This window comes from Kitasatospora setae KM-6054 (genome assembly GCF_000269985.1).
Classification (GTDB): domain Bacteria; phylum Actinomycetota; class Actinomycetes; order Streptomycetales; family Streptomycetaceae; genus Kitasatospora; species Kitasatospora setae.
This window is the reverse complement of record NC_016109.1, coordinates 2,232,935-2,290,416: the sequence shown is the minus strand read 5'-3', so window position 1 is coordinate 2,290,416 and position 57,482 is coordinate 2,232,935. Positions and strand designations below refer to the sequence as shown.

Below are 57,482 nucleotides of genomic sequence, written 5' to 3'. Positions count from 1 at the left end.
GCTGCGTCGGCTACCTGGACTTCGCCGGCGACTCCGACACGGCGATCGCCATCCGGACGGCGGTGATCCGCGACGAGACGGCGTACGTCCAGGCGGGCGCCGGCGTGGTCGCCGACTCCGACCCGCACGCGGAGGACACCGAGTGCCGCAACAAGGCGGCGGCGGTGCTCCGCGCGGTCGCCGCGGCGAACACGCTCCGCTGAGGCGCCCGCCCGCCCGTACGCCCGCCCGCCCGCACGCCCCGCCGGATCGCCTCCGGCGGGGCGCGCGGCGTCGGCGGGGGCCGGCCGGGCGGACCGGGGCGGCGGGGTGGTGGTCGGGCCCGGGGTGAGGTCGGGGACACTGGGGGGGTGACTGAGACGTCTGCTTCCCCCGTCCCCGGCGCGGCCGCCCCCCGCGCGTCGGCCTCGCGCGGCACCCTGGGCCTGATGCTGCTGTCGACCGCGCTGGGCGCCGCCCTGGTGCTGACCGCGGTGGGGCGGACCTGGGCGGAGGGCGTGGTGTCCGGCATCGGGGGGAGCCGGATCGCGGTGACGGCGAGCGGGGCGAAGCTGACCGCGCTGCCGACCGCGACGGCGCTGGTGGCGATGGCCGCGGCGGTGGCGGTGTTCGCGGTGCGCGGACGGTGGCGGGTGCTGGTGGGGGCGCTGACGGTGCTGGCGGGGGCGGGGGCGGTCGCGGGGGCGCTGATCGGCTCCACCGACACCGCCGGGCTGCACGCGCTCGCGGCGGGGCAGCTCGGGCTGAGCAGCGGCCGGGCCGAGGAGATCACCCGTACGGTCTGGCCGTGGGTGGCGCTGGCGGGCGGGGTGCTGCTGGTGGCGGCGGGCGCGCTGACGGCGCGGTTCGGCGCGGGCTGGCCGTCGATGGGGGCCCGGTACGAGGCGCCGTCGCGGACCGGGCCGGCCCGGGCGGAGAGCCCGGCCGACCTGTGGAAGGCGCTGGACCGCGGCGAGGACCCGACCGGCTGAGTGTGGGCGGGACCACGGGCGCCCCGGCTTGGGGCTGCCGCGTTCGGCCCGGCACAATGGAGGGGTCAACCCGTCGAGCGCCGCCCAGGACCGCCCGACCGGGGCCCCGGTAGAAACAAGGAGCACCAACAAGATGGCTGCAGCAGCGCACGGCCACACCCCCGCCGCGTGGACCGGCGTGGTCATTGCTTTCGTCGGCTTCTGCGTGTCCGGCGTCGCGATGATCATCCCGAACGTCGTGCTGGTCATCGCGGGCCTCGCCGTGGTCCTGATCGGCGGCGTGGTCGGCAAGGCCATGTCGATGGCGGGCATGGGCAAGCAGCCCAGCAAGAACTTCGCCCCGGCCGCCGCCGAGGAGCGCAGCGCGGTCGCCGCGGGCTGACCCCGCCACGGGCAGGGCGACGGACGGCGGGCCAGGCGGCCCGCCGTCCGGCGTTTCGGGGCGCGGTGCACCCGCCCGGCGGCGGGCCGGGAGCAGAATCGGCCGGGTGAACGCTCCCGCCGCCGCCCCCGACCCCCGCCCCCGCTCCCGTCCCCGCTCCCGCTCCCGCCCGGTGGCGGCTCCGGCGGCGCGCCGGCTGCTGCGTCCGCTGGCGGCGCTGGGGGCGGTGGCGCTGCCGACCGCGTTCGTGGCGCTGGTGGATCCGAACCGGCCCGGTCACTACCCGGTCTGCCCGCTGCTGCGGGCCACCGGCTGGTGGTGCCCGGGGTGCGGCGGGTTGCGCGGCGTGCACGCGCTGACCCGGGGGGACGTGGCGGCGGCGGCGCACGACAACCTGCTGGTGACGGTGCTGGCGGCGGTGCTGCTGGTGCTGTGGGCGCGCTGGGCGGTGCTGGCGGTGCGCGGCCGGCCGGTGCGGGGGCCGCGCTGGACGGCCCGGCGGGTGGGGGCGCTGGTGCTGCTGGTGCTGCTGTTCGGGGTGCTGCGCAACCTCCCGGTCGGGGCGGGACTGGCCCCGCCGGCGGTGTGAGCGGGGCTCCTGCCGGCGGCTCCTCCCGGCACCTCCTCCGCGCGCCCCCTCCGTGTCTTCCGCGCCCTCCGGCGCCCGCCGGGGCGCGCGCGGCGTCCAGCGGGGGGTCCGCCGTTCGAGACGCGTGCCGGGGTGATGCCCGACGCGCCCCCCGGGCCCGATACCATCGAACTGCCGGGGGCTCGTTCGACGTTCCCGGCCTCACCGCCGAAACACGATGGGGGCGCACGCGTGACTGTGCTCGACGAGATCATCGACGGGGTCCGGGAGGACCTCGCCGAGCGGCAGGCCCGGGTCTCCCTGGACGAGCTCAAGGAGCTCGCCGCGAAGGCGCCCGAGGCGAAGGACGGCGTGGCCGCGCTGCGCGGTGACGGCGTCCGGGTGATCTGCGAGGTCAAGCGCTCCAGCCCGTCCAAGGGCGCGTTGGCGGCGATCGCCGACCCGGCCGCGCTGGCGGCCGACTACGCGGCCGGCGGTGCCGCCGCGATCAGCGTGCTCACCGAGCAGCGCCGCTTCGGCGGTTCGCTGGCCGACCTGGACGCGGTGCGCGCCGCGGTGCCCACCCCGGTCCTGCGCAAGGACTTCATCGTCACCGCCTACCAGCTGTGGGAGGCCCGCGCGCACGGCGCGGACCTGGCGCTGCTGATCGTCGCCGCGCTGGACCAGCCGGCCCTGGTCTCGCTGATCGAGCGGGCCGAGTCGATCGGACTGACCCCGCTGGTCGAGGTGCACGACGAGGAGGAGATCGCCCGCGCGGTGGACGCCGGCGCCCGGATCATCGGCGTCAACGCCCGCGACCTGAAGACCCTCCAGGTCGACCGGAACACCTTCGGCAACGTGGTGGACGCCATCCCGGCGCACATCGTCAAGGTCGCCGAGTCGGGCGTGCGCGGGCCGCACGACCTGATCACCTACGCCAACCAGGGCGCCGACGCGGTGCTGGTCGGCGAGTCCCTGGTCACCGGCCGGGACCCGAAGGCCGCGGTCGCCGACCTGGTCGCGGCCGGCGCCCACCCGGCGCTGCGCAACAACGGGCGGGGCTGACACCTCCGCCATGTCGATCGCCACCCGCCTCGCCCCCGGTTGCCGCCCGCGCGGCTGCCGCGCGCCCGCGCGCCGGGCGCTGGGGCGGCGGGTGCGGTACGTGATCGGCTGCGAGCCCGGACAGGTTCCCGGACGCCGATGGCGCGGTGCCCGCGGCTGACTTCCCGCCGCGCGTCACCCTTCCACGCCGTCAATCCTTCATCCGAGGACGGAACATGTCCGAGCACTACCTCCCGGGCGCCCAGGTGCCCGACGCCCGCGGCTACTTCGGCGCCTACGGCGGCCGCTTCATCCCGGAGGCGCTGGTCGCCGCCGTCGAGCAGGTCGCCGAGGAGTACGAGAAGGCCAAGAACGACCCGGCGTTCGCCGCCGAACTGGACGTCCTGCTCAAGGACTACACCGGTCGGCCGAGCCCGCTGACCGACGTCCACCGGTTCTCCGCGGAGGCCGGCGGGGCGCGGGTCCTGCTCAAGCGCGAGGACCTCAACCACACCGGCTCGCACAAGATCAACAACGTGCTGGGCCAGGCGCTGCTGACCCGCCGGATGGGCAAGACCCGGATCATCGCCGAGACCGGCGCCGGCCAGCACGGCGTGGCCACCGCCACCGCCTGCGCGCTGTTCGGCTTCGACTGCACCATCTACATGGGCGAGGTCGACACCAAGCGCCAGGCGCTGAACGTCGCCCGGATGCGGATGCTGGGCGCCGAGGTGATCCCGGTGACCTCCGGCAGCCGCACCCTGAAGGACGCCATCAACGAGGCGTTCCGCGACTGGGTCGCCAACGTCGACTCCACCCACTACCTGTTCGGCACGGTGGCCGGCCCGCACCCGTTCCCGATGATGGTGCGCGACCTGCACCGGGTGATCGGCGTCGAGGCCCGCCAGCAGGTGCTGGACCGCACCGGGAAGCTCCCGGACGCGGTGGTCGCCTGCGTCGGCGGCGGCTCCAACGCGATGGGCATCTTCCACGAGTTCATCCCGGACGCGGGCGTCCGGCTGATCGGCTGCGAGGCGGCCGGCGACGGCGCCGAGACCCCCAAGCACGCCGCCACCCTGACCAAGGGCGACCCGGGCGTGCTGCACGGCTCGCGCACCTACGTCCTGCAGGACGAGGACGGCCAGACCATCGAGTCGCACTCGATCTCGGCCGGCCTGGACTACCCGGGCGTCGGCCCGGAGCACGCCTGGCTGAAGGACACCGGACGGGCCGAGTACCGCCCGGTGACCGACGCGCAGGCGATGGAGGCGCTGCGGCTGCTGTCCCGCACCGAGGGCATCATCCCGGCCATCGAGTCCGCGCACGCGCTGGCCGGCGCGCTCGAACTCGGCCGCGAGCTCGGCCCGGAGGCGACCATCCTGGTCTCGCTCTCCGGCCGCGGGGACAAGGACATGCACACCGCCGCCGAGTACTTCGGCCTCTACGACGACGCCGAGGGGACCAACTGACATGGCCGACACCAAGCTCACCACCACCCTGGCCGCCACCAAGGCGGCGGGCCGGGCGGCCCTGATCGGCTACCTGCCGGCCGGCTTCCCGACCGTGGACGGCGGCACCGCCGCGATCAAGGCCCTGATCGAGGGCGGCTGCGACGTGGTCGAGGTCGGCCTGCCGCACTCCGACCCGGTGCTGGACGGCGCGGTCATCCAGACCGCGGACGACATCGCGCTGCGCGGCGGCGTGAAGATCAAGGACGTGCTGGCCACCGTCGCCGAGGTGGCGGCGGCCCACCCGGCCGTCCCGGTCCTGGTGATGACGTACTGGAACCCGGTCGACCGCTACGGGGTGGCCCGGTTCGCCGCCGACCTGGCGGCGGCCGGCGGCGCGGGCTGCATCCTGCCCGACCTGCCGTACGAGGAGTCGGTGGAGTGGCGCAAGGCCGCCGAGGAGCACGGTCTGGACACCGTGTTCGTGGTCGCCCCGTCCTCGACCGACCACCGGCTGGCCGAGGTCACCGCGGCGGGCTCCGGCTTCGTCTACGCGGCGGCCGTGATGGGCGTCACCGGCACCCGCGCCGCGGTCGGCAACCTGGCCGAGGACCTGGTGGCCCGCACCCGCGCCACCACCTCGCTGCCGGTCTGCGTCGGCCTGGGCGTCTCCGACGCCGACCAGGCCGCCGAGGTGGCCGGCTTCGCGGACGGCGTGATCGTCGGCTCGGCGTTCGTCAAGCGCCTGCTGGAGGCCGACGAGCCGGCGGCCGGCCTGGCCGCCGTCCGGGCGCTCGCGGCCGAGCTGGCGGAGGGCGTCCGCCGCAAGTAGCGGCCGGCGGTACGGACCGAGGGCCGTCCGGGGAGCGGGTTCCGCTCCCCGGACGGCCCTCCGGCGTTTCCGGCGGGGCGCCTACTCCGGCAGGGTGAAAAACCGGCGGAGGCGGGTACTCCGCTCCCGGTCGGGTCCGTTGAACCCTCCGTCGGTTCGTCGGCGAGAGGGTTTCCGGATGGCGCGGGTGCACAGGGCGGTGCTGCTGCGGGCGCTGGCGGCGGGGGTGGCGCTGGCCGCCGCGCTGGCCGGAAGCGGCGGGGTGGAACGGGAGTTGGCGCGCCGGGGGGCGGAGCGGGCGGTGTTCTGCCAGCAGCCGGCGGCGGGCTGCGACGCTCCGGGCCGATGATCCGGTAAATCGGACGTATGACCGTTTAATGTCGCTCATACGGCTTAATTCGCCAATGTGGAGGAACCACCCACCATCCCCTACGGTTCATCAGGCAGGAAACGGTGGAGCGTGCCCGAGGGGGACTTGATGGCCGGTCAACAGGCCGACGGCGGACGGCCGTCCGGCTGGCGCCGGGCGGTGGACGGCGCGGCGGCCGAGTGGTTCGGCCTCGCGGTGCGGCTCGGCCTGGCGCTGGTGTGGGGCTGGGCGGGCCTGGCGAAGGTCTCCGACCCGGCGGAGGCGGCGCAGGCGGTGCGGGCCTACGAGATCCTGCCCGAATCGCTGGTGAAGCCGGTCGGCTGGGGCCTGCCGTTCCTGGAGCTGGCGCTGGCGCTGCTGCTGGTGCTCGGCCTCGGGACCAGGATCGTGGCGATCGTCTCCGGCGTGCTGCTGCTGGTCTTCATCGCCGGCATCTCCTCCGCGTGGGCGCGCGGCATCTCGATCGACTGCGGCTGCTTCGGCGGCGGCGGCGCGGTGGACGAGTCGCAGACCGAGTACCTCCAGGAGATCCTGCGCGACTCCGGGTTCCTGCTGCTGTCGGCCTGGCTGGTCTACCGGCCCCGGACGAAGCTCTCGGTGGACGCCTGGCTGGCCGCCTGAAGCCCGTACCCGCGCCGGGAGCCGCCGCCGCACCCGTACCCGATCCGACGATCCGACGATCCGACCCCTGGACTGGCAAGAGCACCCCATGAGCGAGAAGAACCGAGAAGGCAAGCGCAACGCCCGGGACAAGATGCAGGAGGCCCGGGCCGCCGAGGAGGCCAAGGCGCGGCGGAACAAGAAGCTGGCGGTCGGCGGCGTGGTGGTCGCGGTGATCGCGGCCGCCGTGGTGGTGGGCGTGGTGGTGCAGAACCAGCGCTCCAAGCCGGAGACCCCGACCGCCGCCCCGGCCGGCACCATCGGCGACAAGAACCTGGTCATCCCGGTCGGCGCCGCCGACGCCCCGTCCACCCTGACCGTCTACGAGGACCCGCGCTGCCCGGCCTGCGGCAGCTTCGAGCGCAGCTTCTCGCCGACCATCGACCAGCTGGAGGACGCCGGCAAGGTCTACGTCAACTACCACATCGTCTCGTTCATCGACCGCTCGCTGGGCGGCAACGGCTCCAAGTACGGCGCCAACGCGCTGGGCTGCGCGCAGGACGCCGGGCACTTCCGCGACTACCACGACGTGATGTACCGCAACCAGCCGGAGGAGACCGAGGACTCCTTCGGCAGCAAGCAGACCCTGATCGACCTGGCCAAGCAGGTCCCCGGGCTGGACACCCCGCAGTTCCAGGGCTGCGTCAACGGCGGCACGTTCTCCGGCTGGGTCTCCGCGGTGCAGCAGGACTTCGACAAGTCCAGCTACAAGTCGACCCCGACGGTGCTGCTGAACGGCGAGCCGATCTACCCGAAGAAGGGCGACGAGCAGATCAGCCCGGAGAACCTGGTCAAGTGGGTGGACGCGGCCAACCAGGGCAAGCAGCTCGGCACCCCCGGCTCCCACGGGCAGAGCCCGGCGCCCAGCTCCACCGCCGGCGAGTCGAACAACCCGCCCTCGCCCTGACCCGGCGGGCCCGCGTGACGCTACCGTGACCCGCTCCGGTGCCGGTGCGGCCGGTGGGACACGGTAGCGTCGACAGTGCCATGGATCTCGCATACATTCCGAGCCCGTCGCGGGGCGTCCTCAACCTGGGACCCATCCCGCTGCGCGCCTACGCCTTTTGCATCATCATCGGTGTCGTCGTGGCCGTGTGGCTCGGCAGCAAGCGCTGGGTCGCCCGCGGCGGCGGTCGGCACACGGTCGGCGACATCGCGGTCTGGGCGGTGCCGTTCGGCCTGGTCGGCGGCCGGCTGTACCACGTCATCACCGACAACCAGCTGTACTTCGGCGAGGGCAAGCACCCGATCGACGCGCTGAAGATCTGGCAGGGCGGCCTCGGCATCTGGGGCGCCATCGCCTTCGGCGCGGTCGGCGCCTGGATCGGCGCCCGCCGCCGCGGCGTCCCGCTGCCCGCCTACGCCGACGCGATCGCCCCCGGCATCGCGCTGGCCCAGGCCTGCGGCCGCTGGGGCAACTGGTTCAACCAGGAGCTGTACGGCCGCCCGACCACCCTGCCCTGGGGCCTGGAGATCGACAAGGCCCTCCCGGACGGCACCGTCGTCCAGGGCGTCTACCACCCGACCTTCCTGTACGAGTCGCTCTGGTGCGTGCTGGTCGCCGTCCTGGTGATCTGGGCCGACCGGCGCTTCCGCCTCGGCCACGGCCGCGCCTTCTGGCTGTACGTGGCGGCCTACACGCTCGGCCGGTTCTGGACCGAGTGGCTGCGGATCGACGAGGCGCACCGCTTCTTCGGCCTGCGCCTGAACGACTGGACCGCGATCCTGGTGTTCGTCGGCGCGATCACCGCCTTCGTGCTCTCCGCCAAGCTCCGCCCCGGCCGCGAGGACCCGGACGCGATCGACCCGCAGGCGACCAAGGAGCGGGCCGAGGCCGCCGACGCCGCCGACGCCGCCACCACCGAGGCCGCCGACGCCGACGCCCCCGATGCCGCCACCACCCCGTCCGACCCGCCCGCGAAGCTCGGCAAGGAGACCGAAAAGCCTTCCTGAGCAAGCGAGTTGACCCCGCCGGGGCCGCCACCGCCGAGACCGGCGGAGGCGGCCCCAACTGCCTTTGGGCAGGCTTACTTTGCTGGAAACTCGCAGGTCAAACGGCTACGTTCGAGGGGCACCGGGAGCCCGGCCGACGCCCGGCCCGGGGGGATCCGCCGTGCCCGGAAGGGGAGCCGCCGCATGAGCACCGTCACCGCAGAGCCGCAGACCGACAGCCCGCAGCCGCGGATACCCGACGCCGACCACCACCGGGACGTCAACGGCGGCTGGCTGCGCCCGGCCGTGTTCGGCGCGATGGACGGCCTGGTGTCGAACTTCGCGCTGATGACCGGTGTGGTCGGCGGCGCCGCCGGGCCGAGCACCGTGGTGCTGACCGGCCTGGCCGGCCTGGCCGCGGGCGCCTTCTCGATGGCGGCCGGCGAGTACACCTCGGTGGCCTCCCAGCGCGAGCTGGTCGAGGCCGAGCTGGAGGCCGAGCGGATCGAGCTGCGCCGCAACCCGCAGGGCGAGCTGGCCGAGCTGGCCCAGCTGTACGTGGCCAAGGGCGTCGACCCGGAGCTGGCGTACGAGGTGGCCCGGCAGCTGTCGGCCGACCCGGAGACCACGCTGGCCGTGCACGCCCGCGAGGAGCTCGGCGTCGACCCGGACGACCTGCCCTCGCCGCTGGTCGCCGCGGTCTCCTCGTTCGGCTGCTTCGCGCTCGGCGCGCTGCTGCCGGTGCTGCCCTACCTGCTGGGCGCGACCGCGCTCTGGCCGGCCGCGCTGCTGGCGGTGCTCGGCCTGTTCGGCTGCGGCGCGGTGGTGGCCCGGGTGACCGCGCGCAGCTGGTGGTACTCCGGCCTGCGGCAGCTGCTGCTGGGCGGCGCGGCGGCGGGCGTCACCTACCTGCTGGGACGCCTGATCGGCGGGGCGATCGGCTGACCGCCACCCGGACGGCCTTGTACGAAAATCCAGACCTCTGTATAGTTATGCCATGGAGCGCGTGATGTTCCGCACATGGGCCCGAGCCTGCGCCTTGCCCTAGTCTCGACATCCGGCTGTCGACCCCCAGAATCCCAACCGGGGGCGGCGTCGACTTCGAAGAATCCCAGGTGGGACTCCTCCCGCGGGTGTGCCGGGGGCGTTTCGCCCCTGTTTCACGCCCTTCGGCAGGGGGCACACTGGAGGGGACGCGCGACGCTGCGCCTTCCCCCCATCCGCCCCCTGACCTGGGGATCAGTCCGGGATGTGGACGCAGTAATCCACTTCCCGGGCCAGGCGGCATCATGTAACCTGCACCGACAAATCGCATCAGGGCCAACGTCGTCCCTTTGCATGAAGCAACTGTTTACGACGACGGGAGAGCCGATGCTGTCTGCATCCATGCACTCCGGCCACGAGGACGCCAAGGCCACCGGCCCCTACGCCCTCGTTCCGGACGCGCGTCCCCAGGCCCAGGGTCTCTACGACCCGCGCAACGAGCACGACGCGTGCGGCGTCGGCTTCGTGGCCACGCTGACCGGCATCGCCGACCACAAGATCGTCGAGCAGGCGCTGACCGTCCTGCGCAACCTGGAGCACCGCGGCGCCACCGGCGCCGAGCCGGACTCCGGTGACGGCGCGGGCATCCTGACCCAGGTCCCGGACGCGTTCCTGCGCGCCAACACCGACTTCGAGCTGCCGGCCGCCGGCGCCTACGCGGTCGGCATCGCCTTCCTGCCGGCCGCCGACGAGGAGGCCGCCGCCGCGGCCGCCCGGATCGAGGTCATCGCGGCCGAGGAGGGCCTGACCGTCCTCGGTTGGCGCGACGTCCCGGTCACCCCGGACCTGCTGGGCGCCACCGCCCGCTCCGTCATGCCGCGCTTCCGGCAGATCTTCGTGAGCCACGCCGACCGCACCGGCATCGCGCTGGACCGGGTCTCCTTCGTGCTGCGCAAGCGCGCCGAGCGCGAGGCCGGGGTGTACTTCCCCTCGCTCTCCGCCCGCACCCTGGTCTACAAGGGCATGCTGACCACCGGCCAGCTGGAGCCCTTCTTCCCCGACCTGTCGGACCGGCTCTACGCCTCCGCGATCGGCCTGGTGCACTCGCGCTTCTCCACCAACACCTTCCCGTCCTGGCCGCTCGCCCACCCGTACCGCTTCGTCGCGCACAACGGCGAGATCAACACGGTCAAGGGCAACCGGAACTGGATGACCGCCCGGGAGTCCCAGCTCGCCACCGGCCTGATCCCCGGCGACCTGGGCCGGATCTTCCCGATCTGCACCCCGGACCACTCCGACTCGGCGTCCTTCGACGAGGTCCTGGAGCTGCTCCACCTCGGCGGCCGCTCGCTGCCGCACTCGGTGCTGATGATGATCCCGGAGGCGTGGGAGAACCACGCCACCATGGACCCGGCCCGCCGCGCGTTCTACCAGTACCACTCCAACCTGATGGAGCCCTGGGACGGCCCGGCCTGCGTCACCTTCACCGACGGCACCCAGATCGGCGCGGTCCTCGACCGCAACGGCCTGCGCCCGGCCCGGTACTGGATCACCGAGGACGGCCTGGTCGTGCTCTCCTCCGAGGTCGGCGTGCTCGACATCGACCAGGAGAAGGTCGTCAAGAAGGGCCGCCTGCAGCCCGGCCGGATGTTCCTGATCGACACCGCCGAGCACCGCATCGTCGAGGACGAGGAGATCAAGTCCGCCCTCGCCGCCGAGCACCCCTACGAGGAGTGGGTCGCCGCCGGGCAGATCCAGCTCGCCAAGCTCCCCGAGCGCGAGCACATCGCCCACACCCACGCCTCCGTCACCCGCCGCCAGCAGACCTTCGGCTACACCGAGGAGGAGCTGCGGGTCATCCTCGCGCCGATGGCCAAGACCGGCGGCGAGGCGCTCGGCTCGATGGGCACCGACTCGCCGATCGCCGCGCTCAGCGAGAAGCCGCGCCTGCTGTTCGACTACTTCACCCAGCTGTTCGCCCAGGTCACCAACCCGCCGCTGGACGCGATCCGCGAAGAGCTGGTCACCTCGCTGCACAGCAACCTCGGCCCCGAGGGCAACCTGCTGGACGCCTCCCCGTCGCACTGCCGCTCGGTCGGCATCACCTTCCCGGTGATCGACAACGACGAGCTGGCCAAGCTCGTCCACGTCAACGCGGACGGCGACCTGCCCGGCCTGAAGGCCGTCACGCTCTCCGGCCTGTACAAGGTCGCGGCCGGCGGCCAGGGCCTCGCGGCCCGGCTCGCCGAGATCGCCGCCGAGGCCGACGCCGCGATCGCCGACGGCGCCCGCATCGTCGTGCTCTCCGACCGGCACTCGGACGCCGAGCACGCGCCGATCCCGTCGCTGCTGCTCACCTCGGCGATCCACCACCACCTGATCCGCACCAAGCAGCGCACCCAGGTGTCGCTGCTGGTCGAGGCCGGCGACGTCCGCGAGGTGCACCACGTCGCGCTGCTGGTCGGCTACGGCGCCGGCGCGGTCAACCCGTACCTGGCCATGGAGTCGGTCGAGGACCTCGTCCAGCAGGGCGTGTTCGTCCAGAACATCGAGGCCGAGAAGGCGATCAAGAACCTGATCAAGGCGCTCGGCAAGGGCGTCCTGAAGGTGATGTCCAAGATGGGCATCTCCACCGTCGCCTCCTACCGCGGCGCGCAGGTCTTCGAGGCCATCGGCCTCTCCCAGGACCTGGTCGACGCGTACTTCGCCGGCACCACCACCAAGCTCGGCGGCATCGGCCTGGACGAGATCGCCAAGGAGACCGCCGCCCGCCACGCCAAGGCGTACCCGGCCTCCGGCATCACCGCCGCGCACCGCGCGCTGGAGATCGGCGGCGAGTACCAGTGGCGCCGCGAGGGCGAGCCGCACCTGTTCGACCCGGAGACGGTCTTCCGCCTCCAGCACTCGACCCGCACCAAGCGCTACGACATCTTCAAGCAGTACACGGACCGGGTGAACGCCCAGTCCGAGCGCCTGATGACGCTGCGCGGCCTGTTCCAGCTGGACGGCCTCGGCCGGGCCCCGATCTCCGTCGACGAGGTCGAGCCGGTCTCCGCGATCGTCAAGCGGTTCTCCACCGGCGCGATGTCCTACGGCTCCATCTCGATGGAGGCGCACGAGACCCTCGCGATCGCGATGAACCGGCTCGGCGCCAAGTCGAACACCGGCGAGGGCGGCGAGGACCCGGAGCGCCTGTACGACCCGGAGCGCCGCTCGGCGATCAAGCAGGTCGCCTCCGGCCGGTTCGGCGTCACCTCCGAGTACCTGGTCAACGCCGACGACATCCAGATCAAGATGGCCCAGGGCGCCAAGCCCGGCGAGGGCGGCCAGCTGCCCGGCCACAAGGTCTACCCGTGGGTGGCCAGGACCCGGCACTCGACCCCGGGCGTCGGCCTGATCTCCCCGCCGCCGCACCACGACATCTACTCCATCGAGGACCTGGCTCAGCTGATCCACGACCTCAAGAACGCCAACCCGGACGCCCGCGTCCACGTGAAGCTGGTCTCCGAGGTCGGCGTCGGCACCGTCGCGGCCGGCGTCTCCAAGGCGCACGCCGACGTGGTGCTGATCTCCGGCCACGACGGCGGCACCGGCGCCTCCCCGCTGACCTCGCTCAAGCACGCGGGCGGCCCCTGGGAGCTCGGCCTCGCCGAGACCCAGCAGACCCTGCTGCTCAACGGCCTGCGCGACCGCATCGTCGTGCAGACCGACGGCCAGCTGAAGACCGGCCGCGACGTCGTCATCGCCGCCCTGCTGGGCGCCGAGGAGTTCGGCTTCGCGACCGCCCCGCTGGTGGTCTCCGGCTGCATCATGATGCGGGTCTGCCACCTCGACACCTGCCCGGTCGGCGTCGCCACCCAGAACCCGGTGCTGCGCGACCGGTTCACCGGCAAGCCCGAGTTCGTGGTCAACTTCTTCGAGTTCATCGCCGAGGAGGTCCGCGAGATCCTCGCCGAGCTCGGCTTCCGCTCGATCGAGGAGGCCGTCGGCCACGCCGAGCACATCAACGCCCAGGCCGCGATCGACCACTGGAAGGCCGCCGGGCTCGACCTGGCCCCGCTGTTCCACGTCCCCGCGCTGCCCGAGGGCGCGGCCCTGCACCACACCACCGGCCAGGACCACGCGCTCGACAAGGCCCTCGACAACCAGCTCATCGAGCTCGCCGAGGACGCCCTGGAGCGCGGCGAGGCGGTCCGGATCCAGCTGCCGATCCGCAACGTCAACCGCACCGTCGGCACCATGCTCGGCCACCGGGTGACCAAGAAGTACCGCGGCGCGGGCCTGCCCGAGGGCACCATCGACGTGACCTTCACCGGCTCGGCCGGCCAGTCCTTCGGCGCCTTCGTCCCGCACGGCGTCACGCTGCGCCTGGAGGGCGACGCCAACGACTACGTCGGCAAGGGCCTCTCCGGCGGCGTGATCGTGGTCCGTCCGGCCCGGGACGCCGCCGCGATCGGCGCCGACGCGCAGAGCCACGTCATCGCCGGCAACACCATCGGCTACGGCGCCACCTCCGGCCGCGTGCACCTGCGCGGCAAGGCCGGCGAGCGCTTCGCGGTCCGCAACTCCGGCGCCACCCTGGTGGTCGAGGGCGTGGGCGACCACGGCCTGGAGTACATGACCGGCGGCCGGGTGGTCATCCTCGGCGAGACCGGCCGCAACCTGGCGGCGGGCATGTCCGGCGGCATCGCCTACGTGCTCGACCTCCGCCCCGCGAACGTCAACAGCGGCATGGTGGGCATCGAGGCCCCCGGCGCCGCCGACCGCGAGTGGCTGCGCGAGACCGTCCAGCAGCACTACGAGGAGACCGGCTCCACCGTGGCCGCCGAGCTCCTGGCCGACTGGGGCAGCGGGGTCTCCCGCTTCTCCAAGATCATGCCCACCGACTACAAGGCTGTGCTCGCCGCCAAGGACGCCGCTGAGCGCGATGGCCTCTCCGAGGTGGAGACCACTCGCAAGATGATGGAGGCGGCAAATGGCTGACCCCAAGGGCTTCCTGACCACGCCCAAGCAGCTGGCGGAGCGCCGTCCGGTGGACGTCCGGCTCCGTGACTGGAACGAGGTCTACGTCGAGCGCAGCCTCCTTCCGATCATCACCAAGCAGGCCGGCCGCTGCATGGACTGCGGCATCCCGTTCTGCCACAACGGCTGCCCGCTCGGGAACCTCATCCCCGAGTGGAACGACCTCGCCTTCCGGGACGACTGGGCCGGCGCGATCGAGCGGCTGCACGCCACCAACAACTTCCCGGAGTTCACCGGCCGTCTGTGCCCGGCTCCGTGCGAGTCGGCGTGCGTCCTGGGCATCAACCAGGACGCGGTGACCATCAAGAACGTCGAGGTCACCATCATCGACAAGGCCTGGGACCGCGGCGGGGTCACCCCGCAGGTCCCGGAGCGGCTGTCCGGCAAGACCGTCGCCGTGGTGGGCTCCGGCCCGGCCGGCCTGGCCGCCGCCCAGCAGCTCACCCGGGCCGGCCACACCGTGGTGGTGTACGAGCGCGCCGACCGGATCGGCGGCCTGCTGCGCTACGGCATCCCCGAGTTCAAGATGGAGAAGCGCCACATCAACCGCCGCATCGAGCAGATGCGCGCGGAGGGCACCCGCTTCCGCACCGGCGTCGAGGCCGGCGTCGACATCAGCGGCCAGGACCTGCGCTCGCGCTTCGACGCGGTCGTGATCGCGGCCGGCGCCACCACCGCCCGCGACCTGCCGGTCCCCGGCCGCGAGCTGAACGGCGTCCACCAGGCGATGGAGTACCTGCCGCTGGCCAACAAGGTCCAGGAGGGCGACTACGTCGACTCCCCGATCTCGGCCAAGGGCAAGCACGTCGTCGTCATCGGCGGCGGCGACACCGGCGCGGACTGCGTCGGCACCGCGCACCGCCAGGGCGCCCTCTCGGTCACCCAGCTGGAGATCATGCCGCGGCCGTCCGAGGACCGCCCGGCCAACCAGCCCTGGCCGACCATGCCGATGACCTACAAGGTCACCTCGGCCCACGAGGAGGGCGGCGAGCGGATCTACTCCGTCTCCACCACCCACTTCGCCGGCGACGAGCACGGCAACGTCCAGGAACTGCACCTGGTCGAGGTCGAGTTCAAGGACGGCAAGTTCGAGCCCGTCCCCGGCAGCGAGAAGGCCATCCCGGCCCAGCTCGTCACCCTCGCCATGGGCTTCACCGGCACCGACGTCAAGAACGGCCTCGTCGAGCAGCTCGGCGTCGACCTCGACGCCCGCGGCAACGTCGCCCGCGACGGCAAGTTCGGCACCAACGTCGACGGGGTGTACGTTTGCGGTGACGCCGGTCGCGGCCAGTCGCTGATCGTCTGGGCGATCGCGGAGGGCCGTTCGGCCGCCTCCGCGGTCGACAGGTACCTGGGCGGCAAGACCCCGCTCCCCGCCCCGATCAAGCCGAACGACCGCTCGCTGGTGGTCTGACCGACCACCGCCCCAGAACGCCCAAGCCCCCCGTGAGGGGGGTACGGCCGACAAACACCGCCCCGCCAGAGCCGTCGGGAACCGGTCATCGCGACGCCTGCCCACTCCCCGACCAGGTAAGGGCAGGCGTCGTTGTCGTTCCCGGGGGCGTGCGCGGGAGACGGCCCGCAGCGGGCGGCCCGGCGGACGGGCGTCCGGGCGGCGGTCCGGCCGGGAGCGTCCGGCCGGGACTGTCCTGAACGGCGGCGAAACCCCGGCCAGTACAACGGATTGGCCAAATACCGGAAGGATCTCGCGGAGTGTCGTCGCCCAGTGGCAGACTGCATCCCACGGGGTCCACTTGGCGTTCGTACCTGGGGCGGAGGTTTGCATGACGGGCCTGCAGACGGGCAGCGGCGCGACCGCGCGTCGCATCCAGTTGGGCGCCCAGTTGCGGCGCCTGCGCGAGGCCCGCGGCGTGACCCGGGAGGACGCCGGGTACTCGATCCGGGCGTCCGAGTCGAAGATCAGCCGGATGGAGCTCGGCCGGGTCGGCTTCAAGCAGCGTGACGTGGCCGACCTGCTGACCCTCTACGGGGTGGACGACGAGCAGTCCAGGTCGGCCCTGCTCGGCCTGGTCGGCGGCACCAACGCCCCGTCCTGGTGGCACGGTTACGGTGACGTGGTGCCCGGCTGGTTCCAGACGTACCTCAACCTGGAGGACGCGGCCGACCTGGTCCGCAGCTACGAGGTGCAGTTCGTGCCCGGCCTGCTGCAGACCCCCGAGTACGTGCACGCGGTGATGCGGGCCGGCAGCCCGGCCGCGCCCGCCGAGGAGATCGAGCGCCGGGCCGCGGTGCGGCTGCGCCGGCAGCGGCGCTTCCTGGCCGAGGACGCGGACGCCCGGCTGGAGCTGATCGTCGACGAGACGGCGCTGCGCCGCCCGTGCGGCGGGCCCGAGGTGATGCGCGGCCAGCTGCTCCGGCTGACCGAGCTGTCGCTGCGCGAGACGATCAGCCTGCGGGTGCTGCCGCTCGGGATGGGCGCGCTGGCCGCCGACAGCGGGGCGTTCACCGTGCTGTGCTTCCCCGAGCCGGACCTGGCGGACGTGGTCTACGTCGAGCAGTTCACCACCGCGCTGTACCTGGACAAGCCGGTCGAGGTGGCCGAGTACGCGGCGGCGCTGGAGCGGGTGTCGGCGGCGGCGCTCTCCGAGGAGGAGACCCGGGGCCTTCTGGCGGAGATCCTCCACGAATCCTAGCGCGCAACTAAGATGATGATCCGTCAGTAGGTGATCGTCAGCGCCGAAAGGGATCCGATGTCCTTGATCGCGGAACTCGCCCAGCAGTACATCGACGGCCAGTGGCGGCCGGGCACCGGCTCCTGGGACATCGTCGACCTCGATCCCTACAGCGGGGAGAAGCTCGCCTCCTACACGGTCGCCACCGTCGAGGAGGTCGACCTGGCCTACCGCGCCGCCGAACGCGCCCAGCCCGCCTGGGCCGCCGCCAGCCCGTACGAGCGGCGGCTGGTCTTCGAGCGCGCGCTGCGGGTGGTCGAGGAGCGCGAGGCGGAGATCCTCCAGGTGATGACCGTCGAGCTCGGCGGCACCCTGATGAAGTCCGGCTTCGAACTCTCCCTGGTCAAGGACATGCTGCGGGAGGCCGGTTCGCTCGCGCTGCGCGCCGAGGGCCGGATCCTGCCCTCGCCGGTGCCCGGCAAGGAGAACCGGCTCTACCGCCTCCCGGTCGGCGTGGTCGGCGTGATCAGCCCGTTCAACGCCCCGGTCTTCCTCTCGCTGAAGGCCGTCGCCCCCGCGCTCGCCCTCGGCAACGCCGTCGTCCTCAAGCCGCACCAGGACGCCCCGGTGGCCGGCGGCACCCTGATCGCCCGGATCTTCGAGGAGGCCGGGCTGCCCGCCGGCCTGCTGAACGTCGTCCTCACCGACATCGCCGAGATCGGCGACGCGTTCATCGAGCACCCGGTGCCCAAGGTGATCGCCTTCACCGGCTCCGACACCGTCGGCCGGCACGTCGCCGCCGTCGCCGCCGCGCACCTCAAGCGCACCGTCCTCGAACTCGGCGGCAACAGCGCGCTGGTCGTCCTCGACGACGCCGACGTCGACTACGCGGTGGACGCCGCCGTCGCCAGCCGCTTCGTCCACCAGGGCCAGATCTGCATGGCCGCCAACCGGATCCTGGTCGACCGGGCGCTGTTCGCCGAGTTCGGCGAGAAGTTCACCGCCAAGGTCGCCTCGCTCTCCGTCGGCGACCCCGGCGACCCCGCCACCCAGCTCGGCCCGCTGATCAACTCCGCCCAGGCCGAGCACATCACCGCCGAGGTCGACCGCGTGCTGGCGGCCGGCGCCCGGGCCCTGCTGCACGGCGCCACCGTCGGCACCCTGGTCCGCCCGACCGTCCTCACCGACATCCCGGCCGAGGACCCGATCCTGCGCCGCGAGGTCTTCGGGCCGGTCGCGCTGCTGATCCCCTTCGACGGCGAGGAGGAGGCCGTCCGGATCGCCAACGACACCCCGTTCGGCCTCTCCGGCGCGGTCCACACCGCGGACGTCGAGCGCGGCGTGCGGTTCGCGCAGCGGATCGACACCGGCATGATCCACGTCAACGACGGGACGATCGCGGACGAGCCGCTGGTGCCGTTCGGCGGCGAGAAGGGCTCCGGCGGCGGGCGGCTCAACGGCGACGCCAGCCTGGACGCGTTCACCACCGTCAAGTGGATCTCGATCCAGCACGGGCGGTCGCGCTTCCCGTTCTAGGGCGCACCCCGGGGTGCCGCGCCGCGCGGGGCCGGGGGACGGGCCGGTGCGGGTTCCGGCCCGGCCCCCGGCCGGTGGTCAGCGGGTGAGCCGGAAGACCTCCAGCTCGGTGCCGTACCAGCGGTCGGTGCGGCCCAGGGGAGTCATGCCGAGGCGGCGGCAGACCGCCTGCGACGGGGTGTTGTCGGGGCGGGTGAGCGCGTGGACCTCGGGGAGGGCCGCGTGGTCGAGGACGGCGCGGGCGGCCTCGGTGGCGTAGCCGCGGCCCCAGCTGTCCGGGTGGAAGTGCCAGCCGACCTCGACCTCGCCGTCGCCGTCCGGGATCGGGATCAGGATGACCGTCCCGGCGATGACGCCGGTGTCGCGGAGCTCGGCGGCCCAGACGCCGCGGCGGCCGTCCGGGGAGCTGCGCCCCCGGAAGCGGGCGATCAGGTCGTCGGCCTCGGCCGGGTCGGCGAGGGCGCGCGGGGTGCTGCCGAGCCAGCGGGCGACCTCCCAGCGGGAGTAGATGTCGTAGGCGCGGTCGCGGTCGGCCGGCTCCCAGGGGCGCAGCACGAGGCGGTCGGTGGTGAGCAAGAGCACTCCCGGTGATCGGGTGGAACGAGGGTAGCCGCAGGCTACTTGGCGAACCCGCCGGTCGGCACCGGGATTTGCGGGCGGCCGTCGGCGAGGCCCAGGACGACGCGGGTGCCGAGCGGCCGGGCCAGCCGGAACTCGACCGGGGCCATCGTGAGCGAGGCGTCGCAGACCTGGTTCGGGCCGAGGGTGCGCGGGGTGGCGCGGCCGATCAGGACGACCGCCTGGTCGGTCTCGTAGACGGTGCCCGGGTCGACGGTGGCGCAGCCGAAGGCGACGCCCGCGGTGAGCACCAGCCCGTCGGCGGAGACCTGCCGCAGCACGGCCGGCAGGCCGTCGCCCGACCAGGTCGGGGACGGGTCGGGCGCGGCCGGCGGCTGCTGCGGGAGGACGGCGGGGTAGCGGAACGGCTCGTCGTAGCCGGTGACGGTGAACTCCCAGGTGGGGATGGTGGCCCGGCCGCGGCTGGTGGTGACGGTGGCGCTGCCGGGCCGGACGGCGGTGACGGTCAGCCGGGCGTCGCAGTCCGCGTGGCAGGTGCCGGCGGCGCGGGTCAGCCAGTCGTACGCGTCCTTGGCGGAGCGCTGCGGCAGGACGAGGCTGCCGCCGTCGGCGAACCGGACCTCGGCGGTGTCGGCGACGGACACCGGCAGGGCGGCCCGCAGGTCGAACCGGCCCTCCAGGTAGGCGGCCTTGTCGGCGCCGCTGTGGAAGGCCCCGGCGGGCAGCCACTCCTCGGGCGCGTCGAGCGGGTAGTAGCCGCGCTCCCACGCCTGCCGGGCGGCCGAGCCGGGCCAGGCGGCGGCGACCCGCGCGGCCTGCTCGGCGGCGGCCCCGGTGGCGGGCCGGACCTCGGGCCCGGCGGTGACCAGCGCGGGGCCGGCCGGGGCGCCCGGCACCGGGGTGCTGTGCGGGCCCGTCCCGCAGGCGGCGAGCAGCAGCGCCGCGCCGAGCGCGGCGAGTGCCGTCCGCGCGGTGGTGCCTGCCGTCCGTGCCGTGCTCGGTGCCGTGTTCCGTGCGCGCATGTCCCGTCGTCCCCCTGGTTCGTGGCCCGTCGCTCGGGCGGGGGTTGGACGGGCCGGGGCCGGGAGCGGTTCCCGGGCGCGCGGAAGGGCCGTCCGGGAGCGGACTCCCGGACGGCCCTGGGGCGTCGCGGTGGCGTCGCGGTGGGTCGCGTTGGTGCGCGGCCTAGAAGACCGGGACGCCGGCCCGGACCAGGCGCCAGGTGCTCTTGCCGTAGAAGTCGGCCGGGTCGATGACGCCCTTGGCCTTCACCCAAGCGATCATGGTGTTGCGGATCTCGTCGGAGTTCGCCCACACCTGCCGGGCGGCCGCCACGTGCGGGAAGTTGCCGCCGCCGCTGGCGCGGTAGTTGTTGACCGCGAGGACGAACTCGGCGGCCGGGTCGAGCGGCGCGCCCTGGTACGACAGCTTGGTGATCCGGCTGCCGACCGGCTGCGCGATGTCGATGTCGTACGACAGGCCGTAGATCGAGTCGTAGTTGTAGTCGGGGGTGTTGTTGGCCTGGTTGGTCAGGGTGTCCGGGTTGACCACGTCGCCGGGGGCGAGCCGGGCGTAGTACTTGGCGGAGTACTCCAGGTAGTCCTTGAGCTGGGCGCCGGTCAGGATCCGGGCCTCCAGGGTGTTCTCGTAGATGTAGAGGCCGGCCGCGTCGCGCAGCTTGACCTCGCCGGCCGGGATGACCGCGGTGCGGTTGAACGGCGCGGCCTGGGCCAGCACCGGCAGGCCCGCGTACGGGCCGCCGGCCAGCGCGTCCCGGACGGCGTCGGCCTGGACCTTGCCGATCAGGTCGATGATCGGGGTGTCCTTGAACCGGGCGTCGGCGATGGAGAGGCTCTCCTTGCAGCTGCCGATGACCTGGTTGACGTAGGCGACGACCTTCTTGTGCTGGTCGGCGACCAGCTTGACGATCTTCGGGTCCTCGGCGACGGTGTTGGAGTTCAGCAGCCGCGCGCTGACGCCGGTGACGGTCCACTGGCCGCGGGCGTACTCGACCTCGAAGTCGAAGCAGGTCAGCCGCTCGCCCCAGAGCGCGGGTTCGGAGAGCACGACGTTCCGGCCGGTCTGCTGGTTGACCACGATCCGCTGCGGGATCTCCTTGTGGGCGTGGCCGACCAGGATCGCGTCGACGCCGGGGACGGTCGCGGCGATCTCGGCGCCCGCGTTCTCCGCGTACGGGAGCTGGTCGCCCCAGGAGGAGCCGCCGTCCACGCCGGTGTGCGCGGTGATCACGACCACGTCGGCGCCGGCCGCGCGGACCTTCGGGACCCACTTCGCGGCGATCTCCGGGATGCCGGGGAAGGCCAGCTGGCCCTGCACGTTGGCCTTGTCCCAGATCGCGATGCCGGGGTTGGTCAGGCCGAGGACGCCGACCCGGATCGGGCGGCCGTGGCCGAGCCGCAGCTCGCGGATGACGTACGGCGGGAAGGCCGGCTTCTCGCTCTTGACGTGCACCGCGTTGGCGCCCAGCAGCGGGAAGTCCAGCTGGTCCTGGTAGGCGCGCAGCAGCGGGATGCCGTAGTTGAACTCGTGGTTGCCGAGCGCGGCGGCGTCGTAGCCGATGGCGTTCATCGCGGCGGCCATCGGGTGGCGCGGCGCCTTCTTGCCGGTGATCGGCTCGACCCGGGCGAAGTAGTACGAGAGCTGGGTGCCCTGGATGGTGTCGCCGGCGTCGATCAGCAGGGTCCGGCCGCGGCCCTTCTCCTGCCGGACCTGCTCGACCAGGGTGGAGATCTTGGCCAGGCCGACGTCGTTGTGCGCCTTGTCGTCGTACTCGGAGTCGGTGAAGTACTCCCAGTTGAGGACGTGGCCGTGCAGGTCGGTGGTGCCCATCACGGTGAAGGTGGCCTTGAACGGGACGGGGCCCCGGCCGCGGGCGTCGTCCCGGTCGAGGTCCGCGGCGGCGGCGGGGGTGGCCGCGGCGGCGGTCAGGCCGCCGGCCAGGGCGGCCCCGGCCGCGGTGGCGGCGGAGCGGGTGACGAAGTCACGGCGGTTCAGGGACATCGGGGACTCCAAGTCGGGCCGGGCGGTCAGCGGGCCTCCGGGGCAGGGCGGATGACGCCCCGCCACCCGGGGTGACGCGCGTAGAGAAGCGAGTGGCAGTCTGCCGGTTCCGGGCCGCCGGGGCCAGCCCCAAACGCCGTCCAACAGGTGAGGAGCCGGTGACCCGCGCGTGACGCCGCCGCTCCCGGCCCGCACGCGCGTGCGTCAACGCGAGGGCCGGTCGCTCACCCCGTCCGCCACCCGCCGTGCGCGCGGGGGTCGTTCACCGAATCTTTCGCCAACTGCCATGGTGGGACTGGCCGGAACCGCGCTGTTACGACCCGGTAATGCCTAGGCTCTGCTGTATGCGCCGAGCAAAAATCGTTTGTACTCTCGGGCCCGCCGCGGATTCGTACGACCAGATCAAGGCCCTGGTCGACGCCGGCATGGACATCGCCCGCCTGAACCTCAGCCACGGCTCCCACGCGGAGCACGAGGACCGCTACCACCGCGTCCGCAAGGCCGCGGACGAGACCGGCCGCAGCGTCGGTGTGCTGGCCGACCTCCAGGGCCCCAAGATCCGCCTCGCCACCTTCGCCGACGGGCCCGTCCTGCTGGAGCGCGGGGACGAGTTCACCATCACCGTCGACGACGTCCCGGGCGACCGGGAGATCTGCGGCACCACGTACAAGGGCCTGGCCGCGGACGTCTCGCGCGGCGAGCGGATCCTGGTCGACGACGGCCGGGTCTGCCTGGAGGTCACCCACGTCGAGGGCCCCCGGGTGCACTGCATCGTGATCGAGGGCGGCCTCGTCTCCGACCACAAGGGCCTCAACCTCCCCGGCGTCGCCGTCTCGGTGCCCGCGCTCTCCGACAAGGACGTCGAAGACCTGCGCTGGGCCCTGCGGACCGGTGCCGACATCATCGCGCTGTCGTTCGTGCGCAGCGGGAAGGACGTCGAGGAGGTGCACCGGATCATGGCCGAGGAGGGCCGGCGGATCCCGGTCATCGCCAAGATCGAGAAGCCGCAGGCGGTGGAGAACCTGGAGTCCATCGTGGACGCCTTCGACGGCATCATGGTCGCCCGCGGCGACCTGGGCGTCGAACTCCCGCTGGAGCAGGTGCCGATCGTCCAGAAGCGGGCGGTCAAGCTGGCCAAGCGCAACGCCAAGCCGGTGATCGTCGCGACCCAGATGCTGGACTCGATGATCAACGCCTCCCGGCCCACCCGGGCCGAGGCGTCCGACGTCGCCAACGCGGTGCTGGACGGCACCGACGCGGTGATGCTCTCCGGCGAGACCTCGGTCGGCAAGTACCCGGTCGAGACCGTCAAGACCATGGCCCGGATCGTCGAGGCCGCCGAGGAGGAGATCCTCGCCGGCGGCCTGCCCGAACTCACCGCCAACAGCAAGCCCCGCACCCAGGGCGGCGCGGTGGCCCGGGCCGCCGCCGAGATCGGCGACTTCCTGGACGCCAAGTACCTGATCGCGTTCACCCAGAGCGGCGACACCGCCCGCCGGCTGACCCGCTACCGCTCCCCGATCCCGGTCCTCGCCTTCACCTACGAGCCCGCCGTCCGCAGCCAGTTGGCCCTCACCTGGGGCGTGGAGACCTTCCTCGGCCCGTTCGTCACCACCACCGACGAACTCGTCGCCCAGGTCGACTCCGCCCTGCTCAGCCTCGGCCGCTGCAAGCGCGGCGACATCGTGATCATCACCGCCGGCTCCCCGCCCGGCCTGGCCGGCTCCACCAACCTGGTGCGGGTCCACCACATCGGCGAACTCGACAACTGAGCTCCGCGCCACCGGCGGGGTCCGCACCCGGACGGGGGCGGACCCCGCCGCCGTTTGACGACCTGTCAGGGCGGCGGCCCGAGCCCCGGCAACCTGTCGGGCGGATGCCCCGGCCCCCGGGAGGTTGTCGGTAGCATGACCCGGGCGGGTGCCCGGGGTCGCGCCCGCGCCGTGATCGGGGGGAAGAAGCAGCTTGATACGCCGCCGCACTGCCGTGGTGTCCTGCGTCGCGGCGCTGCTCGCCGCCGGCTGCACCCCCTACGGGGCGGACACCCTGCGGACGGCCGCCTCACCCAGCCCGATGACCCCCGCCGTGCGCGCCGTGGCCCTGGACCGGACCGCCTGGTGGGGCGGCAGCTCCTACCGGCTCACCCGGGTCACCACCACCGTCGGGACGGACGGCCGGACCGAGGCCCAACTCGTCCTGGACGTCGGCGTCGAGTCGCCGGTACCGGTCGCCGCCGCACTGCCCAAGGTCGCCCTGGAAGCGGACGGCGTCGCCGTCAGCGGCCCGCTGGAGGTCAACCCGCCACCGTTCGGCCGGGCCTCACTGACCGCCACCGTGCAGGACGTCGGCACCCCCGGCCAGCCGCTCGACCCCGACCGGCTCGCGCTGGTGCTCACCGCGCCCGGCGCCGCCCGCGCCGTCATCCCGATCGGCGAGCACAGCGGCCAGAACGCCGTCGACCTGCGCCCCACCCCGCTCCGCCCGTCCGCCGACCACCTCGCCACCGGACGGTTCCGGCTGGCCCTGGCCGACGCCCGACTGCGCGACGACTGCACCGGCAGCCCCACCGCCGCCCCCGTCGTCCTGCTCGGCACCACCCCGTTCAGCCCCCGCCCGCTGCGCGCCCCCAAACCCGGCCAGCACACCGTCGAACTCCTCTTCGACGCCCCCGCCGACACCACCGCCGACCACCTGCTGCTGCGCCTCACCCTCCCCGACGGCCGCCGCCTCGCCCCCACCGTCCCGATCAGCACCGCCGCCTACCCCGACCGCCCGGACGCCGTCAGCCTGGCCGCCTGGTTCGACTTCTACGGCGACACCGCCGGCACCTACACCCTGGAAGCGGCGGACGCCCAGCAGCCGGACGACCCGGCGGTGCTCACGCTGCTGGCGGGGTGAGCGAGGGCGCCGGGCAGCGCGACGGCCCCGGTCGGCGCCCGCACCGTCAGTCCTTCGGGCCGACGTGCGCGTCCAGGAGTTCCACGGCGGCCCGGCGGGCGATCGAGACGTTCACCGCTCCGGACGCCCGCCGGTTCGATTTCCACGGCACGCCGACGGCATCAAGGGTGCCGGTGAACAGCCGCACGATGTCGGGCGAGGTGCTGGTGAAGAGGTACCGCGGGTATGCGTGGCGCCGGACCTCGCCGCGCACCGTCCGGGTCGCCCGGTTGGTGATCCGGCAGCCGTCGGAGTGGATCAGCCCGCGCAGCAGCTCCCAGGGGTGGCGGTCGGTCAGTTCCCGCTGCCAGGGTTCGAGGACGATGGGGCGCTCGTGCTTCTTCCCGGGACCGTGCTGGGGGAAGTGGCAGACCAGGTGGGTCGAGTAGACCTTGACGTCGTGGCAGCCGGTACGGCGGACCCGGCACGGCCGGTTGTGGGGCAGCACCACGCGCATGGCCCGCTCGACGGAGGCGCATGGCCCGCTCGACGGAGTCCGCCACCCCGGGCCACTTGTCGTCGCAGGTGATCGAGAGGGCCGGGCTGCGGTGCCGCGCGGGGTGCGTGATGTGGCCGTCCCCGAGGTAGAGGCCGAGGAGGTAGCAGTAGGCGGGGCCGTCGAGGGGATCGCCGAAGCAGCGGGGGCAGGTCGACCGTTTCCGGCCGGGGAGCATGCCCCGTCCGGCGAGGTCGCGGTGTTTCCACCACGCGACCGTGCCGCTCGGCACGCCCAGCCTCCGGGCGACGTCGGCGTTCGAGACGCCCTGGCGCAGCAGGTGGGTCGCCTGGTCTCGGATCGATCGCTCCACCATGGGGGCAGCTTGCCCGGTGGGAGGCCCGCGAGGGGCGGGGCCGCCGGGCTTCACTCCAAGAGGTGAGCCGTGGGCGGTCGTGCGGTTCGACCGAAAGGCGATCGTGGGTGCCGGGTGCGGGATTCGAACCCGCAAGCCCTCTCGGGCAGATGTGTTTGAGACATCCGTGTATGCCGTTCCACCAACCCGGCGAGGCTGGGTGGGAGAAGGATACCCTGTGCGCGCTCCCGGTCGCAGCTGAGTAGGCTCATGCATGCAGCACCCCGCCGGACCGAGGAGCCCCGTGAGCACCCCCGACGAGCAGCCCCAGCCGCTTGACACCGACTCGCCCCAGATCACCCGAATCGTCATCGCCGAGGACGAGGCGCTGATCCGCCTCGACCTGAAGGAGATGCTGGAGGAGGAGGGCTACACCGTCGTCGGTGAGGCCGGTGACGGCGAGACGGCGGTCAGGCTGGTCGAGGAGCTCAAGCCCGACCTGGCCATCCTGGACGTCAAGATGCCCGTGCTGGACGGCCTCTCGGCCGCCGAGCGGATCCACGAGCAGCACCTCGCCCCGGTGCTGATGCTGACCGCGTTCTCGCAGCGCGAGCTGGTCGACCGGGCCCGTGACGCCGGCGCGATGGCGTACATCGTCAAGCCGTTCAGCAAGAGCGACCTGGTGCCGGCGATCGAGATGGCGGTCTCCCGCTACACCGAGATGCGCACCCTGGAGCAGGAGATCGCGGACCTCTCGCAGCGGCTGGAGACCCGCAAGCTGGTCGACCGGGCGAAGAGCGTCCTGCAGACCAAGTTCGGTCTGAACGAGCCCGCCGCGTTCCGCTGGATCCAGAAGACCTCGATGGACCGCCGGATGACGATGGCCGCCGTCGCCGAGGCCGTGATCGAGGAGGGCGCCGCCCAGGACCGCAAGAAGGCCGAGACGGCCGAGGGCTGAGCCCCCGCCGCCCGCGCTCGCGCACGCGCCGGTGCCCCCGTCCTCCCCACCGGGGACGGGGGCACCGGCGCGGGCCGGCCCGGGTCAGTCCTCGCCGAGGTACTGCCGGCGGACCGACTCGTCGTGCAGCAGCTCGGCGCCGGTGCCGGAGAGCGTGATCCGGCCGGTGGTCATCACGTACGCCCGGTCCGAGAGCGAGAGCGCCGCCTGGGCGTTCTGCTCCACCAGCAGGATGGTGGTGCCGGCGGCCTTCAGTTCGACGATGGTCGCCATGATCTTCTGCATCATCAGCGGCGACAGGCCCATCGACGGCTCGTCCAGCATCAGCAGTTTGGGCCGGGACATCAGGGCCCGCCCCATCGCCAGCATCTGCTGCTCGCCGCCGGAGAGGGTGCCCGCGGCCTGCCTGCGCCGCTCCGCGAGGATCGGGAACAGCGTGCAGGCCCGTTCGACGTCCTCGGCGATGCCCGCCGAGTCGCGTCGCAGGAACGCGCCCAGCAGCAGGTTCTCCTCGATGGTCATCCGGGGGAAGATGTGCCGGCCCTCGGGCGAGTGGGCCAGGCCGAGCGCGACGATCCGGTGCGCGGGCACCGTGTCGATCGCCTGCCCGTCGAACAGCACCTTGCCGGAGGTCGGCCGGAGCAGCCCGGACAGGGTGCGCAGGGTGGTGGTCTTGCCGGCGCCGTTGGTGCCGATCAGGGTGGTGACCTCGCCCTGGTCGACGGTGAACGAGATGCCCTTGACGGCCTCGATCTTGCCGTAGGCGACACGGAGGTCCTCGACCTCCAGCAGAGCGGTCACTGGCCGTCCTCCTGAGCTGCGGTGGTTCCTTCGAGCGGGGCGCCCAGGTAGGCGGTGACCACCCGTTCGTCGTTCTGGACGGTCTCCCGGTCGCCCTCGACGATCTTCCGGCCCTGCACCAGCACCGCGGTGCGGTCGCACAGGTTGAAGATGAACTTCATGTCGTGCTCGATCACCAGCACCGCGATCCCCAGGTCCCGGATCGCGAAGACCAGCTCCTCGGCGGCCCGGGTCTCCTGCGGGTTCATGCCCGCGGTCGGCTCGTCCAGCAGCAGCAGGCCGGGTTCGGACGCCAGTGCCCGGGCGATCTCCAGCTTGCGCTGCTCGCCGTACGGCAGGTTCCGGGCCAGGTGGTCGGCCTTGGCGCCGAGGCCGCAGAACTCCAGCAGTTCGCGGGCCCGCTCCCGGCTCTCCGCCTCGGCCCGCCGGTAGCCCGGGCCGCGCAGGATCGCCGAGAACAGTCCCTCCCTGGTGCGGGTGTGCCGGCCGACCAGGACGTTCTCCAGCGCCGTCATGTTGGCGAACAGCCGGATGTTCTGGAAGGTCCGGGCGATGCCGGCCTGGGTCACCAGGTGCGGCTTCGGCGGCAGCACCCGGCCCTTGTAGGCCACGGTGCCCTCGGTCGGCACGTACAGCCCGGTCAGGCAGTTGAAGAAGGTCGTCTTGCCGGCCCCGTTCGGGCCGATCAGGCCGACGATCTCGCCCTGCCGGACCGTCAGGTCGACGCCGCCGACGGCGGTCAGGCCGCCGAAGCGCATCACCACGCCGGAGGCTTCCAGCACGGGCGGGGCGGCCGGCGCGGGGGCCGGGCCGGGGGCGGGAGCGGTGTCGGTGGTCACGGTGCTCACGCCCCAGCCTTGGTCGGTACGTCGTCGATCGGGGCGGCCTGCGCGGGCAGGTGCGCCTCGTGGTACTCCAACTGCTGCCGCCGGTTGGGGATCAGGCCCTCCGGGCGGAAGCGCATCAGCAGGATCAGCGCCACGCCGAACGCCAGCAGCTGGTAGGACTGCAGGAACTCCAGCTTCGCCGGGATCAGGAACAGCAGCGCCGCGCCCACCAGCGGGCCGCTGATGGTGCCCATGCCGCCGAGGATCACCGCGGCCAGCAGGAACGCCGAGTTGGGCGGCGTCGGGCTGCTGAACAGGTACTGGTCGGGCGAGACCGCGCCCGACACGTGCGCCTGCACCGCGCCCGCCAGGCCGGCCAGCGTCGCGCCCAGCGCGAAGGCGATCAGCTTCACCCGGAAGCCGTTGATGCCCATCGCCTCGGCCGCCGTCTCGTCCTCCCTGATCGCCACCCAGGCCCGGCCGATCCGGGAGTTGGCGACCCGGCCGAACACCGTCACCACGACCGCGGTGGCGACCAGCATCAGCAGCAGGTAGTTGCCGTTCTTGCCGAGGTGCAGCGCCCCGAAGTCGTGCGCCTGGCCGAAGTCGAAGCCGAACAGGTTGACGTCCGGGATCGCCGCGATGCCGTTCGGGCCGTTGGTCAGGCTCGGGCCGGAGCGGCCGTCCAGGTTGTTCATCGCGATCCGGAAGATCTCGCCGAAGCCCAGCGTCACGATCGCCAGGTAGTCGCCGCGCAGCCGCAGCGTCGGCGCGCCGATCACCACGCCGAACACCAGCGCCGCCAGCGCGCCGATCAGCACCGCGACCGGGAACGGCAGGTGCACGCCGCTGAACACCGAGAACTGCGAGCCCGACACCAGCGCCGCCGCGTACGCGCCGACCCCGAGGAAGGCCACGTAGCCGAGGTCCAGCAGGCCGGCCAGGCCGACCACCACGTTCAGGCCGAGCGCCACCGTCGCGAAGATCAGGATGTTCGTGCCGATCAGCACGTACGTCTCGCTGTTCTGGGTGAACGGGAACGCGCCCGCCGCCGCGAAGGCCGCGCCGGTGGTCACCGCCCGGTGCCGCGCGGTCAGTTCGCGCAGCCGGCCGACCGCGCCGGAGGCCAGCAGCGCCGCGGTGGCGAACGCGGCCAGCAGCAGGAAGCCGACGAACAGCTCGCCGTACTCGGTGGAGACGCCGAACTCGACCACGCCCAGGCCGACCGCGAACACCGCGGTCACCACCAGGATCTCCGCCCAGCCGGGCAGCCTCCGGGCGGCCGGCAGCGGGCGCTCGATCCGGCCCAGCCGCAGCCGGCCGTCCAGCAGCCGCCAGAGCCGGAAGGCCGCGATCGCGGCGGGCAGCGCGACGAAGAACCACAGGTTCTCGGAGAACAGCGGGCGGACGCCCGGCGGCACCGCGTCCAGCGCCCAGCCCTGGCCGAAGCCGACCCGGAGCAGCGCCGAGACGCCCAGTACCACGTACAGGCCCCAGTGCAGCTCGCGGTGGCGGACGGTGCGGCGGCGGTCCAGCGGCAGGCCGAGCGCACCGACCACGGCGAGCAGCGAGCCGACGGCGGCCAGCCAGCCGCCCGGGTCGAGGTTGACCAGGCCGTTCAGCTCGACGGCGATCGCCACCACCGCGTACCAGCACACCGCGAAGGTGCCGAGCGCGGCGAACAGCACGCCGTTGTGGCCGCCGGACGGGCTCAGCCAGCGCAGGCCCTTCAGCCCGCGGGCCGCCAGTGCCAGCAGCGCGGTCAGCAGGCCGCCGGCCAGCGCCAGCCACTGCAGGCCGGCCGGGGAGCCGTAGAAGGTCAGGTCGCCGGGGAAGTCCGCCGTCCAGGTCCAGGACATCGCCGCGGACGCGGCGGCCAGCACGCCGCCGGCCACCGTCGCGCCGAGCGCGAGGTGCGCGGGCAGCGGCAGCACCCGGGAGGTCTCGTGGGTGCCCTCGTGGAGGGTCTCTGGGGTCGAGAGGTCGGTCATCGCGCTCACACCCGATCCGCTACGCGCTGGCCCAGCAGGCCCTGGGGACGCACCAGCAGCACCACGATCAGCAGCACGAACGCCCAGACGTTGGCCCAGGCGCCGCCGCCGAGCTGGTGCATGCCCGGCACGTCCTGGATGTACGCGGTCGCCAGCGACTCGGCGATGCCGAGCACCAGACCGCCCAGCATCGCGCCGTAGATGTTGCCGATGCCGCCCAGCACGGCCGCCGTGAACGCCTTCAGGCCGGCCAGGAAGCCCATCGTGAAGTCGACCTGGCCGTAGCGCAGGCCGTGCGCGACCGCCGCGACGGCGGCGAAGGCCGCGCCCAGCGCGAACGCGATCACGATGATCCGGTCGGTGTCGACGCCCATCAGCTTGGCGGTGTCCGGGTCCTGCGCGGTGGCCTGCATGGCCCGGCCGGTCCGGGTCAGCCGGACGAAGGTGGCCAGCACCAGCATGCACAGCGGCGCCGCCGCCAGCAGGAACAGGTCGTTGCGCTGGAGGTGGAAGGCGCCCAGCCCGATCGGGTCGCCGGCGAACTGCGGGAAGGACAGCGCCTTCTTGCCGTCCGGGTAGAACGCCCACACCACCTGCTGGAGCGCGATCGACAGGCCGATCGCGGTGATCAGCGGCGCCAGCCGCGGCGCCCCGCGCAGCGGCCGGTAGGCGAAGCGCTCGGCGGCGGTGGCGGTGAGCACGGAGGCGAGCACACCGCCGAGGATCATGACCGGCAGCGCCAGCCAGAGTGAGGTGCCCTGCGGCAGCGCCGCGTAGGCGGTCAGCGCGCCGAAACCGCCGATCATGAAGATCTCGCCGTGGGCGAAGTTGATGAGCTGGACGATGCCGTAGACCATCGTGTAGCCGATGGCGATCAGGCCGTACATCAGGCCGAGCATCAGTCCGTTGGCCAGGTTTTGCGGCAGTTCGTGCACCGCGGGCCTCCGTGGATAGGGGGGTACGAGAAGGCGGAGGGCCGCCCCTGCCTGGCCGGTCCCGCCGGGCAGGGGCGGTCCTCCGCCGACACGGCTGTCTGTCTTGCGCGTGGGGGAAGGGGCGGATCAGCCGCTGTAGGTACCGCTCTTGACCTTCTTCCAGGCGCCGCCCTGGACGCTGTACACGGTCAGCTGCTTGTTGGTGGTGTCGCCGTACTGGTCGAACGAGACCGGGCCGGTGACGCCGGTGAACTTCACCTTGCCGAGCTCGTCCAGCACCTTGGTGCGCAGGTCGGCGGGCACCTTGCCGCCGTTGTGGTCGACCGCGGCCTTGACCGCCTCGATGATCGACCAGGCGGCGTCGTACGAGTAGCCGCCGTAGGCCGCGTACGCGTCCTTGTAGCCGGCCTTGGCGTAGTTGGCGACGAACTCCTTGGCGGTGTCCAGCTCCTCGACCGGCACGCCGACCGAGGTGGCCAGGTCGCCCTCGCCGTTGCCGTTGGCGAGCTTGACGAACTCCGGGTCGTAGATGCCGTCGCCGCCGAACAGCGGGACCTTGGCGCCGCCCTTCTTCAGCTGGTCGCTGAGCGGGCCGGCGTCCGGGTACTCGCCGCCGTAGTAGACCGAGTCGGCGCCGGAGGAGGCGACCTTGGTGGCGACCGCGGAGAAGTCCTTGTCGCCCGGGTTGATGTGGTCGCTGCCGACCACGGTGCCGCCGAGCTTCTTGAACTCGTCGGCGAAGATCGCGGCCAGGCCCGCGCCGTAGGTCTTCTTGTCGTCGATGACGTAGACCTTGGTCTTCTTCGCGTCGTTGTACAGGTACTGGGCGGCGAACTTGCCCTGCACCACGTCGGTGGTGGCGGTGCGGAAGTACGACTTGTACTGGCGGACGAACTGGTTGTCGCCCCACTTCGCGCCGAGCGACAGCTCCGGGTTGGTGTTGGACGGCGAGACCTGGGCCAGCTTGCCGTCGTCGAAGACCTTCTGCATGGTCTGCGAGACGCTGGAGTTCAGCGGGCCGACCACGCCGACCACGTCCTTGCTGTCGACCAGCGCGGTGGCGTTCTGCTTGCCGGTGGTCGGGTTGGCCTGGTCGTCCTTGGCCTCGATCGAGAAGGTCACGCCGGGGACGTAGTTCTTCTCGTTGGCGATCTTCGTGGCCAGCTCGACCGAGTTGCGGATGCCCAGGCCCAGGGCCGACAGGCCGCCGCTGGTCGGGGAGTCGACGCCGACGACGACCTTGGTGGTGCCCCCGGTCTTGCTGCCCGCGTTGTCCGAGCCGGAGCCCGAGCCGCCGCGCGAACCGCAGGCGGAGAGGGTGAGCGCCCCCGTTACTGCAACGGCCACGACAAGAAGTGAGCTCTTTCGCACGACGAGGGTCTCCTTCTGGATCTGGAGGACACGCGCACAGGGCTGGCGGTGCCGGGTCGCGACGGGCCGGTCCGGAAACCGGACGGCGCGGTGACTGGGCGTGACTCTAGACCGCCGTCGGCTGCTGGGGCACTGGGGCGGGGGAGGCTGTGATTCTCTTGTTATGACCACGCTGGAAGTTGATCTCACATCATGGTCGAAAACCCCAGGTGGAGCCCGGAATTCCGGGCTCCGTCCCGAGTAGCGGATGCCCGCCCTCCTCAACTCGCTGGTCACAAGCGGAATCTCCGACTATCGGACAGGTTTGTCCGGCGCGGAGGAAGTGGTCGCCGGCGTCCGGTTATCGGTGCCGTCGCAGACCGAGTGCAGCGCCGCCGAAAGGTCGCGGGCGTAGGAATCGCCGAGGATCTGGCTCAGGGTCTCCATGGCACGCGTGTTACGCAGCGTTACATCGAGGTAAGGAAGACTCGCGTCCGCGGGGGCTCCCGAGCAGTCGGTCACCCGCAGACCCACCCGCAGCGAGATCGTCCCGCCGGGCGGCACCGTCTGCGGCAGCCAACCCGACACCGACACCCCCAGGCCGCGGTAGCCCTGGCTCACCCCCAGCACGTCCACCGGTCCCGGACCGGCGTTGCGCACCGTCAGCCGCAGGCCGAAGCCGTCCTGCGGCCCGGGCGCCGGCCCCCCGTACTCGACCCGGACGGACTGCGAGGGAAAGGGCTGGACCCGTTGCGGCGGGGGTGAGTTCGCCGCCTGCTCAGGGTAGGTCGCCGCCCGCCGGATCGTCAGCGCCAGGACCAGGAGCAGCAAGAAACTTGCCAGCAGCCAGATCTGACGTTTGGTCAGCAGCCGGGGCGGCGGCTCGGGCGGGGGTTCGGGGCGCAGCACGAGGGCCGTCCAGGTGCCCTCGCCCGGCTCCACCGGGCCGAGGAACCCCCCTGGGCCGCTCGGCAGTTCGCGCTCTCCGGACATGGCGGCGCCCCCTCGTCCAGCCCAGGCTGCCCCTGACGGGACCCGGCCAAACCCCGAGGGGGCGCGTGCGGCGCGGCCGCGCTCCTAGAGGTCGCGCAGCATGCAGGTCAGCCGGCAGGAGGTGATCCGGCGGCCGGTGTCGTCGGTCACCGCGATCTCGTACGTCGCCGCGGTGCGGCCCTTGAACACCGCCGTCGCCACGCCGGTCACCAGGCCGGAGGTGGCCGAGCGGTGGTGCGTCGCGTTCAGGTCCACGCCGACCGCGTAGCGGCCCGGGCCGGCGTGCAGCATCGCGCCGATCGAGCCCAGCGTCTCGGCCAGCGCCGCCGACGCCCCGCCGTGCAGCAGCCCGTACGGCTGCTGGTTGCCCTCCACCGGCATCGTGCCGACCACCCGGTCCGGGGAGGCCTCGACGATGGTGATGCCCAGCTTCTCGCCCAGGTGCCCGCCGGAGAAGGTCTCCGGGCTCACCCCCAGCTTGGCGAAGTGGTCCAGCACGTCCTGGGGCACTTTCAGTACGGGCGCCGCGTCGGTCATGGTGCTCCTGTTCCGGGGTTCACTTCGTTGTGCGCGTCGATCGTACGACTGTCTACCCGCCGGTAGGGAGGCCCCGCGCCGCGCCCGGGATGTCGGCGCCGGGCCATAGGATCGGGGCGGCAGTGCAACCGGCAGGAACGGGACGTGACGTGGCGACACAGGGTGCGAGCAAGAGTGCGGCCGGACGGCCCAGGCTGATGCTGCTGGACGGGCATTCGATGGCCTACCGGGCCTTCTTCGCCCTGCCGGTGGAGAACTTCTCCACCGCGACCGGCCAGCACACCAACGCGGTCTACGGCTTCGCCTCGATGCTGGCCAACACCGTGCGGGACGAGCGCCCCACCCACCTCGCGGTCGCCTTCGACCTCTCCCGGCAGACCTTCCGGTCCGCCGAGTACCCCGAGTACAAGGCCAACCGCTCCGCCACGCCGGACGAGTTCCGCAGCCAGATCCCGCTGATCGGCGAACTCCTCGACGCCATGCGGGTGCCCCGGATCACCGCCGAGAACTTCGAGGCCGACGACGTCATCGCCACCCTGGCCACCGCCGCCGCGGCCGAGGGCTTCGAGGTGCTGGTCGTCACCGGCGACCGGGACTCCCTCCAGCTGGTCACCGACGACGTCACCGTGCTCTACCCCACCAAGGGCGTCTCCGAGCTGACCCGCTACACCCCGGAGAAGGTCGCCGAGAAGTACGGCGTCCGCCCCGACCAGTACCCGGACCTCGCGGCCCTGCGCGGCGACCCGTCCGACAACCTGCCCGGCATCCCCGGCGTCGGCGAGAAGACCGCCGCGAAGTGGGTCAACCAGTACGGCTCGTTCGCCGCGCTGGTCGAGCACGCCGACGAGGTCAAGGGCAAGATCGGCGAGAAGCTCCGCGAGCACCTCGACTCGGTCAAGCGCAACCGCTTCCTCACCGAGCTGGTCCGGGACGTCGAACTCCCGCTCGGCGTCGCCCAGTTGGAGCGCGCCCCGTTCGACAAGGACGAGGTCGCCCGGCTGATGGAGGCGCTGGAGTTCCGCAACCCCAACTTCCGCGACCGGGTGGCCGGCATCGACCCGGCCGGCGCCGAGGCCGCCGCCGCCCCCGAGGTCCCGACCGGCCCCGCCGTCGACGGCGACCTGCTCACCGAACCCGGCGCGCTCGCCGACTGGCTGGAGCGGCACACCGGCGAGGACGCCCGCACCGCGCTCGCCGCCGACTACAGCTGGGCGCTCGGCAGCGGCGAGGTCGAGCAGATCGCCCTCGCCACCGGCACCGCCGCCGCCTGGTTCGACCCCGCCGCGCTCGCCGAGGCCGACGACCGCGCCTTCACCGCCTGGCTCGCCGACCCCAAGCGCCCCAAGGCCCTGCACATCGCCAAGCAGGTCATGCGGGCTTTCGCCGAGCGCGGCTGGAGCTTCGCCGGCGTCACCGCCGACACCGCGCTCGCCGCCTACCTGGAGAAGCCCGGCCGCCGCGCCTTCACCCTCGACGTCCTCGCCGAGGAGTACCTCGGCCGCTCGCTCGCCCCCGCCACCGCCCAGGCCGAGACCGGCCAGCTCAGCTTCGACGCCGACGAGCCCGACCCGACGGCCGGCGCCCAGGCCCTGATGACCCGGGCCCGCGCCGTCCACGACCTGGCCGGCCTGTTCGACACCCGGCTCGCCGAGGTCGGCGCGGTCGAGCTGTTCCACGACATGGAACTGCCGATCGCCGAACTCCTCGCCCGGATGGAGCGCCACGGCATCGCCGCCGACCGCGAGTGGCTGCGCGGCCTGGAGGCGCAGTTCGCCGCCGAGATCCAGCGCTGTGTCGAGGAGGCGCACGCCGCCGCCGGCCGCGAGTTCAACCTCGGCTCGCCCAAGCAGCTCCAGGAGATCCTGTTCGGCGACCTCGGCCTCCCCAAGACCAAGAAGATCAAGACCGGCTACACCACCGACGCCGACGCCCTCACCTGGCTCGCCACCCAGACCACCAACGAACTCCCGGTCATCCTGCTCCGCCACCGCGACCAGGCCAAGCTCCGCACCACCGTCGAGGGCCTGCTCAAGACCGTCTCCCCGCAGGGCCGGATCCACACCACCTTCAACCAGATGGTCGCCGCCACCGGCCGGCTCTCCTCCCAGGACCCGAACCTGCAGAACATCCCGGTCCGCACCGAGGAGGGCCGCGCCATCCGCCGCGCCTTCGTCGTCGGCGAGGGCTACGAGACGCTGCTCACCGCCGACTACTCGCAGATCGAACTGCGCATCATGGCCCACCTCTCCGAGGACGAGGCCCTGATCGAGGCCTTCACCAGCGGCGAGGACCTGCACACCACCGTCGCCTCCCAGGTCTTCGCGGTCGCCCCGGCCGACGTCGACGCCGAGATGCGCCGGAAGATCAAGGCGATGTCGTACGGCCTCGCCTACGGCCTCTCCGCGTACGGCCTCTCCCAGCAGCTCGGCATCAAGCCCGCCGAGGCCCAGGGCCTGATGGACACCTACTTCGAGCGCTTCGGCGGCGTCCGCGACTACCTGCACAACGTGGTCGAGGAGGCCCGCGCCGTCGGCTACACCGAGACGCTGCTCGGCCGCCGCCGCTACCTGCCCGACCTCACCAGCGACAACCGGCAGCGCCGCGAGATGGCCGAGCGGATGGCCCTCAACGCCCCGATCCAGGGCTCCGCCGCCGACATCGTCAAGATCGCCATGCTCCGGGTCGACGAGGCCCTGCGCACCGCCGGGCTCACCAGCCGGATGCTGCTCCAGGTGCACGACGAAATCGTCCTGGAGGTCGCCCCCGGCGAGCGCGAGCGGGTCGAGGCGCTGGTCCGCGAGCAGATGGCCGGCGCGTACCCGCTGCGCGCCCCGCTGGACGTCTCGGTCGGCGCCGGCGCCGACTGGGAGGCCGCCGCGCACTGACCGCGGGCGTAATCGCGTTGCGGGCGTCCGGCCGGTCCGCCGAGACTGGCCGGATGCCCGCCACCACCACCTTCGCCGACAAGCCCACCCTGCTCGGTGCGAAGGTCCTGCTGCGGCCCGTCCGGCCGGAGGAGGACCTCCCGATGCTCCGGGTCATGCTCAACGACCCGGACGTGCTCCGCTACACCTCCGACGCCTACACGCCGGTCGCCCCCGCCTGGGACGAGGCGATGGAACGCCGGATCACCGACTGGTACACCACCCGCAACGACCAGCCCGACCGCCTCGACCTGATCGTCGTCGACCGGGCCACCGGCCGCGGCGTCGGCGAGGTCGTCCTCAACGAGTGGGACGAGCCCAACCGGGCCTGCAACCTGCGGATCGCCCTCGGCCCCGACGGCCGCGACCGCGGCCTCGGCACCGAAGCCGTCCGCCTCCTCACCGACCACGCCCTCCGCGCCCTCGGCCTCAACCGCGTCTCGCTCTCCGTCTACGCCTTCAACGAGCGCGGCCGCCGCGCCTACGAGAAGGCCGGCTTCCAGGTCGAGGGCGTCCGGCGCCAGGTGCTGCGCTGGGGCGACGAGTGGATCGACGACATCGACATGGCCGCCCTCGCCGACCACTGGACCTGACCGGGCCGGACCTGACCGGGCCGCCGTCGGCGCCCGGAGCCCCGCGCCCGGAGCCCCGCGCCCGGAGCCCCGCGCCCGGCGCCGGGACCGGGCGTCACCTGCGCGGGTTGGCCCGGCGGGTGGGTTCGGCGGTGGTCGGGTCCTCGGGCCAGGGGTGGCGCGGGTAGCGGCCGCGCAGGTCGGCGCGGACGGCCCGGTAGCCCTCGCGCCAGAAGCCGGCCAGGTCGCCGGTGACGGCGGCCGGGCGGCCGGCCGGGGAGAGCAGGTGGACGGTCAGCGGGACCCGGCCGCCCGCCAGGGCCGGGGCGGCGGACCAGCCGAACAGCTCCTGGAGCTTCACCGCGAGGACCGGCCGGTCCGGGTCGGTCGCGTAGTCGACCCGGACCCGGCTGCCGCTCGGGACGGTGATCCGCTCCGGGGCGAGTTCGTCCAGCCGTCCGGCCTGGCCGCTCGCCCAGGGCAGCAGGCGCCGCAGCGCGGTCGCGGTGTCGATCCGCTCCAGGTCGGCCCGGCGGCGGGCCCGGGACAGCTCCGGCTCCAGCCACTGCCCGGCGGCGGCCAGCAGCCCGCCGTCCGAGACGTCCGGCCACGGGTCGCCGACCGCCCGGTGCAGGAACGCGAGCCGCTCGCGCAGCCCGCCCGCGGCCGGCGGCCAAGACAGCAGCGCCGAGACGCCCTCCCGCTCCAGGCCCTCCAGCAGCGCGGCCCGCAGCAGCGCCGGGTCGGGCGAGGGGAGCGGCGCCGCCGCCAGCTCGACCGCGCCCAGCGCCTCCACCCGGCGGGCCACCGCCTCGCGCTGCCGCACCGACCAGTGCACCTCCTCGCGGGCCGTCAGCAGCGGCGCGGCGGCCCGCCGGGCCGTCGCCTCGTCGATCGCCACGGCCCGCAGCACCCGGGCCGACGGCGCCCCGGCGGGCCGGTCCGCGACCGCCACCGCCAGCCAGCCGCCGGCCGGCAGCCGCGAACCGGACCCCAGCCGGGCGGCCGTCCCGGACGCCATCAGGTACGCCCCCTCGCCGCGCTCGCCGCGCTCCGCACCCTCCCCGCCCTCCCGGGCCCGGGCCACCCGCTCCGGGTACGCCAGCCCGACCACCAGTCCGGCCGCGACGGCGTCCGACGGGCCGACCGGGCCGGAACCGGGGCCGGAGGCGGTGTCCTCCAGGGCGCGTTCGAGCCGGCGGGTCTCGTCCTTCCAGCGGCGGGCGTACGGGTCGGCGGGGGAGCGGCGGACGGTGCGGTGGATCTCCGCGAGGTCGTCGCCGAGGGCGCGCGGGGGTTCCTCGGAGAGCAGGGCGACGAGTTCGGCGGCGCGCCGGGCGCCGACCGCGGGGGCGCCGTCGAGCAGGGCACGGGCCAGCCGGGGGTGCAGGCCGGTGCGGGCGATGGCGCGGCCGCGCGGGGTGGGGCGGCCGTCCGGGCCGATCGCGGCGAGGGCGCGCAGCACGTCGCGGGCGGCGGCGAGCGCGCCGGGCGGCGGGGCGTCGGGGAGGGTCAGGCCGGTGGCGTCGGGGGCGCCCCAGCAGGCGGCCTGGAGGGCGAAGGAGGTGAGGTCGGCGAGCGCGATCTCGGGGGTGGGGAAGCGGGCGGCGCGGGCGTCCTCGGCCTCGGCCCAGCAGCGGTAGACGGTGCCGGGGGCCTCGCGTCCGGCGCGGCCGGCCCGCTGCCGGGCGGCGGCCAGCGAGGTGCGGACGGTGACCAGCGCGGACAGGCCGCGGGCGTGGTCGGTGCGCGGTTCCCGGGTCAGCCCGGAGTCGACGACGACCCGGACGCCCGGCACCGTCAGCGAGGACTCGGCGACCGAGGTGGCCAGCACCACCCGCCGCCGCTCCCCGGCGGCCAGCGCCGCGTCCTGCACGGCCTGCGGGGCCTGCCCGTGCAGCTGCAGCACCTCGACCCCGTCCGCGCCCAACTGCCCGGCGACCCGGGCGATCTCGCCGACGCCGGGCAGGAAGCACAGCACGTCGCCGTCGCGTTCGGCCAGCGCCCGGCGGACGGTCGCCGCGACGTGCGCGAGCAGCGCCGGGTCGACCCGGGTGCCGTGCGCGGGCCGGACGGCGGTCGGCGGCGGGGCCCAGACCGTCTCGACCGGGTGCGAGACGCCTTCGGCGGCCACCACCGGGGCGCCGTCCAGGAGTTCGGCCCAGGCGGCGGTGTCGGCGGTCGCGGAGGCGAGCAGCAGCCGCAGTTCGGGGCGGAGCGCGGCCCGGACGTCCAGCAGGAAGGCGAGCGCGGTGTCGGCGTCCAGGTGCCGTTCGTGGCACTCGTCGAGCACCACGGCGTCCACGCCGGGCAGTTCGGGGTCGCGTTGCAGGCGCTGCAGCAGGACGCCGGTGGTGACCACCTCGACCCGGGTGCCGGGGCCGGCCCGCCGTTCGCCGCGGACGGTGAACCCGACGGTGCGGCCGACCGGTTCGTCCAGCAGCCAGGCCATCCGGCGGGCCGCCGCCCGGACGGCGAGCCGGCGCGGCTCGGCGACCAGGACGGTGCGCGGGGCGGCCGGCGGGCCGTCGAGCAGCCCGGCCAGGGCGAGCGGCACCAGCGTGGTCTTGCCGGTGCCGGGCGGCGCGGAGAGCACCGCCGAGCCGCCCTCGTCCAGCGCGGCGGCGAGTGCGGGGAGCACGGCGCGGACGGGCAGCTCCAGCCCCCCGGGGCGCACCGCGGTCAGCCGTTCCGGCGGGCGACGAAGATCGCCGTGCCGGGGAAGTGCCGTCCGCGCAGCGGGCTCCAGCCGCCCCACTCCTGCTCCAGCTCCTCGGGCCACTCCGGTTCGACCAGGTCGAGCAGGGTGAACCCGGCGGCGACCAGCTCGCGGACCCGGTCGCCGATCGTGCGGTGGTGCTCGACGTAGGTGGCGACGCCCCGCTCGTCCTGTTCGACGTACGGGGTGCGGTCGAAGTACGAGGAGCTGGCGGTCAGGCCCTCGACGCCGGGCTCGTCCGGGAACGCCCAGCGGATCGGGTGGGTCACCGAGAACACCCAGCGCCCGCCGGGCCGCAGCACCCGGTGCACCTCGCGCGTCAGCCGCGCGGTGTCCGCGCTGAACGGCACCGCGCCGTACGCGGAGCAGGCGTGGTCGAAGGAGCCGTCGGCGAACGGCAGCACCGAGGCGTCGGCCTGCACCACGGCCACCGGCTCCAGGCCGCGGCCCAGGTCGATCCGGCGGGAGTGCTGGAGCTGCCGGTAGGAGATGTCCAGCGCGACCGGGCGGGCGCCCCGGGCGGCCAGCCAGCGCGAGCACTGGGCGGCGCCGGAGCCGACCTCCAGCACGTCGGCGCCCTTGAGCTCGGCCGGGTCGCCGAGCAGCCGGACGTCGGCCTCGTCGACGCCCTCGGGGCACCAGGTGAACCGGTCGTCGCCGAGGAACTCGCCGTGCTCGTCCTGGTAGTCGTCCGCGTTCCGGTCCCACCAGTGCCGGCTGGCCCGGCTCGACTCCTGCTCGCCGGCCTCCCGCCGCAGCGCCTCGTCGCCGTCCTCCTCGTCCTCCCCGTCGTACGCGGAGGGGACGTCGTAGCCGGACGGGTCGTAGCCGGACGGGTCGTGGTCGGCCGGCCGGTCGTCGGGCCGGTCGTCGGGCCGGTCACCGGCCCGGTCGTCGGGGTCGGGGCCGGGGGCGGGGCGGTTCATCGGGGCAGTCACCTGGATCGTCGGGCGGACCGGCGCGGGCCGGGAGCGGGCGGGCCCCCTGGCGGCGGCCGGGGGAGGACGTCAAGTAGGCTATGGGCTTGCGGAAGCGCTGCTGCTGCGGAGCCGGTCCCGTACGGGAACCGGGTCGGGCGGTGGCATCCGGGGAAGGGCCGTTGCTCGGGCCGCCGACAGGCGCGCCGTCGGAGGATATGGCCCGATCCGTCCCGGCCTCTACCGGTCTCGTCGGCTTCGACGTTGACCGTGCCTGGGTGTCCCCGTATGCTACAAGTTGCGCTGCGGGCCTGCGCGCCTCGGACGGAGCAGGTCGCGCTCGCATCTGTCGAAGACCCCACGGTCGTCAGACGGACACCCGGATCCTCCTTCTGTACGGGGAAATCCTCTGGTGGGCCGTTCTCTGGCCTGTACGGCTTTCGGTGGGAGCGATCAGGGCCCTCCGCGTGGCATTACCTACGACTTCATGTCCGTACCGGAGCCCTTTTCCTAATGACGAGCCCCACCGACACCTCTGTCAGCACCACCCCGCAGGTCGCGATCAACGACATCGGCGACGCCGAGGCATTCCTCGCCGCCATCGACGAGACCATCAAGTACTTCAACGATGGCGACATCGTCGAGGGCATCATCGTGAAGGTCGACCGTGACGAGGTGCTCCTCGACATCGGTTACAAGACCGAGGGTGTCATCCCGTCCCGCGAGCTCTCGATCAAGCACGACGTCGACCCGCACGAGGTCGTCAAGGTCGGCGACGAGATCGAGGCCCTGGTTCTCCAGAAGGAGGACAAGGAGGGTCGCCTGATCCTGTCCAAGAAGCGTGCGCAGTACGAGCGCGCCTGGGGCACGATCGAGAAGATCAAGGAAGAGGACGGCATCGTCACCGGTACCGTCATCGAGGTCGTCAAGGGTGGTCTCATCCTCGACATCGGCCTCCGCGGCTTCCTCCCGGCCTCGCTGGTCGAGATGCGCCGCGTCCGCGACCTCCAGCCCTACGTGGGCAAGGAGCTCGAGGCCAAGATCATCGAGCTGGACAAGAACCGCAACAACGTGGTCCTGTCCCGCCGTGCCTGGCTGGAGCAGACCCAGAGCGAGGTCCGCCAGACCTTCCTCACCACCCTGCAGAAGGGCCAGGTGCGCTCCGGCGTCGTCTCCTCGATCGTCAACTTCGGTGCGTTCGTCGACCTCGGCGGCGTCGACGGTCTGGTGCACGTCTCCGAGCTGTCCTGGAAGCACATCGACCACCCGAACGAGGTTGTCGAGGTCGGCCAGGAGGTCACCGTCGAGGTTCTCGACGTGGACATGGACCGCGAGCGCGTCTCCCTGTCGCTGAAGGCGACCCAGGAGGACCCGTGGCAGCAGTTCGCCCGGACCCACCAGATCTCGCAGGTCGTCCCGGGTAAGGTCACCAAGCTGGTTCCGTTCGGTGCGTTCGTCCGCGTGGACGAGGGCATCGAGGGCCTGGTCCACATCTCCGAGCTGGCCGAGCGCCACGTCGAGATCCCGGAGCAGGTCGTCCAGGTCGGCGACGAGATCTTCGTCAAGGTCATCGACATCGACCTCGAGCGCCGCCGCATCAGCCTCTCGCTGAAGCAGGCCAACGAGTCCCTCGGTGCCGACCCGGCGTCGGTCGAGTTCGACCCGACCCTGTACGGCATGGCCGCGTCCTACGACGACCAGGGCAACTACATCTACCCGGAGGGCTTCGACCCCGAGGCGAACGACTGGCTGCCCGGCTTCGAGAAGCAGCGCGAGGAGTGGGAGCGGCAGTACGCCGAGGCCCAGGCCCGCTTCGAGCAGCACCAGGCCCAGGTCATCAAGTCCCGCGAGGCCGACGCCGCTGCCGCGGCCGAGGCCGGCGAGGAGGCCCCGGTCTCCGGCGGCGGCTCGTACTCCTCCAGCAGCGACGAGGGCTCCGGCGCGCTCGCCTCGGACGAGGCCCTGGCCGCGCTCCGCGAGAAGCTGGCCGGCGGCCAGAGCTGAAGCTCCGCGCTTCGGCAGCTGCCTAGCTGACTGAACAGCGACCCCCGCTCAGGATTCCCTGGGCGGGGGTCGCTGTTTCTGCGTTGCCCCGGTCCGCCCCGGTCCGCCCCGGTCCGGTCATCCGGCTGTCCGGTCATCCGGTAGGGAGTGGATAAACAAAGGTGCTTAAGTGGCGTTTATGTGAAGGGAATTGTGAGATGAGGCTCATCGTCCGGCTATAGGACGAAAGCGTGGTGACGCATAGATTGAGGGGACTTGTCCGAAAGGCTCCCCGCATGCGCAGCTCCCGCTCCACCGCAGCAGAGGTCCAGGTCTCCCAGGTTCCCGGCCGGTTGGCCGCCCTGGGGCGAGTGTGTTTCCGGCGTCGTCGTTGGGTGCTGGCGTTCTGGGCGCTGGTGCTCGCGCTGGGGGTGGTGATCGGCGGGCGGGTGTTCGAGGGCTCGGTGGCCGCCACCGGCAGCGGCGGCTCGGAGTCCGCGAAGGGCACGTCGGTCGTGCAGGCCGCCGACCCGGTGCGCGGCACGGTGACCGCGGTGGTGGACGGCCCGGCCGTCGGCGACGCCGGGGTGAAGGCCACGGTCGAGCGGGCCAGTGCCGAGGTGGCGCAGCTGCCGGGCGTGGTCTCGGTGGCCGACACCTACGGGACCGGCGGGCAGCTGACCGCGGGCGACGGCAAGGCGTCGTTGGTGAACGTGCGGATGGCGGACGGGTCGACGGCCAAGCAGCTCGCGGCCGTCACCGACCGGCTGGAGAAGATCGACGCGGACGGCGCGCACACCGTGGTCGGCGGCGACCTGGTGCTCCAGCAGGAGGTCAAGGACCAGACCGCGAAGGACACCCGTTTCGGTGAGATCGTCACGCTGCCGTTGACGCTGATCGTGATGGTGCTGGTGTTCGGCGGGCTGGCCGCGGCGGGCCTGCCCGGCCTCGGGGCGATCGCCTCGGTGGGCGGCGCGCTGCTGGCGATGTTCGGGTTCAGCCGGCTGATGGACATCGACACCTCGGTGCTGCCGATCGCGACCGTGCTCGGCCTGGGCCTGTCGATCGACTACGCGCTGCTGATGGTGAACCGTTTCCGCGAGGAGCGCGGCCACGGCGCGGACATCGCGCAGGCGGTCGAGCGGACCGCGGCCACGGCCGGCCGGACGGTCGCCTTCTCCGGCCTGACCGTGGCGGTCGCGCTGAGCGGCCTGTTCGTGTTCACCAGCCCGGTCTTCCGGGCGGTCGCCGCGGCCGGCGTCAGCGTGGTGGTGATCGCGGTGGCGGCGGCGCTGACCCTGATACCGGCGCTGCTCGGCTTCATGGGCGGGAAGGTCAAGGCGCCGACCGCGCCCGTCCCGGACGAGGGCTTCTTCTCCCGGACGGTGCGCCGGGTCCAGCGCCGGGCGATCCCGGTGATGCTGGCCTGCGTGGCGCTGCTGCTGGCGGCCGGCGCGCCCTTCCTGGGCTCGGAGTTCCGCAACTCCGGCGCCGACGTGCTGCCGAAGAGCTTCGCGTCCCGGCAGGTCGCCGAGACCGTCCAGGCGCGCTTCCCCGACCAGGCCCCGGCCGCCGTGCAGGTGGTGGTCGAGGGCACGCCGCAGCAGGCGCGCGACTACGCGGACCGGGTGGTCGCCGAACTGCCGGGCGTCTCCGGCGTCCGCTCGGTGACGCCGGTCTCGGACGGCGTGCAGACCGTGGACGTCCTGGTCGACGGCGACCCGCAGGGCGCGGCGGCCAAGCAGGTGGTCGGCGAACTGCGGGCGGACCGCGGCGGCCTGGACACCTACGTGACCGGCGACGCCGCCTCGCTGGTGGACTTCCAGCACGAGATCGGCTCGCGCGGCCCGTGGGCGCTCGGCCTGGTCGCGGCCGGGACGCTGGTGCTGCTGTTCCTGATGACCGGCTCGGTGGTGCTGCCGGTGAAGGCGCTGCTGATGAACGTCCTCTCGCTCGGGGCGTCGCTGGGCGCGCTGACCCTGGTGTTCCAGCACGGCTACTTCAGCTCGCTGCTCGGCTTCACGCCGACCGGCGGCCTGGAGACGGTGATCCCGGTGCTGGTGTTCGCCTTCGCGTTCGGACTGTCGATGGACTACGAGGTGTTCCTGCTCGCCCGGATCAAGGAACTGCACGACCAGGGCCACGACTGCGCGAAGTCGGTGGAACTCGGCCTGCAGCGCAGCGGCCGGATCATCACCTCGGCCGGACTGCTGATGGTGATCGTGTTCGCCGGGTTCGCCGCCGGGCAGATGCTCATGGTCAAGCAGATGGGCATCGCGCTGGCCGTCGCCGTCGCCGTGGACGCCACCCTGGTCCGCACCCTGCTGGTGCCCGCCACCATGACGCTGTTCGGCCGGCTCAACTGGTGGGCGCCCGCCCCGCTGCGCCGCCTGCACCGGGTGATCGGCCTGGACGAGCACGTCGAACTCCCGCCGCTGCGCCCGGCCGTCCTGCCCGCGCCGCGCCCGGTGGAGCCGCTCGAACCGGCGCGGCCGCTCGACCCGGCGGAGCCGGGCGACCCGGCGAAGCGGCGGGACCAGGTGGAGCCGCTCGACCTGGTGGGCGCGCCGTAGGCTGGGAGGCATGCGACTGACGAAGTTCGGCCACGCCTGCGTCCGGATCGAGCACGCGGAGGGCGCGGTGCTGATCGACCCCGGCATGTTCAGCGGCCCCGAGGTGGTGGCGGGCGTGAACGCCCTGCTGATCACCCACGAGCACGCCGACCACTTCACCGAGCAGCAGGTCCGGGCCGCCGTCGAGGCCAACCCGGGCCTGCGGGTGTACACCAACTCCTCGGTGGCCCGGCAGCTCGACGGCATCGGCGCCAAGGTCACCGTGGTCGGCGACGGCGACGCGTTCGACCTGGACGGGCTGCCGGTGACGGTGCACGGCGAGTGGCACGCCGAGATCCACCCCGACATCCCGCGGATCCCTAACATCGGCTTCCTGCTCGGCGGCCGGGCCTTCCACCCCGGCGACGCGCTGACCGTCCCGCCGGACACCGTCGACACCCTGCTGCTGCCGCTCGGCGCGCCCTGGCTGCGGGCCGGCGAACTCGTCGACTACCTGCGCGACGCCCGGCCCCGGCAGGCGGTGGCGATCCACGAGGCGACGCTCAGCGACGCCGGCCAGGCCGTCCACGGCCGGCTGCTCGGCCCGCAGGGGCCCGGCACCGGCGGCGTGGAGTACCGGACGCTGGCGGCCGGGGAGTCCCTCGAACTGGTCTGACCCGCACCGCGCCGCACCGCGCCCGGGCCCCGGGCGCGGACCCGGTCAGGACGCGGGCACCGGCTCCGCCGCCGGTTCCGCCGGTTCCGCCGGGGCGACGGTCGGGAACGGCCGCCCGTCCAGCGTCCAGTGCGGGTCCGGGACGATCTCCAGCGCCGCGTACACGTGCGCCGCGACGTCGGTGTGGTGCAGCGGGCCGGGCGGCGGTGCGCCCGGGGTGATGCCGGGGCCGCTGGCGGCGATCCACGCGGTGCGCTCCAGGGTGCTGCGGCCTCCGTGGCCGCCCGCGTCGACGTGGCCGTGGTCGGTGACCACGATGACCGTCCACTGCTCGTCCCGGTGGGTCGGGCGGGCCCGCAGCGCGGCGAGCAGCCGGCCCAGCCGGGCGTCCGCGGTCTCCACGGCCCGCCGGTAGTCCGCCCCGCAGCCCCGGAAGTGCGCGGTCTCGTCGACCGCGCCCAGGTAGACGAAGGACGCCTGCGGGTCGTCGTCCGAGCGCCCCAGCACGTACTCGGCCTCGGCGGTGACCCGCTCGTCGCACACCTCCCAGGCTTCCGGGGTGTCCTCCAGCGGCGCGATGTACGCGAGCCGGCCGGGCGCGGCGAACAGCGGGCCGCCGTCGCGGGCCAGGAACAGCGGCTCCCAGCCGCCGGCCGCGAAGGTGCGGCGGCGGTGCGCCGCGGCCAGCCGGGTGGTGAAGTCCGGGAAGACGTCGAGCCGGTTCCCGCCCAGGTGGTTGCCGTACACGCCGTGCTTGGCCGGGCCGACACCGGTCACGATCGTCGCCCAGCACGGTCCGGACATGGTCGGGGTGACGTCGTCGACCTCCACCGGGGCGAGGAAGCCGGCCGCGGCGACCGCGTCCAGGTGCGGGGTGCGCAGGTCGGGCAGCAGGTCGAGGCGGACACCGTCGATGCCGACGACCAGGACCCGGCGCGGGCCGGCGGGCCAGAGGGTGGACACGGGAGAGCTCCGATGCGGTTCGGGATCCGGGGCTCGGGGGCTCGGGGCTCGGGGGCCCGGATCCGGGGTTCGGGGGAGGGACTCGGGCACCATAGACGGCCGCCCGGGGGCCGGAAAGCTGTCCGGACAACCCGGCCCAGGCGCCGCAAGGGGCCGCCGCCGGAGAGTTCCCGCGAAGTTCGCCCGCCGTTCGCCGCCGTCCTCCCGCCGACCCGGGCCCCCGCCGCCCCGCCGGGTACGGGCCGGTAACCTGGCGGCATGCTGAGGATCGGACTGACCGGTGGGATCGGCGCGGGCAAGAGCGAGGTCTCCCGCCAACTGGCCGCGCACGGCGCGGTGATCGTCGACTCGGACGTGATCGCCCGCGAGGTGGTCGCCCCCGGGACGCCCGGACTGGCCGCCGTCACCGCCGAGTTCGGGCCCGGCGTGCTGCTCCCCGACGGCGCCCTGGACCGCCCCGCGCTCGGCCGGATCGTCTTCGCCGACCCGGCCCGGCTGGCGGCGCTGAACGCCATCGTCCACCCGCTGGTCCGGGCCCGCTCCGCCGAACTGGAAGCCGCCGCCGGGCCGGACGCGGTCGTCGTGCACGACGTCCCGCTGCTCGCCGAGAACGGCCTCGCCCCGCTGTACGACCTGGTCGTCGTGATCGACGTCCCGGACGGTCAGCGGCTGCGCCGCCTGGTCGACCTGCGCGGCATGGCCGAGGACGAGGCCCGCGCCCGGATGGCCGCCCAGGCCACCCGGGAGGACCGCCTCGCGGTCGCCGACCTGGTCCTCGACAACAGCGGCGACCTGCCCGAACTCACCGCCCGCGTCGACGCGTTGTGGCAGGAGCTGGAGCGCCGCCGGGGCTAGCCGACAGCCGACAGCCGACCGGCGGTCAGCAGGTGCGGATCGACCGGGCCGGGCCGGGCCGCACTCGACGCCGTGCGCGCTTGGCGGGCAGGGCGCTTCTCTGCTCCGCGTGCGGTCGGAGGAAGGCTGACGACCGGAATGAAGCACTCACATAACGGCCCGTCAATTTCCTTTGCAGGCAAGAGAGTCGGCGAGGAGGGGCCGGGCTGGCCGGGGTTCTGCGCCGCCGCCGCCCGTCGCCCGCCGCCGGGTGGCGGCGGGGCAACCCGGTGTCCTGCCAGCGGAATTGGCAACGGGAAACCGCTCCGTAACGCTCCGGAAGCGATCAGTCGCATGCCAAGATTCCCTCTGGGCGCCGGGGAGCGCCCCGAATCGAACCTCCCGTGCACCCGTGTGTGCCTGGGACGTAGCCCAGGGGGTGCTTTGCCATGCTCGCGTCTCATCGCTTCGGGGTCGAACTGCGCCGGCTGCGCGAGCAACACGGCCTCTCGCTCGACGGCCTCGCCCGGCAACTCAGCTACAGCAAGGGCTACTTGAGCAAGGTCGAGAGCGGCCAGCGGAGGGCCTCGCAGGAGCTCGCCCGCCGCTGCGACGCCCTGCTCGGCGCCGAGGGCCGCCTCCAGCAGCTCGCCGCCCGCCCCGCGCCGGCCCCCCGCCCCGACCCCGCCCGCACCACCCCTCCCGCCCCCGGCCCCCACCCGCACGACGGCCACCCGTACGCGGCCGGGGCCGCCGGCTACACCGCCGAGCATCCCGGGCGGCGCGAGAGCCTGCCGTTCGCCGCGCTCCCGGCGCCGTCCGGGTACCCCGGGCTCCCCGCGCTTCCCGCCGCGGAGCTCCTCGGCGCCCTGCTGCCGCAGCGCCCCACCGCGCTCGACCCCGGCGTCCCCGCCCTGCTGCGCGAGCAGCTCGTCCAGTACCGGGCGCTCGGCCAGCAGCTCGACCCGGTGCTGCTGGTGCCCGCCCTGCAGATGCAGAGCGAGACCGCCGTCCGGATCGCGCTGCGCTGCGACGGCCGCACCCGCGCCGAACTGCTGCTGATCGCCGCCCACTTCATCGAGTTCGGCGGGTGGATGGCGCAGGAGGCCGGCGACCGGCACACCGCCCTCGCGTACACCGAGCGGGCCGTCGAACTCGCCCGGGCCGGCGGCAACCGGCAGCTGGCCGGCTACGCGCTGGTCCGCCGCGCGCTGGTCACCTTCTACGCCGGGGACGCCGCCGCCACCGTCGCGCTCGCCGCCGCCGCCCAGGACCGCCGCCTGCGCCCCCGGATCCGCGGCCTCGCCGCGCTCCGCGAAGCCCAGGGCCACGCCCTCGGCGGCGACCGCGGCCGCTGCCTGCGCGCCCTGGAGCGCGCCGAGGTGCTGCTCGCCACCGCCGCCGCCGACCACGACGGCGGCCCGACGATCGGCAGCAGCCACATCGCCGACCCGGCCGCGATGACCACCGGCTGGTGCCTGTTCGACCTCGGCCACGCCCGACGCGCCGCCGAGATCCTCGACCGCGAGCACGCCCGCATCCCGCTGCGCGCCACCCGGGCCCGGGTCCGCTACGGGCTGCGCCGCGCCCTGGCGCACGCCGCCGCGGGCGAGGCCGAGCACGCCTGCGCGGTGGCCGCCGAACAGCTCGGCGGTCTCGGCGACGTGCCCTCCGCGACGGTCACCGGCGACCTGCGCCGGCTCGACCGCGAACTGCGCCGTTTCCGGGCCAACCGGGCGGTCCGCGAGTTCCAGCCCGTCCTGCTCGCGGCGATCACCGGCTGCTGAGGGCCCGCGGCGCCGTCGCGCCGCGCACCACCGTTTCCCCTTTCCCGGCCGGGACCACCGGCGGGACACCCCCGCGCAGAGAGGTCGACGCACCATGCCCGCGATCTTCGTGAACTACCGTACCGGCGACCAGGAAGCGGTCGCCGCCCTGCTCGACCACGGACTGTCCTACCGGTTCGGCAGTGAGCGGGTGTTCCGGGCGAGCAAGTCCATCGCCCCCGGCAGCCGCTACCCGCAGGAGCTCATCGCCGGGGTCCGCAACTGCGCGGTGCTGCTCGCCGTGGTCGGCCCGCGCTGGTTCGACGTCCAGGGCCGCGACGGCCGCCCCGCGGTCGAGGATCCCGAGGACTGGCCGCGCCGCGAGATCGCCGAGGCGTTCGCGGTCGGCGCCCTGGTCATCCCGGTCCTGGTCGGCGACACCCCCAGACTCCGCCCCGAACGCCTCCCCGAACCGCTCGCCGCCCTCGCCGACTGTCAGCACCGCCGCCTCGACCTGCGCACCTCCCACACCGACCTCACCCGGATCGCCGACGAACTCGCCGCGCTCATACCGGAACTGGCCGCGCACGACACGGCGGTCCGCTAGCCGCCGGGCGGCCGGCCGGCCGGCCGCTCAGCCGAGGGCCACCGGGAGGCCGCTGTCCGGGTGGCCCCACTCGGCCCAGGAGCCGTCGTAGACCGCGGGGGAGGGGTGGCCGGCCAGGTGGGCGGCGAAGGCGAGGACGCAGGCGGTGACGCCGGAGCCGCAGGAGGCGACGAGCCGGTCGCGGTCGGCCGTCGCGGTGGCGAGCCGGTCGCGGAGGGCCGGGAGCGGCAGGTAGCGGCCGTCCGGGGCGAGCAGGTCGGTGAAGGGCAGGCTGGTGGAGCCGGGCAGGTGGCCGCGGCGCAGGTGGGGGCGGGGTTCGGGGGCGGCGCCGGTGTAGCGGTCGTGGGCGCGGGCGTCCAGGACGGCGGTGCCGGGGTCGGCGAGGGCCGCGGCGACCGCGTCCCGGTCGGCGAACAGGCCGGGGCGCGGCCGGGCGGTGAAGTCGCCGGCCGGGCCGGTGTACGCGGGCGCGGTGGGGTCGACGGGGTGTCCGGCGGCCCGCCAGGCGGGCAGGCCGCCGTCCAGGACGGCGGCCCGGTCGTGGCCGAGGGCGCGCAGCATCCACCAGGCGCGCGGCGCGGAGTAGACGCCCGCGCCGTCGTACACGACGACGGTGGAGCGGTCGTCGACGCCGAGGGCGCGCAGTTCGCGCTGCAGGTCGGCGGGGGCCGGCAGGGTGTGCGGCAGCGGGGAGGCCGGGTCGGAGAGCGGCCCGTCGAGGTCGAAGGGCCGGGCGCCGGGGATCCGGGCCGGGGCGTGCCGGTGCGGGCCGACGCCCGCGTCCAGGACGACCACTCCGGGCCGGCCGAGCCGGGCGGCCAGCCACCCGGCGTCGACCAGCGGCGGCACGGCGGACGGCGGCACGGCGGACGGCAGCGGTGCGGACGGCGGTGCGGTGCTCATGCGGCGGGCGCCCCTCTCGGTACACGGACCGCCCATGATCGCACCGCCGCGCCGCGCCGCGCCGCGCCGCGTACCGCCCCGGCCGCGCCCCCGCTCGCGTCCGCCCCGACCCGCCCCACCCCGTCCGTCAGGGCTTGCGGCCGACGCCCGCCCAGATCGCGACCTGGGCGTCGGTGTCCAGCGGTTCCTGGTCGGGCCGCCAGAGCGGGGCGGTGACCAGGCCGGGCTCCAGCAGTTCGAGGCCGTCGAAGAAGCGCAGCACCTGCTCGCGGCTGCGCAGGCTGAGCTGGGCGGTCGCGTTCCGGTAGGCGTCGGGGCCCTTGTCGACGTCCTGCGGCGGCATGAAGTCGGCGGTGCCGTGCGAGAGGGCGAGGTAGCTGCCGGAGGGCAGCGCGTCGACCAGGGTGCGGACGATGGCGTACGGGTCGTCGGCCTCGTCGATGAAGTGCAGGATCGCGAACAGCTGGAGGGCGACCGGCTGTTCGAGGTCGAGCAGCTCGCGGACGGCCGGGTCGGCCAGGATCGCCTTGGGTTCGCGCAGGTCGGCCTGGAGGACGCTGACGCTGCCGGGCCGGGCGCCGGCCAGCAGGGCGCGGCCGTGCACCAGCACGATCGGGTCGTTGTCGAGGTAGGCGACCCGCGCGGCCGGGTCGACGGCCTGGGCGATCTCGTGGGTGTTCCCGGCGGACGGGATGCCGGTGCCGATGTCGAGGAACTGGCGCACGCCCCGCTCGGCGAGCACGCGCACGGCGCGCTGCAGGAAGGCCCGGTTGGCCCGGGCGCTGATCCGCACCAGCGGGCTGAGCGAGATGACCTGTTCGGCGGCGGCCCGGTCGGCGGGGAAGTTGTCCTTGCCGCCGAGGTAGTAGTCGTACATCCGGGCCGGGTGCGGGATCTCGGGGCGCAGCTCGGCGGACGGCGGCGGGCTGTGGTCGCCGGACATCCAGTCGAGCCCGATGTCCTGATGGTCGGTCATGTCTGGCTCCCCCGTTGGTGGAACGCGCTTCCTGACCGGCAGCATAGACGGCCGCTCCGGGCCTGTGGCGGGGGGCCGGGAAAGAAGTGGATCAGTCCCCCGGTGCGGGCTCGGGCCCGGGCCCGGCTTCGGGCCCGGGGCCGACCTCGGGGCCGCTGTCCGGTTCGCGGGTGAGCAGGTAGCAGGGGCCGGGGCCCTGGGCGGCGGCCCGGTCGCCCGCGTTGTACAGGGCGCAGCGGGTCAGGGAGAGGCAGCCGCAGCCGATGCATTCGGTCAACTTGTCGCGCATCAGATGGAGTTCGTCGATCTGCTGGTCGATGCGCTGCTGCCAGGTGACGGCCACGTCGTCCCACTCGCGGCTGCTGGGGGCGCGGTCGTGCGGGAGCCGGTCCAGGGCGGCGCGGGCCTCCTCCAGGCTGAGGCCGACCTGCTGGGCGGCCCGGACGAAGGCGATCCGGCGCAGTTCGACGCGCGGGTAGCGGCGCTGGTTGCCGGCGGTGCGGGTGGAGTGGATCAGTCCGAGGCTCTCGTAGTAGCGCAGCGCGGAGGTGGCCAGGCCGCTGCGCTCGGCGAGTTGGCCGATGCTGAGGAGGTCGTGCCGGGAGGGGGCCATGGCCCGAGGGTACCCGGGCGGGCCCGCTTGACTTCAAGCGCGCTTGAAGTTGGACGCTGTTCCCCATGACGAGCGAAGCGATCCGCACGACGGGCGGGTACACCGACCTGCCGCACCTGATCTCGCTGATGGCGGGCGACGAGAAGCACTCCCCGGCCGCGCACTCCACCCTGGACGCGCTCTGGGTCCTCTACGACCGGGTGCTGAACGCCCACCCGGGCAACGCGGACGCGCAGGACCGCGACCGGTTCCTGCTCTCCAAGGGCCACGGCCCGATGGCGTACTACGCGGTGCTCGCCGCGAAGGGCTTCTTCCCGACCGAGCTGCTGCGCGGCTTCGGCGGGTACGACTCGCCACTGGGCCACCACCCGAACCGGCTGCTGGTGCCCGGCGCGGAGATCGGCTCCGGCTCGCTCGGGCACGGCCTGCCGCTCGCGGTGGGCACGGCGCTGGGCCTGCGGGCGCAGGGCCTGTCCGGTCCGGCGGTGTGGGTGCTGATCGGCGACGCCGAGTTCGACGAGGGCTCCAACCACGAGGCGGTGGCCTTCGCCGGCGCGGTCGGCCTGGACCGGCTGCACGTCGTGGTGATCGACAACTCCTCGGCCACGCACGGCTGGAGCGGCGGCATCGCGGCCCGCTTCGCCGGCGCGGGCTGGTCGACGGCCACCGTCGACGGCCGCGACCACGAGGAGCTGTACCGGGCGTACACCGCCCCGCACCAGGGCCGGCCGCACGTCGTGGTGGCCCGCACCGAATCCAAGAACAGCTGACCACCGGGGGAGTGGAGACCATGAACGCCCAGGAGACCACCATGCGCGAGCAGTTCGCCGCCACCGCCACCGAACTGCTGGACCGGGACCCGCGCACCGCGCTGGTGCTCGCCGACATCGGCGTGGCGCAGTTCCCCGACGCGCCCCGCGCCCACCCCGACCGGGTGGTCAACGTCGGCATCCGCGAGCAGCTGATGATCGGCGTGGCGGGCGGCCTGGCCCTCACCGGGATGCGCCCGATCGTGCACACCTTCGCCAGCTTCCTGATCGAACGACCCTTCGAGCAGCTGAAGTTGGACCTCGGACACCAGGGCGTCGGCGCCGTCCTGGTCAGCGCCGGCGGCTCCTACGACTGGCCGACGGCCGGCCTCACCCACATGTCCCCGGGCGACGTCGCCCTGCTCGACACCCTGCCCGGCTGGCACGTGCACGTCCCCGGCCACCCCGCCGAGGCCGACACCCTGCTGCGGCACGCCGTCGCCGCCGGCGACACCCTGCAGTACGTCCGGCTCTCCGCGCACCAGAACGCCGCCCCCCGGCCGATCGCCCCCGGAAAGTTCCTGACGATCCATCAGGGATCAAAGCTGGCGGGCACGGTACTGGCCGTCGGCCCGATGCTGGACGCCGTGCTCGCCGCCACCGAGGGGCTGGACGTGACGGTGCTGTACGCCGCCACCGTCCGCCCGTTCGACGGCGCGGGCCTGCGCGCGGCGATCGGCGAGCGGGCCGACGTGGTGCTGGTCGAGCCCTACCTGGCCGGCACCTCCGAGCGGGCCGCGCACCAGGCGCTGGCCGACCTGCCGCACCGCGTCCTGGGCCTGGGCGTGCCGCTGGCCGAGCACCGGCACTACGGCTCGATGTCCGAACACCTCGCCGCCTACGGCCTGGACGCCACCGGCCTGCGGGCCCGGATCTCCGAGTACCTCTGGTAGCCGGGCCGACCGGGGGAGCCCGCCCGGCCCACGCCGTCCCGCCCGGCCCGCCCGGTTCAGCCCGTGGTGCGGACCACCGCCACCGCGTCCGGCCCGAGCAGCAGGGTGCCGTCCGGCCCGGCCGCCACCTCGCCGAACGAGGCCGCGATCGCGACGAGTCCGCCCTCCAGCGGGACGGCCAGTGGCGCGTCGTCGCCACCGCCACCGCCACCGCCACCGAGCCTGACCAGCACCCGGTGGTCGCCCCGGTGCACCGCCAGCCAGCCCGCCGCCGCGTCGTACCGGACCAGGACGGCGCCCAGGTCGCCGTCCGCGAGCGCCGGGACGGCCCGCCGCAGCCGGATCAACTCCCGGTACCAGCACAGCAGTCCGGCGTGCGGCGGACGCAGCGGCTCGGCCCAGTCCAGGGTGGAGGCGGCCACCGTCTCCGGGCTCTGCGGGTCCGGCACCTGGTCGGCGCGCCAGCCGTGCTCGGCGAACTCCCGCCGCCGGCCCTGCCGGACGGCCTCGGCGAGCGCCGGGTCGGTGTGGTCGGTGAAGTACTGCCAGGGCGTGCCCGCGCCCCACTCCTCGCCCATGAACAGCATCGGCGTGAACGGCGAGGTCAGCACCAGTGCCGCCGCCGCCGCCAGCCGCCCGGGCGGCAGCGAGGCCGAGAGCCGGTCGCCGGTGGCCCGGTTGCCGATCTGGTCGTGGGTCTGCGCGTAGCCGAGCAGCCGGTGCCCGTGCCCGGCCGGGAACGGCCGGCCGTGCGAACGGCCCCGGAACGAGGACCAACTCCCGTCGTGGAAGAAGCCCTTGGTGAGTGTCTTGGCGAGGGCCGCGTACGGGTCGGCGGCGAAGTCCGCGTAGTAGCCCTGGGATTCGCCGGTCAGCAGGCAGTGCAGCGCGTGGTGGAAGTCGTCGCTCCACTGCGCGTCCAGGCCCTGCCCGCCCGCCTCCGGGGCAGCGGTGGTGCGCGGGTCGTTCAGGTCGGACTCGCCGACCAGGAACAGCGGCCGGCCGGTGGCCTCAGCCAACTTCCTTACCTCGGAGGAGAGTTCCTCCAGAAAGTGCCGGGCCCTGGTGTCCGCCAGGGCGTGCACCGCGTCCAGCCGCAGCCCGTCGATCCGGTAGTCGCGCAGCCAGGCCAGCGCGCTGCCGACCAGGAACGCCCGCACCTCGTCCGAGCCCGGCGCGTCCAGGTTGACCGCCGAGCCCCACGGTGTCTGGTGCCGGTCGGTGAAGTACGGGCCGTACCGGGGCAGGTAGTTGCCGGACGGGCCGAGGTGGTTGTGCACCACGTCCAGCACCACGCCCAGGCCGCGCCGGTGCGCCGCGTCCACGAACCGCTTCAGCCCGTCCGGCCCGCCGTACGGCTCGTGCACCGCCCAGAGGGCTACCCCGTCGTACCCCCAGCCGGAGCGGCCCGGGAACGCGCAGACCGGCATCAACTCGACGAAGTCCACGCCCAGTTCGACCAGGTGGTCGAGCTTCGCGGCGGCCGCGTCGAAGGTGCCCTCCAGGGTGAACGTCCCGACGTGCAGCTCGTACACCACCGCCCCGGGCAGCGGGCGGCCCCGCCAGGCCGTCTCGGACCAGGCGAACGCCGCGTGGTCGACCGGCCGGCTCAGCCCGTCCGGCCCGAACGGCTGCCGGGCCGAGCGCGGGTCCGGCAGCGCCGGCCCGCCGTTCAGCCGGAACCCGTAGTCGCCCTCCGGGCCCTCCCCGTGCCACCAGCCCGGCCGGTCCGGATCGCGCTCCAGCAGGTACGGGACGGCCCCGACCTCGACCTCGACCACCTTGGCGTCCGGCGCCCACACCCGATACCGCATCAAGACCCCTCCGCGAGCAACGCAACCGGCAACTGCCGGAACAGATAGGACAGTTCGACCGGGCCACCGGTGAAGTGCCGGTCCGACAGCAGGTCCGTCCAGCGCCCCGGCGGCAGCTCCAGCACCGTCTCCCGCCAGCCGCCCGCCCGGTGCAGCCCGTACGGCAGCCGGGTCGCCGCGCCGAGCACCCGCTCGCCCCGCCCGAACGCCACCAGGTGCTCCGCCGCCGGGCCGTCCGCCGCCAGCGGCCGGTACGAGCCCAGCCGCCCGGCCCGCCGCAGGTGCAGGGCCGTCGTGGTCAGGTGCAGCTTCTCCCGGGCCAGGTCGCCCGCGCGCGGCTCCGGCGAGTCGGTCAGCCGCACCGCCAGCGCGCCCAGGTCCACCGGCGCCCGGTTGTCCGGGTCGACCAGCGTGTACAGCGGCTCCTCGCCGCCCTGGAACACGTCCGGCACGCCCGGCGCCAGCAGGTGCAGCAGCGCCGCCGACAGCGAGTTCACCCGGGCGAACGGCGCGATCAGGCCCGCGAACCCGGCGATCCGCGAACACAGCCCCGGATCGGCCAGCGCCCCCCGCACGTACCCCGTCAGCCAGCGCTCGAAGACCTCGTCCGGCTCCTTCCACGAGGTGCGCCGCTTCGCCTCCCGCGCCGACTTCAGCACCACCCCCAGCAGCCGCTCCGCGGAGACCGGCCAGGCCGCCAGCAGCGTCTGCCACAGCAGCCACGCCGTCGAGCGGTCCGCGCACGGCCCCGCCGCCAGCGTCCACGCCGCACACTCCGCCGCCCACACCTCGGGCAGCTCCGCCAGCACCGCCAGCCGGGCCCGGGCGTCCGCGCTGCGCTTGGTGTCGTGCGTGGACA

General features: G+C 73.7%; 48 protein-coding genes, 1 tRNA gene and 1 pseudogene (2 of these 50 running past the window's edge). 30 read left to right on the top strand and 20 right to left on the bottom strand.

Annotated elements, in window-relative coordinates; all coding sequences use genetic code 11:
• The 17 genes from KSE_RS10100 to KSE_RS10030 all read left to right on the top strand — a co-directional run.
• A protein-coding gene (locus KSE_RS10100) for an anthranilate synthase component I (protein ID WP_014135196.1) crosses the window boundary here: on the top strand, positions 1–203 show its end. Its footprint begins 1,303 nt before the window's first position; the window shows 203 of its 1,506 coding nt (coding positions 1,304–1,506); its start codon lies off the left edge, out of view; its stop codon occupies positions 201–203.
• A 147-nt stretch (positions 204–350) separates the two neighbouring features.
• Positions 351–971 carry a TIGR02234 family membrane protein gene (locus KSE_RS10095; protein ID WP_014135195.1) on the top strand — a complete coding sequence of 207 codons (621 nt, stop codon included), beginning with the start codon at positions 351–353 and terminating at the stop codon, positions 969–971.
• 133 nt (positions 972–1,104) lie between these two features.
• Complete coding sequence (locus KSE_RS10090) at positions 1,105–1,353, top strand: HGxxPAAW family protein (RefSeq protein WP_014135194.1); 249 nt, start codon at positions 1,105–1,107, stop codon at positions 1,351–1,353.
• A 106-nt stretch (positions 1,354–1,459) separates the two neighbouring features.
• Positions 1,460–1,942: a DUF2752 domain-containing protein gene (locus tag KSE_RS10085; RefSeq protein ID WP_014135193.1), complete on the top strand. Its 483-nt coding sequence runs from the start codon at positions 1,460–1,462 to the stop codon at positions 1,940–1,942.
• A 231-nt stretch (positions 1,943–2,173) separates the two neighbouring features.
• Positions 2,174–2,986 (top strand): indole-3-glycerol phosphate synthase TrpC, encoded by an 813-nt coding sequence (trpC, locus tag KSE_RS10080; RefSeq protein WP_033258178.1) that lies wholly within the window; start codon positions 2,174–2,176, stop codon positions 2,984–2,986.
• Between the two features lie 10 nt (positions 2,987–2,996).
• A complete protein-coding gene (gene trpM, locus KSE_RS46315; protein WP_407927439.1) occupies positions 2,997–3,146 on the top strand; it encodes a tryptophan biosynthesis modulator TrpM in 150 nt (49 codons plus the stop codon).
• Positions 3,147–3,201: 55 nt separating this feature from the next.
• Positions 3,202–4,434, top strand: coding sequence for a tryptophan synthase subunit beta (gene trpB / locus KSE_RS10075; RefSeq protein WP_014135191.1), 1,233 nt, complete (start codon positions 3,202–3,204; stop codon positions 4,432–4,434).
• Between the two features lies 1 nt (position 4,435).
• Positions 4,436–5,245, top strand: a complete 810-nt coding sequence (gene trpA / locus KSE_RS10070; RefSeq protein ID WP_014135190.1) for a tryptophan synthase subunit alpha — start codon at positions 4,436–4,438, stop codon at positions 5,243–5,245.
• Positions 5,246–5,423: 178 nt separating this feature from the next.
• Complete coding sequence (locus tag KSE_RS42760; RefSeq protein WP_157850054.1) at positions 5,424–5,594, top strand: hypothetical protein; 171 nt, start codon at positions 5,424–5,426, stop codon at positions 5,592–5,594.
• A 129-nt stretch (positions 5,595–5,723) separates the two neighbouring features.
• A complete protein-coding gene (locus KSE_RS10065; protein WP_014135188.1) occupies positions 5,724–6,236 on the top strand; it encodes a MauE/DoxX family redox-associated membrane protein in 513 nt (170 codons plus the stop codon).
• 88 nt (positions 6,237–6,324) lie between these two features.
• Positions 6,325–7,182 (top strand): DsbA family protein, encoded by an 858-nt coding sequence (locus KSE_RS10060; protein ID WP_014135187.1) that lies wholly within the window; start codon positions 6,325–6,327, stop codon positions 7,180–7,182.
• An 80-nt stretch (positions 7,183–7,262) separates the two neighbouring features.
• On the top strand, positions 7,263–8,228 hold the full coding sequence (gene lgt / locus KSE_RS10055; RefSeq protein WP_014135186.1) for a prolipoprotein diacylglyceryl transferase: 966 nt from the start codon (positions 7,263–7,265) through the stop codon (positions 8,226–8,228).
• Positions 8,229–8,411: 183 nt separating this feature from the next.
• On the top strand, positions 8,412–9,152 hold the full coding sequence (locus KSE_RS10050; RefSeq protein WP_014135185.1) for a VIT1/CCC1 transporter family protein: 741 nt from the start codon (positions 8,412–8,414) through the stop codon (positions 9,150–9,152).
• 441 nt (positions 9,153–9,593) lie between these two features.
• Positions 9,594–14,174 carry a glutamate synthase large subunit gene (gltB, locus tag KSE_RS10045; protein ID WP_014135184.1) on the top strand — a complete coding sequence of 1,527 codons (4,581 nt, stop codon included), beginning with the start codon at positions 9,594–9,596 and terminating at the stop codon, positions 14,172–14,174.
• Entirely contained in the window at positions 14,167–15,627 is a 1,461-nt protein-coding gene (locus KSE_RS10040; RefSeq protein ID WP_014135183.1) for a glutamate synthase subunit beta, read from the top strand. Before gltB ends, KSE_RS10040 begins: the two co-directional genes overlap by 8 nt.
• Before the next feature lie 370 nt (positions 15,628–15,997).
• Complete coding sequence (locus KSE_RS10035) at positions 15,998–16,867, top strand: helix-turn-helix domain-containing protein (protein ID WP_014135182.1); 870 nt, start codon at positions 15,998–16,000, stop codon at positions 16,865–16,867.
• Between the two features lie 57 nt (positions 16,868–16,924).
• Positions 16,925–18,382: an aldehyde dehydrogenase family protein gene (locus KSE_RS10030; protein WP_014135181.1), complete on the top strand. Its 1,458-nt coding sequence runs from the start codon at positions 16,925–16,927 to the stop codon at positions 18,380–18,382.
• 78 nt (positions 18,383–18,460) lie between these two features.
• On the opposite strand, the gene KSE_RS10025 is transcribed toward KSE_RS10030, so the two are convergent.
• The 3 genes from KSE_RS10025 to KSE_RS10015 all read right to left on the bottom strand — a co-directional run bounded on the left by KSE_RS10025 (position 18,461) and on the right by KSE_RS10015 (position 21,982).
• Entirely contained in the window at positions 18,461–18,964 is a 504-nt protein-coding gene (locus KSE_RS10025) for a GNAT family N-acetyltransferase (protein ID WP_014135180.1), read from the bottom strand.
• Positions 18,965–18,999: 35 nt separating this feature from the next.
• Positions 19,000–19,983, bottom strand: a complete 984-nt coding sequence (locus KSE_RS38295; protein ID WP_014135179.1) for a hypothetical protein — start codon at positions 19,981–19,983, stop codon at positions 19,000–19,002.
• Between the two features lie 163 nt (positions 19,984–20,146).
• On the bottom strand, positions 20,147–21,982 hold the full coding sequence (locus KSE_RS10015) for a bifunctional metallophosphatase/5'-nucleotidase (RefSeq protein WP_014135178.1): 1,836 nt from the start codon (positions 21,980–21,982) through the stop codon (positions 20,147–20,149).
• A 344-nt stretch (positions 21,983–22,326) separates the two neighbouring features.
• Here KSE_RS10015 and pyk point away from each other — a divergent pair, with 344 nt between their 5' ends.
• A complete protein-coding gene (pyk, locus tag KSE_RS10010) occupies positions 22,327–23,754 on the top strand; it encodes a pyruvate kinase (protein WP_014135177.1) in 1,428 nt (475 codons plus the stop codon).
• A 193-nt stretch (positions 23,755–23,947) separates the two neighbouring features.
• Positions 23,948–24,880, top strand: coding sequence for a hypothetical protein (locus tag KSE_RS10005; RefSeq protein ID WP_148283080.1), 933 nt, complete (start codon positions 23,948–23,950; stop codon positions 24,878–24,880).
• Positions 24,881–24,926: 46 nt separating this feature from the next.
• Here the strand turns inward: KSE_RS10005 and KSE_RS10000 are convergent.
• Together KSE_RS10000 and KSE_RS09995 are read right to left on the bottom strand one after the other, a co-directional pair.
• A pseudogene (locus KSE_RS10000) lies at positions 24,927–25,731 on the bottom strand (helix-turn-helix domain-containing protein).
• A gap of 108 nt (positions 25,732–25,839) precedes the next feature.
• Positions 25,840–25,922, bottom strand: a tRNA-Leu gene (locus KSE_RS09995).
• Positions 25,923–25,984: 62 nt separating this feature from the next.
• On the opposite strand from KSE_RS09995, the gene KSE_RS09990 reads away from it, so the two are divergent.
• The gene (locus tag KSE_RS09990) at positions 25,985–26,668 is read left to right on the top strand and encodes an ANTAR domain-containing response regulator (protein ID WP_081539365.1); all 684 of its coding nucleotides are present in this window, start codon (positions 25,985–25,987) and stop codon (positions 26,666–26,668) included.
• An 84-nt stretch (positions 26,669–26,752) separates the two neighbouring features.
• Here KSE_RS09990 and KSE_RS09985 read toward each other — a convergent pair whose 3' ends face one another.
• The 7 genes from KSE_RS09985 to KSE_RS09955 form a co-directional block, all read right to left on the bottom strand.
• Positions 26,753–27,469, bottom strand: a complete 717-nt coding sequence (locus KSE_RS09985; RefSeq protein ID WP_014135173.1) for an ABC transporter ATP-binding protein — start codon at positions 27,467–27,469, stop codon at positions 26,753–26,755.
• Entirely contained in the window at positions 27,466–28,317 is an 852-nt protein-coding gene (locus KSE_RS09980) for an ABC transporter ATP-binding protein (protein WP_014135172.1), read from the bottom strand. The genes KSE_RS09985 and KSE_RS09980 overlap by 4 nt, the downstream gene beginning before the upstream one ends.
• The gene (locus KSE_RS39840; protein ID WP_033258196.1) at positions 28,314–30,287 is read right to left on the bottom strand and encodes a branched-chain amino acid ABC transporter permease; all 1,974 of its coding nucleotides are present in this window, start codon (positions 30,285–30,287) and stop codon (positions 28,314–28,316) included. The genes KSE_RS09980 and KSE_RS39840 overlap by 4 nt, the downstream gene beginning before the upstream one ends.
• 5 nt (positions 30,288–30,292) lie before the next feature.
• Entirely contained in the window at positions 30,293–31,222 is a 930-nt protein-coding gene (locus tag KSE_RS09970) for a branched-chain amino acid ABC transporter permease (RefSeq protein WP_014135170.1), read from the bottom strand.
• Positions 31,223–31,348: 126 nt separating this feature from the next.
• Positions 31,349–32,593, bottom strand: a complete 1,245-nt coding sequence (locus KSE_RS09965; RefSeq protein WP_033258180.1) for a branched-chain amino acid ABC transporter substrate-binding protein — start codon at positions 32,591–32,593, stop codon at positions 31,349–31,351.
• A gap of 291 nt (positions 32,594–32,884) precedes the next feature.
• Positions 32,885–33,565, bottom strand: a complete 681-nt coding sequence (locus KSE_RS09960) for a hypothetical protein (protein ID WP_014135168.1) — start codon at positions 33,563–33,565, stop codon at positions 32,885–32,887.
• Positions 33,566–33,649: 84 nt separating this feature from the next.
• Complete coding sequence (locus tag KSE_RS09955; protein WP_014135167.1) at positions 33,650–34,102, bottom strand: PaaI family thioesterase; 453 nt, start codon at positions 34,100–34,102, stop codon at positions 33,650–33,652.
• A 149-nt stretch (positions 34,103–34,251) separates the two neighbouring features.
• On the opposite strand from KSE_RS09955, the gene polA reads away from it, so the two are divergent.
• Together polA and KSE_RS09945 are read left to right on the top strand one after the other, a co-directional pair.
• Positions 34,252–36,987, top strand: coding sequence for a DNA polymerase I (polA, locus tag KSE_RS09950; RefSeq protein ID WP_033258181.1), 2,736 nt, complete (start codon positions 34,252–34,254; stop codon positions 36,985–36,987).
• Between the two features lie 53 nt (positions 36,988–37,040).
• Entirely contained in the window at positions 37,041–37,619 is a 579-nt protein-coding gene (locus KSE_RS09945; protein ID WP_014135165.1) for a GNAT family N-acetyltransferase, read from the top strand.
• 94 nt (positions 37,620–37,713) lie between these two features.
• On the opposite strand, the gene hrpB is transcribed toward KSE_RS09945, so the two are convergent.
• Complete coding sequence (gene hrpB, locus KSE_RS09940; RefSeq protein WP_014135164.1) at positions 37,714–40,275, bottom strand: ATP-dependent helicase HrpB; 2,562 nt, start codon at positions 40,273–40,275, stop codon at positions 37,714–37,716.
• A 5-nt stretch (positions 40,276–40,280) separates the two neighbouring features.
• Complete coding sequence (locus KSE_RS09935) at positions 40,281–41,243, bottom strand: class I SAM-dependent methyltransferase (RefSeq protein ID WP_014135163.1); 963 nt, start codon at positions 41,241–41,243, stop codon at positions 40,281–40,283.
• A 504-nt stretch (positions 41,244–41,747) separates the two neighbouring features.
• On the opposite strand from KSE_RS09935, the gene rpsA reads away from it, so the two are divergent.
• The 3 genes from rpsA (at position 41,748) to KSE_RS09920 (ending at position 46,445) form a co-directional block, all read left to right on the top strand.
• Positions 41,748–43,238 (top strand): 30S ribosomal protein S1, encoded by a 1,491-nt coding sequence (gene rpsA, locus KSE_RS09930; protein ID WP_014135162.1) that lies wholly within the window; start codon positions 41,748–41,750, stop codon positions 43,236–43,238.
• A 275-nt stretch (positions 43,239–43,513) separates the two neighbouring features.
• Positions 43,514–45,790, top strand: coding sequence for an MMPL family transporter (locus KSE_RS09925; protein ID WP_081539364.1), 2,277 nt, complete (start codon positions 43,514–43,516; stop codon positions 45,788–45,790).
• A gap of 10 nt (positions 45,791–45,800) precedes the next feature.
• Positions 45,801–46,445, top strand: coding sequence for an MBL fold metallo-hydrolase (locus tag KSE_RS09920; RefSeq protein ID WP_014135160.1), 645 nt, complete (start codon positions 45,801–45,803; stop codon positions 46,443–46,445).
• 45 nt (positions 46,446–46,490) lie between these two features.
• On the opposite strand, the gene KSE_RS09915 is transcribed toward KSE_RS09920, so the two are convergent.
• A complete protein-coding gene (locus KSE_RS09915; protein ID WP_014135159.1) occupies positions 46,491–47,408 on the bottom strand; it encodes an alkaline phosphatase family protein in 918 nt (305 codons plus the stop codon).
• Positions 47,409–47,666: 258 nt separating this feature from the next.
• On the opposite strand from KSE_RS09915, the gene coaE reads away from it, so the two are divergent.
• From coaE to KSE_RS09900, 3 genes are all read left to right on the top strand, one after another.
• Entirely contained in the window at positions 47,667–48,263 is a 597-nt protein-coding gene (gene coaE, locus KSE_RS09910) for a dephospho-CoA kinase (RefSeq protein ID WP_014135158.1), read from the top strand.
• Positions 48,264–48,691: 428 nt separating this feature from the next.
• On the top strand, positions 48,692–50,029 hold the full coding sequence (locus KSE_RS09905) for a helix-turn-helix domain-containing protein (protein ID WP_014135157.1): 1,338 nt from the start codon (positions 48,692–48,694) through the stop codon (positions 50,027–50,029).
• A 94-nt stretch (positions 50,030–50,123) separates the two neighbouring features.
• On the top strand, positions 50,124–50,615 hold the full coding sequence (locus KSE_RS09900; RefSeq protein ID WP_014135156.1) for a toll/interleukin-1 receptor domain-containing protein: 492 nt from the start codon (positions 50,124–50,126) through the stop codon (positions 50,613–50,615).
• Between the two features lie 27 nt (positions 50,616–50,642).
• On the opposite strand, the gene KSE_RS09895 is transcribed toward KSE_RS09900, so the two are convergent.
• The 3 genes from KSE_RS09895 to soxR form a co-directional block, all read right to left on the bottom strand.
• On the bottom strand, positions 50,643–51,518 hold the full coding sequence (locus tag KSE_RS09895; RefSeq protein WP_014135155.1) for a sulfurtransferase: 876 nt from the start codon (positions 51,516–51,518) through the stop codon (positions 50,643–50,645).
• Between the two features lie 127 nt (positions 51,519–51,645).
• Positions 51,646–52,494: an SAM-dependent methyltransferase gene (locus KSE_RS09890; RefSeq protein ID WP_014135154.1), complete on the bottom strand. Its 849-nt coding sequence runs from the start codon at positions 52,492–52,494 to the stop codon at positions 51,646–51,648.
• A 91-nt stretch (positions 52,495–52,585) separates the two neighbouring features.
• Positions 52,586–53,107 (bottom strand): redox-sensitive transcriptional activator SoxR, encoded by a 522-nt coding sequence (soxR, locus tag KSE_RS09885; protein ID WP_014135153.1) that lies wholly within the window; start codon positions 53,105–53,107, stop codon positions 52,586–52,588.
• A gap of 65 nt (positions 53,108–53,172) precedes the next feature.
• On the opposite strand from soxR, the gene KSE_RS09880 reads away from it, so the two are divergent.
• Positions 53,173–53,877: a thiamine pyrophosphate-dependent enzyme gene (locus KSE_RS09880; RefSeq protein ID WP_014135152.1), complete on the top strand. Its 705-nt coding sequence runs from the start codon at positions 53,173–53,175 to the stop codon at positions 53,875–53,877.
• Positions 53,878–53,897: 20 nt separating this feature from the next.
• A complete protein-coding gene (locus KSE_RS09875; protein WP_033258182.1) occupies positions 53,898–54,809 on the top strand; it encodes a transketolase family protein in 912 nt (303 codons plus the stop codon).
• A gap of 56 nt (positions 54,810–54,865) precedes the next feature.
• Here KSE_RS09875 and treZ read toward each other — a convergent pair whose 3' ends face one another.
• Together treZ and treY are read right to left on the bottom strand one after the other, a co-directional pair.
• Positions 54,866–56,623: a malto-oligosyltrehalose trehalohydrolase gene (treZ, locus tag KSE_RS09870; RefSeq protein ID WP_033258183.1), complete on the bottom strand. Its 1,758-nt coding sequence runs from the start codon at positions 56,621–56,623 to the stop codon at positions 54,866–54,868.
• On the bottom strand, positions 56,623–57,482 hold the 3' portion of the coding sequence (gene treY / locus KSE_RS09865; RefSeq protein ID WP_014135149.1) for a malto-oligosyltrehalose synthase. Its footprint extends 1,531 nt past the window's final position; 860 of the gene's 2,391 nt are visible here — the last part of the coding sequence; its start codon lies beyond the right edge, outside the window — the gene reads right to left on this strand; the stop codon is at positions 56,623–56,625. Before treY ends, treZ begins: the two co-directional genes overlap by 1 nt.

What these genes read in the sequence shown, in the direction of transcription:
- KSE_RS38295 (WP_014135179.1), bottom strand. Translation starts at nt 19,983, where the DNA reads ATGCGCGCACGGAACACGGCACCGAGCACGGCACGGACGGCAGGCACC.
- trpM (WP_407927439.1), top strand. Translation starts at nt 2,997, where the DNA reads ATGTCGATCGCCACCCGCCTCGCCCCCGGTTGCCGCCCGCGCGGCTGC.
- KSE_RS10015 (WP_014135178.1), bottom strand. Translation starts at nt 21,982, where the DNA reads ATGTCCCTGAACCGCCGTGACTTCGTCACCCGCTCCGCCGCCACCGCG.
- KSE_RS42760 (WP_157850054.1), top strand. Translation starts at nt 5,424, where the DNA reads ATGGCGCGGGTGCACAGGGCGGTGCTGCTGCGGGCGCTGGCGGCGGGG.
- KSE_RS09875 (WP_033258182.1), top strand. Translation starts at nt 53,898, where the DNA reads ATGAACGCCCAGGAGACCACCATGCGCGAGCAGTTCGCCGCCACCGCC.
- KSE_RS09960 (WP_014135168.1), bottom strand. Translation starts at nt 33,565, where the DNA reads ATGTCCGGAGAGCGCGAACTGCCGAGCGGCCCAGGGGGGTTCCTCGGC.
- KSE_RS10060 (WP_014135187.1), top strand. Translation starts at nt 6,325, where the DNA reads ATGAGCGAGAAGAACCGAGAAGGCAAGCGCAACGCCCGGGACAAGATG.
- KSE_RS09880 (WP_014135152.1), top strand. Translation starts at nt 53,173, where the DNA reads ATGACGAGCGAAGCGATCCGCACGACGGGCGGGTACACCGACCTGCCG.
- gltB (WP_014135184.1), top strand. Translation starts at nt 9,594, where the DNA reads ATGCACTCCGGCCACGAGGACGCCAAGGCCACCGGCCCCTACGCCCTC.
- KSE_RS09955 (WP_014135167.1), bottom strand. Translation starts at nt 34,102, where the DNA reads ATGACCGACGCGGCGCCCGTACTGAAAGTGCCCCAGGACGTGCTGGAC.
- KSE_RS09900 (WP_014135156.1), top strand. Translation starts at nt 50,124, where the DNA reads ATGCCCGCGATCTTCGTGAACTACCGTACCGGCGACCAGGAAGCGGTC.
- KSE_RS10030 (WP_014135181.1), top strand. Translation starts at nt 16,925, where the DNA reads ATGTCCTTGATCGCGGAACTCGCCCAGCAGTACATCGACGGCCAGTGG.
- trpB (WP_014135191.1), top strand. Translation starts at nt 3,202, where the DNA reads ATGTCCGAGCACTACCTCCCGGGCGCCCAGGTGCCCGACGCCCGCGGC.
- treZ (WP_033258183.1), bottom strand. Translation starts at nt 56,623, where the DNA reads ATGCGGTATCGGGTGTGGGCGCCGGACGCCAAGGTGGTCGAGGTCGAG.
- KSE_RS09935 (WP_014135163.1), bottom strand. Translation starts at nt 41,243, where the DNA reads ATGAACCGCCCCGCCCCCGGCCCCGACCCCGACGACCGGGCCGGTGAC.
- coaE (WP_014135158.1), top strand. Translation starts at nt 47,667, where the DNA reads ATGCTGAGGATCGGACTGACCGGTGGGATCGGCGCGGGCAAGAGCGAG.
- KSE_RS10040 (WP_014135183.1), top strand. Translation starts at nt 14,167, where the DNA reads ATGGCTGACCCCAAGGGCTTCCTGACCACGCCCAAGCAGCTGGCGGAG.
- KSE_RS10035 (WP_014135182.1), top strand. Translation starts at nt 15,998, where the DNA reads ATGACGGGCCTGCAGACGGGCAGCGGCGCGACCGCGCGTCGCATCCAG.
- lgt (WP_014135186.1), top strand. Translation starts at nt 7,263, where the DNA reads ATGGATCTCGCATACATTCCGAGCCCGTCGCGGGGCGTCCTCAACCTG.
- KSE_RS09895 (WP_014135155.1), bottom strand. Translation starts at nt 51,518, where the DNA reads ATGAGCACCGCACCGCCGTCCGCACCGCTGCCGTCCGCCGTGCCGCCG.
- trpA (WP_014135190.1), top strand. Translation starts at nt 4,436, where the DNA reads ATGGCCGACACCAAGCTCACCACCACCCTGGCCGCCACCAAGGCGGCG.
- KSE_RS09990 (WP_081539365.1), top strand. Translation starts at nt 25,985, where the DNA reads ATGCAGCACCCCGCCGGACCGAGGAGCCCCGTGAGCACCCCCGACGAG.
- KSE_RS10090 (WP_014135194.1), top strand. Translation starts at nt 1,105, where the DNA reads ATGGCTGCAGCAGCGCACGGCCACACCCCCGCCGCGTGGACCGGCGTG.
- soxR (WP_014135153.1), bottom strand. Translation starts at nt 53,107, where the DNA reads ATGGCCCCCTCCCGGCACGACCTCCTCAGCATCGGCCAACTCGCCGAG.
- KSE_RS10065 (WP_014135188.1), top strand. Translation starts at nt 5,724, where the DNA reads ATGGCCGGTCAACAGGCCGACGGCGGACGGCCGTCCGGCTGGCGCCGG.
- KSE_RS10050 (WP_014135185.1), top strand. Translation starts at nt 8,412, where the DNA reads ATGAGCACCGTCACCGCAGAGCCGCAGACCGACAGCCCGCAGCCGCGG.
- KSE_RS09890 (WP_014135154.1), bottom strand. Translation starts at nt 52,494, where the DNA reads ATGACCGACCATCAGGACATCGGGCTCGACTGGATGTCCGGCGACCAC.
- pyk (WP_014135177.1), top strand. Translation starts at nt 22,327, where the DNA reads ATGCGCCGAGCAAAAATCGTTTGTACTCTCGGGCCCGCCGCGGATTCG.
- KSE_RS09920 (WP_014135160.1), top strand. Translation starts at nt 45,801, where the DNA reads ATGCGACTGACGAAGTTCGGCCACGCCTGCGTCCGGATCGAGCACGCG.
- KSE_RS09925 (WP_081539364.1), top strand. Translation starts at nt 43,514, where the DNA reads ATGCGCAGCTCCCGCTCCACCGCAGCAGAGGTCCAGGTCTCCCAGGTT.
- KSE_RS09905 (WP_014135157.1), top strand. Translation starts at nt 48,692, where the DNA reads ATGCTCGCGTCTCATCGCTTCGGGGTCGAACTGCGCCGGCTGCGCGAG.
- KSE_RS09945 (WP_014135165.1), top strand. Translation starts at nt 37,041, where the DNA reads ATGCCCGCCACCACCACCTTCGCCGACAAGCCCACCCTGCTCGGTGCG.
- KSE_RS39840 (WP_033258196.1), bottom strand. Translation starts at nt 30,287, where the DNA reads ATGACCGACCTCTCGACCCCAGAGACCCTCCACGAGGGCACCCACGAG.
- rpsA (WP_014135162.1), top strand. Translation starts at nt 41,748, where the DNA reads ATGACGAGCCCCACCGACACCTCTGTCAGCACCACCCCGCAGGTCGCG.